This is a genomic window from Cellulophaga sp. L1A9, assembly GCF_009797025.1.
Lineage (GTDB): Bacteria > Bacteroidota > Bacteroidia > Flavobacteriales > Flavobacteriaceae > Cellulophaga.
In genome coordinates this window covers 1,730,145-1,787,815 of record NZ_CP047027.1, presented here as the reverse complement: position 1 = coordinate 1,787,815, position 57,671 = coordinate 1,730,145, and the positions used below count along the sequence as shown (strand labels likewise).

Annotated in this window: 46 protein-coding genes (2 of these 46 cut by a window edge); 37 read left to right on the top strand and 9 right to left on the bottom strand. The window is 34.7% G+C overall.

All coding sequences use genetic code 11. The annotated features are described in order from the left end of the window. The 16 genes from GQR94_RS07645 to GQR94_RS07570 form a co-directional block, all read left to right on the top strand. A protein-coding gene (locus tag GQR94_RS07645; protein ID WP_158974933.1) for an RNA polymerase sigma factor crosses the window boundary here: on the top strand, window positions 1-90 show its end. It extends 579 nt beyond the left edge of the window; the window shows 90 of its 669 coding nt (coding positions 580-669); its start codon lies off the left edge, out of view; it ends in the stop codon at window positions 88-90. A gap of 127 nt (window positions 91-217) precedes the next feature. Further along, window positions 218-1,273: a FecR family protein gene (locus tag GQR94_RS07640; RefSeq protein ID WP_158974932.1), complete on the top strand. Its 1,056-nt coding sequence runs from the start codon at window positions 218-220 to the stop codon at window positions 1,271-1,273. A 140-nt stretch (window positions 1,274-1,413) separates the two neighbouring features. Next, window positions 1,414-4,755 carry a TonB-dependent receptor gene (locus GQR94_RS07635; protein WP_158974931.1) on the top strand — a complete coding sequence of 1,114 codons (3,342 nt, stop codon included), beginning with the start codon at window positions 1,414-1,416 and terminating at the stop codon, window positions 4,753-4,755. A 12-nt stretch (window positions 4,756-4,767) separates the two neighbouring features. Beyond that, entirely contained in the window at window positions 4,768-6,171 is a 1,404-nt protein-coding gene (locus tag GQR94_RS07630; protein ID WP_158974930.1) for a RagB/SusD family nutrient uptake outer membrane protein, read from the top strand. A gap of 284 nt (window positions 6,172-6,455) precedes the next feature. Then, on the top strand, window positions 6,456-7,490 hold the full coding sequence (locus GQR94_RS07625) for a dipeptidase (protein ID WP_158974929.1): 1,035 nt from the start codon (window positions 6,456-6,458) through the stop codon (window positions 7,488-7,490). A 52-nt stretch (window positions 7,491-7,542) separates the two neighbouring features. Beyond that, the gene (locus tag GQR94_RS07620; RefSeq protein WP_158974928.1) at window positions 7,543-9,540 is read left to right on the top strand and encodes an amidohydrolase family protein; all 1,998 of its coding nucleotides are present in this window, start codon (window positions 7,543-7,545) and stop codon (window positions 9,538-9,540) included. A gap of 87 nt (window positions 9,541-9,627) precedes the next feature. Continuing rightward, window positions 9,628-10,749: a VCBS repeat-containing protein gene (locus tag GQR94_RS07615; RefSeq protein WP_158974927.1), complete on the top strand. Its 1,122-nt coding sequence runs from the start codon at window positions 9,628-9,630 to the stop codon at window positions 10,747-10,749. 42 nt (window positions 10,750-10,791) lie between these two features. Then, window positions 10,792-12,861: an amidohydrolase family protein gene (locus GQR94_RS07610; protein WP_158974926.1), complete on the top strand. Its 2,070-nt coding sequence runs from the start codon at window positions 10,792-10,794 to the stop codon at window positions 12,859-12,861. An 8-nt stretch (window positions 12,862-12,869) separates the two neighbouring features. Then, window positions 12,870-13,355: a RidA family protein gene (locus tag GQR94_RS07605; protein ID WP_158974925.1), complete on the top strand. Its 486-nt coding sequence runs from the start codon at window positions 12,870-12,872 to the stop codon at window positions 13,353-13,355. A 77-nt stretch (window positions 13,356-13,432) separates the two neighbouring features. Beyond that, window positions 13,433-14,344, top strand: a complete 912-nt coding sequence (locus GQR94_RS07600; RefSeq protein ID WP_158974924.1) for an MBL fold metallo-hydrolase — start codon at window positions 13,433-13,435, stop codon at window positions 14,342-14,344. A 61-nt stretch (window positions 14,345-14,405) separates the two neighbouring features. Then, window positions 14,406-15,269 carry a creatininase family protein gene (locus tag GQR94_RS07595; RefSeq protein ID WP_158974923.1) on the top strand — a complete coding sequence of 288 codons (864 nt, stop codon included), beginning with the start codon at window positions 14,406-14,408 and terminating at the stop codon, window positions 15,267-15,269. Window positions 15,270-15,310: 41 nt separating this feature from the next. Further along, window positions 15,311-16,237 (top strand): hypothetical protein, encoded by a 927-nt coding sequence (locus tag GQR94_RS07590; RefSeq protein WP_158974922.1) that lies wholly within the window; start codon window positions 15,311-15,313, stop codon window positions 16,235-16,237. A 42-nt stretch (window positions 16,238-16,279) separates the two neighbouring features. Continuing rightward, entirely contained in the window at window positions 16,280-17,083 is an 804-nt protein-coding gene (locus tag GQR94_RS07585) for an aspartate/glutamate racemase family protein (RefSeq protein ID WP_158974921.1), read from the top strand. Between the two features lie 2 nt (window positions 17,084-17,085). After that, window positions 17,086-18,528, top strand: a complete 1,443-nt coding sequence (locus tag GQR94_RS07580; protein ID WP_158974920.1) for a DASS family sodium-coupled anion symporter — start codon at window positions 17,086-17,088, stop codon at window positions 18,526-18,528. 255 nt (window positions 18,529-18,783) lie between these two features. Beyond that, window positions 18,784-21,420, top strand: a complete 2,637-nt coding sequence (locus tag GQR94_RS07575) for a glucosidase (RefSeq protein ID WP_158974919.1) — start codon at window positions 18,784-18,786, stop codon at window positions 21,418-21,420. Window positions 21,421-21,425: 5 nt separating this feature from the next. Further along, window positions 21,426-22,202 (top strand): zinc-dependent peptidase, encoded by a 777-nt coding sequence (locus GQR94_RS07570; RefSeq protein ID WP_158974918.1) that lies wholly within the window; start codon window positions 21,426-21,428, stop codon window positions 22,200-22,202. A 2-nt stretch (window positions 22,203-22,204) separates the two neighbouring features. Here the strand turns inward: GQR94_RS07570 and GQR94_RS07565 are convergent, their stop codons facing one another. Beyond that, window positions 22,205-23,116: an alpha/beta hydrolase gene (locus GQR94_RS07565; protein ID WP_158974917.1), complete on the bottom strand. Its 912-nt coding sequence runs from the start codon at window positions 23,114-23,116 to the stop codon at window positions 22,205-22,207. Window positions 23,117-23,212: 96 nt separating this feature from the next. On the opposite strand from GQR94_RS07565, the gene GQR94_RS07560 reads away from it, so the two are divergent. After that, window positions 23,213-23,917, top strand: coding sequence for a DUF1003 domain-containing protein (locus GQR94_RS07560; protein ID WP_158974916.1), 705 nt, complete (start codon window positions 23,213-23,215; stop codon window positions 23,915-23,917). Then, complete coding sequence (locus GQR94_RS07555) at window positions 23,914-24,702, top strand: patatin-like phospholipase family protein (protein ID WP_158974915.1); 789 nt, start codon at window positions 23,914-23,916, stop codon at window positions 24,700-24,702. Before GQR94_RS07560 ends, GQR94_RS07555 begins: the two co-directional genes overlap by 4 nt. A gap of 15 nt (window positions 24,703-24,717) precedes the next feature. Here the strand turns inward: GQR94_RS07555 and GQR94_RS07550 are convergent, their stop codons facing one another. The 7 genes from GQR94_RS07550 to nirB all read right to left on the bottom strand — a co-directional run bounded on the left by GQR94_RS07550 (window position 24,718) and on the right by nirB (window position 34,079). After that, entirely contained in the window at window positions 24,718-25,587 is an 870-nt protein-coding gene (locus tag GQR94_RS07550; protein ID WP_158974914.1) for a DUF4249 family protein, read from the bottom strand. Between the two features lie 4 nt (window positions 25,588-25,591). After that, the gene (locus GQR94_RS07545; RefSeq protein ID WP_158974913.1) at window positions 25,592-28,012 is read right to left on the bottom strand and encodes a TonB-dependent receptor; all 2,421 of its coding nucleotides are present in this window, start codon (window positions 28,010-28,012) and stop codon (window positions 25,592-25,594) included. A gap of 257 nt (window positions 28,013-28,269) precedes the next feature. Further along, complete coding sequence (locus GQR94_RS07540) at window positions 28,270-28,632, bottom strand: hypothetical protein (RefSeq protein ID WP_158974912.1); 363 nt, start codon at window positions 28,630-28,632, stop codon at window positions 28,270-28,272. A 10-nt stretch (window positions 28,633-28,642) separates the two neighbouring features. Further along, complete coding sequence (locus GQR94_RS07535) at window positions 28,643-30,493, bottom strand: ATP-binding protein (RefSeq protein ID WP_158974911.1); 1,851 nt, start codon at window positions 30,491-30,493, stop codon at window positions 28,643-28,645. 35 nt (window positions 30,494-30,528) lie between these two features. Then, window positions 30,529-31,119, bottom strand: a complete 591-nt coding sequence (locus GQR94_RS07530) for a DUF4202 domain-containing protein (RefSeq protein ID WP_158974910.1) — start codon at window positions 31,117-31,119, stop codon at window positions 30,529-30,531. A gap of 24 nt (window positions 31,120-31,143) precedes the next feature. After that, entirely contained in the window at window positions 31,144-31,524 is a 381-nt protein-coding gene (gene nirD, locus GQR94_RS07525; protein WP_370458278.1) for a nitrite reductase small subunit NirD, read from the bottom strand. A gap of 41 nt (window positions 31,525-31,565) precedes the next feature. After that, entirely contained in the window at window positions 31,566-34,079 is a 2,514-nt protein-coding gene (gene nirB, locus GQR94_RS07520) for a nitrite reductase large subunit NirB (protein ID WP_158974909.1), read from the bottom strand. A gap of 130 nt (window positions 34,080-34,209) precedes the next feature. On the opposite strand from nirB, the gene cobA reads away from it, so the two are divergent. From cobA to GQR94_RS07470, 10 genes are all read left to right on the top strand, one after another. Beyond that, window positions 34,210-34,980, top strand: a complete 771-nt coding sequence (gene cobA, locus GQR94_RS07515; RefSeq protein WP_370458294.1) for a uroporphyrinogen-III C-methyltransferase — start codon at window positions 34,210-34,212, stop codon at window positions 34,978-34,980. A 309-nt stretch (window positions 34,981-35,289) separates the two neighbouring features. After that, window positions 35,290-36,696 (top strand): MFS transporter, encoded by a 1,407-nt coding sequence (locus tag GQR94_RS07510; RefSeq protein WP_158974907.1) that lies wholly within the window; start codon window positions 35,290-35,292, stop codon window positions 36,694-36,696. Window positions 36,697-36,764: 68 nt separating this feature from the next. Then, the gene (locus GQR94_RS07505) at window positions 36,765-37,469 is read left to right on the top strand and encodes a Crp/Fnr family transcriptional regulator (RefSeq protein WP_158974906.1); all 705 of its coding nucleotides are present in this window, start codon (window positions 36,765-36,767) and stop codon (window positions 37,467-37,469) included. A 261-nt stretch (window positions 37,470-37,730) separates the two neighbouring features. After that, window positions 37,731-39,104, top strand: a complete 1,374-nt coding sequence (locus GQR94_RS07500) for a CmpA/NrtA family ABC transporter substrate-binding protein (protein WP_158974905.1) — start codon at window positions 37,731-37,733, stop codon at window positions 39,102-39,104. 31 nt (window positions 39,105-39,135) lie between these two features. Further along, a complete protein-coding gene (locus GQR94_RS07495; RefSeq protein ID WP_158974904.1) occupies window positions 39,136-40,236 on the top strand; it encodes an ABC transporter permease in 1,101 nt (366 codons plus the stop codon). A 19-nt stretch (window positions 40,237-40,255) separates the two neighbouring features. Further along, window positions 40,256-41,095, top strand: a complete 840-nt coding sequence (locus tag GQR94_RS07490) for an ABC transporter ATP-binding protein (protein ID WP_158974903.1) — start codon at window positions 40,256-40,258, stop codon at window positions 41,093-41,095. A 16-nt stretch (window positions 41,096-41,111) separates the two neighbouring features. After that, window positions 41,112-41,939, top strand: coding sequence for an ABC transporter ATP-binding protein (locus GQR94_RS07485; RefSeq protein ID WP_158974902.1), 828 nt, complete (start codon window positions 41,112-41,114; stop codon window positions 41,937-41,939). Between the two features lie 42 nt (window positions 41,940-41,981). Further along, complete coding sequence (locus GQR94_RS07480) at window positions 41,982-43,268, top strand: alginate export family protein (protein WP_158974901.1); 1,287 nt, start codon at window positions 41,982-41,984, stop codon at window positions 43,266-43,268. A gap of 134 nt (window positions 43,269-43,402) precedes the next feature. Beyond that, entirely contained in the window at window positions 43,403-44,824 is a 1,422-nt protein-coding gene (locus GQR94_RS07475; protein WP_158974900.1) for a DNA/RNA non-specific endonuclease, read from the top strand. A gap of 139 nt (window positions 44,825-44,963) precedes the next feature. Further along, window positions 44,964-45,635, top strand: coding sequence for a response regulator transcription factor (locus tag GQR94_RS07470; RefSeq protein ID WP_158974899.1), 672 nt, complete (start codon window positions 44,964-44,966; stop codon window positions 45,633-45,635). 3 nt (window positions 45,636-45,638) lie between these two features. On the opposite strand, the gene GQR94_RS07465 is transcribed toward GQR94_RS07470, so the two are convergent. Continuing rightward, window positions 45,639-46,394: a DUF5995 family protein gene (locus tag GQR94_RS07465; protein ID WP_158974898.1), complete on the bottom strand. Its 756-nt coding sequence runs from the start codon at window positions 46,392-46,394 to the stop codon at window positions 45,639-45,641. 116 nt (window positions 46,395-46,510) lie between these two features. Between GQR94_RS07465 and GQR94_RS07460 the strand changes: the two genes are divergently transcribed. The 9 genes from GQR94_RS07460 to GQR94_RS07420 form a co-directional block, all read left to right on the top strand. Further along, window positions 46,511-47,260: an SDR family NAD(P)-dependent oxidoreductase gene (locus tag GQR94_RS07460; RefSeq protein WP_158974897.1), complete on the top strand. Its 750-nt coding sequence runs from the start codon at window positions 46,511-46,513 to the stop codon at window positions 47,258-47,260. 74 nt (window positions 47,261-47,334) lie between these two features. After that, on the top strand, window positions 47,335-47,640 hold the full coding sequence (locus GQR94_RS07455; RefSeq protein WP_158974896.1) for a carboxymuconolactone decarboxylase family protein: 306 nt from the start codon (window positions 47,335-47,337) through the stop codon (window positions 47,638-47,640). Beyond that, window positions 47,640-48,683 carry an FAD-dependent oxidoreductase gene (locus tag GQR94_RS07450; RefSeq protein WP_158974895.1) on the top strand — a complete coding sequence of 348 codons (1,044 nt, stop codon included), beginning with the start codon at window positions 47,640-47,642 and terminating at the stop codon, window positions 48,681-48,683. Before GQR94_RS07455 ends, GQR94_RS07450 begins: the two co-directional genes overlap by 1 nt. Further along, complete coding sequence (locus GQR94_RS07445; protein WP_158974894.1) at window positions 48,683-49,558, top strand: AraC family transcriptional regulator; 876 nt, start codon at window positions 48,683-48,685, stop codon at window positions 49,556-49,558. The genes GQR94_RS07450 and GQR94_RS07445 overlap by 1 nt, the downstream gene beginning before the upstream one ends. 169 nt (window positions 49,559-49,727) lie before the next feature. Beyond that, window positions 49,728-53,258, top strand: coding sequence for a nitrate reductase (locus GQR94_RS07440; RefSeq protein WP_158974893.1), 3,531 nt, complete (start codon window positions 49,728-49,730; stop codon window positions 53,256-53,258). A gap of 11 nt (window positions 53,259-53,269) precedes the next feature. Beyond that, entirely contained in the window at window positions 53,270-54,706 is a 1,437-nt protein-coding gene (locus GQR94_RS07435; protein WP_158974892.1) for a rubredoxin, read from the top strand. 73 nt (window positions 54,707-54,779) lie between these two features. Further along, window positions 54,780-55,850, top strand: a complete 1,071-nt coding sequence (locus tag GQR94_RS07430; RefSeq protein WP_158974891.1) for a sensor histidine kinase — start codon at window positions 54,780-54,782, stop codon at window positions 55,848-55,850. Then, window positions 55,847-56,533, top strand: coding sequence for a LytTR family DNA-binding domain-containing protein (locus tag GQR94_RS07425; RefSeq protein ID WP_158974890.1), 687 nt, complete (start codon window positions 55,847-55,849; stop codon window positions 56,531-56,533). Before GQR94_RS07430 ends, GQR94_RS07425 begins: the two co-directional genes overlap by 4 nt. Before the next feature lie 95 nt (window positions 56,534-56,628). Further along, window positions 56,629-57,671, top strand: partial view of a DUF3500 domain-containing protein gene (locus GQR94_RS07420; protein WP_158974889.1) — the 5' portion only. 238 nt of this gene lie beyond the right edge of the window; the window shows 1,043 of its 1,281 coding nt (coding positions 1-1,043); its start codon is at window positions 56,629-56,631; its stop codon lies off the right edge, out of view.

Below are 57,671 nucleotides of genomic sequence, written 5' to 3'. Positions count from 1 at the left end.
ATTTCAACGATTATGGATATATCTGTACAAACGGCGAGAACATCAATATATCGTGCTATTAAAACACTACGGAAATTAAAATTTTATTAATTCAAATAAAACTGAGTTAATACTGTCTATAAAAAATAAAGAAACTACTTATTAGTAATAGCATTCAATTCAATTAGTCAATTTAATAAAAACTTGAAATTTAAGATTATTGAATCTAAGTAAAGACATGAAAGAAATTAAATCAAAATATAATAATCAATTATCTGAAGTAGAGAAAGAGTTGTTGAAAAAAAACATATTTACTTCAATAAATAAAATCTCAAAAACAAGAAAGGTTTTTGGAAAAAGTTTGGCCATTGCCTTTTCTGCAGGACTTCTTATTTCAGGATTTTTTTGGTACAATAATAGAACTCCAGAAGTTTCAATTTCAGATTTTGTAGCGTCTTCTAAAAATGTAAATGTCAATGGATCTGATAAAGTGGTCTTGATATTGGGTGGAGGTGAAAATTTGAATATTGATAAAGACACGGAAACAATTAATTATTCAAAAACAGGCGAGAAAATAAGCTTAGGAAACGCAAAAGAAGTTAATCAGGAGACTTCTAAAAACAATAAAACTGTTTATAATACACTATTAGTTCCTTACGGAGAGCGGTCAAAAATAAATTTATCGGACGGCAGTATAGTTTGGTTAAACTCAGGTTCTAAAATGATATATCCTGCTGTTTTCAATGGCGATAGAAGAGAGGTTTATTTAGAAGGCGAAGCAATTTTTGATGTCGCACATAACAAGAATCAACCATTCATAGTGATGTCTCAAGATCAGGAAATAGAGGTTTTAGGGACTGTGTTTGGTGTAACATGTTATGAAGATGAAAACACAATAAATACAGTTTTAAAAAGTGGTAGTGTCCAAATTAGTTACAAAAACGATTCTTCTTCTTCTTCTAGCCACATGGATAAAATGAAAATAACTCCAGGGACAAAGGCTAGTTACGATAAAATCAATAAAAGTATATTTTCAGAGAAGGTAAATGTTGATAATTATTTCTCTTGGAAAGATGGTGTATTTGTATTTAAGAAAAACGATTTAAAGCATATTATAAAGAGAGTATCTAGGTATTATAATAAGAACATTATTATAGAAGATGAACGTTTAAGTACTGAAAGTTTTTCTGGGTATCTAGATTTAAACGAAGATATAGAGAGTGTATTAATAAATATTAAAGCTAGCACAGATATGAATTACACTTTTAAAGAAGATAAAATAATTATTAACTAAACATACAGTCAGTATATGAATGAAAACTAGTAGTTATTTGAATTAGTAAAAAAGACCAGAAGATGCGTCCAACATCTTCTGGGTATTTTAAATCAAAATCACTTAAAAAAAAGTGACATTAATTAACCAATACCAAAAATATGAAAAAAAATTTAAGTTTAGGAATCCTTACGCTTATGAGAATATTTTTATTGTTTATTACTATCGGTCTTTCAAGTGCTTATGCCAATTTGGCTATGGGGCAAAGTAAGATGGATGTAGAACTTAATAATCTTTCTGTTGAGCAATTTTTTAGTGAAATTCAGAGTACTAGTAATTACATCTTTTTTTATAAAGATGATGTGATCAGTACAAATAAGAAGATCTCTTTAAAGCTTAAAAATGTAAAAATTTCTACCATACTGGATAAAGCCTTTTCAAATACAAATCTTACCTATAAGATAGAAGGGAAGCAAATTGTCGTTAAAAAAGTTGAATCGAGAACAACGAACCAAAATATTTCAAACGATGATGCTTCGGTACAAGAAAAGACAATAACAGGAACCGTTTATGGTACTGATGGAATACCATTAGTAGGTGTAAATATTCTTGTGAAAGGTACCACTCAAGGTACGCAATCAGATTTTGATGGTCACTATGCTATTAACGCTAATAGTACAGACATATTAGCATTTTCTTATATAGGAATGTTATCTCAAACTGCTACTGTTGGTGAAAAAAATGTTATCGATATCACCTTAAAAGAAAATGCAGCAGCTTTAGGTGAAGTTGTAGTTGTGGCATATGGTACGCAAACAAAAGAATCTTTAACAGGATCTGTAGGTGTTGTAAAAAGTGAAACTTTTGAACAAGCACCGGTTTCTAGTTTCGAGCAAGCATTAAGAGGTAGTACTGCAGGTTTACAGGCAAGTGCGGTAGATGGTGCCCCGGGTGGAAATACACAAGTTAGAATAAGAGGTATTGGTTCTATATCAGCGTCTAGTGAACCATTGTACGTTATAGATGGTATTCCTATACAAAATGGTAGTATCGGTACTATAGATAATGGAGGTACTAGTACTAATGTTATGGCATCGATTAACCCTAATGATATTGAATCAATTTCAGTATTAAAAGATGCATCTTCAACTGCAATTTATGGGTCTAGAGGAGCAAATGGTGTTATTTTAATTACCACAAAATCAGGAAAGTCTGGTAAGGCTAAAATTACCTTAAAAACCCTAACAGGGTTCAATTCACAAGCATACAATAAGATCTTGAAACCATTGAATGCCGCAGAGTATACAGAACTTTATCTTGAAGGTTATGTTAATGGTGGAGATACAGCAGCGGAAGCGCAAGCAAGATTTGATGCTACTTTTCAACAACTGATTGATCCTTCAACGGGAGAACCTACAGATACCAATTGGTTAGATGCAATTACCAGAACGGGAATAACTCAAAGTTATGATTTAAGTGCTAGTGGAGGTACTGATAATTTAAAGTATTTTTTCTCTGGAGCTTATTATGATCAAGAAAACTATATTATAGGATCTGGTTTTAATAGGTTAAGTGCCCGAAGTAATATTGAATTTAAAGCGACAGATTATTTAACCATTTCCAATAATATATCGGTTTCGAACAGTACAACAAATACATTTTTTGATGGTGGTTCTTTTAATAATCCGTTTAAAAACTCTTTAGAGTTATCACCGTTAATTCCTATTTATGATGAAGAAGGAAGATTTAATGGGGAACATGCCGACTATTTTCCTTTAGGAGGAGCCAACCCAGTTGGTGCTTTAAGTGGTGATGATTTATGGGAAAATAAACAGTTTAGGGTTATTGATAATTTTGCGGTGTCTATTAAACCAATTAAGAATCTGACCTTACGTTCACAATTGAATTTTGACCTTCTTACGTTAACCGAATCGCAATATCAAAATCCAAGATATGGTGGAGGAAGAAATTCTGGAGGTATTGGTTACGAAGCCAATACGTCACTTAGAACCTTTGTAGGTACGCAAACAGCAGATTATAATTTTATTTTAGGTGATAACCATAACTTTAATGTCTTAGGGGGTTTTGAAGCTCAAGAAACTAATAATGAATCCTTTAGTGCTTCTGGAACGCAATTTCCTAACCAAAGTTTAAGAACGTTAAATAGTGCATCGGCAGAGTTTGCCATTAGTGGATCAAAATCTGAGTATACCTTTGTTTCTGCCTTTTCTAGGTTAAATTACAACTACGATGGAAAATATTTTCTTTCAGGTAGTTTAAGACGAGACGGGTCTTCTAGATTTGGTGCTGATAACAGATGGGGTACTTTTTATTCCTTCGGTGGAAGTTGGGTTGCTAGTAGGGAATCTTTTTTAGAAGATGTTTCCTTTTTAGATTTACTAAAAGTTAGAAGTTCTTGGGGTGTAACAGGTAATGCTGCCATTGGTAATTTTCCTTCACAAGGACTTTACGTTTTTGGTCAAGATTATGATGGTAATCCAGGTGGTAGTCCAAACCAAATTGCCAATCCTGATCTTACTTGGGAGAGTCAACAGAATTTTAACGTAGGTATAGATTTTGGTCTGTTTTCTAAAATAAGTGGTACTGTTGAGTATTTTGAACGTACTTCTTCAGACCTTATTTTAAATGTGCCAATTACCTTGACCTCCGGCTTCTCTTCGTTGACCCAAAACTTTGGTGAAATGAAAAACTCAGGTTTGGAAATCTCAATGAATGCAGATATCATCAGCAAGAAAGACTTTACTTGGAATGTTGGGTTTAATACCACCTTTCTAAAGAATGAAATCACAGAACTTACTGACGATTTTACAGATGGTGCTTATAGAAGACAAGAAGGTGAAGATTTTCAATCTTTCTATTTATATAGTTGGGCTGGTGTGAATCAAGAAAATGGTGATCCACAATGGTATACAGATGCTTCAAAAACAACGATAACGAATGATATCAGTGATGCAGAGCGCTTTTTAGATGACAAGTCTGCTACACCAGAATTTTTTGGAGGTTTCAATACCATGTTCACTTATAAAGATGTAAGCCTTAGTGCCAACTTTATCTACTCTTACGGTAATTATATTTTTGATTCTAGAGCAAGAGGTACATTAGGAGACGGAAGACTAACGCCAAGAAGTACAGCTGACTTTATTTATGACAACAGATGGCAACCTGGTTCAACAGACGCATTAGCGCCTCAGTTTATTTGGGGTGGTCGTAATGGTAGTAATGAAGGAAACCAAACTAGATGGTTGTATGATGGTAGTTATATTCGATTAAGAGATTTAACAGTTGCCTATAATTTTACCGAAAAGATTACTTCGCTATTAGGTTTGAATTCTATGCGATTGTATGCTAGAGGAACTAATATCCTAACCTTTGTGAAAGAGGATATCCTGTACATTGATCCAGAACAAGGTATTAATGGTAGCTACACAGGACAGACGCCAGCAGTGAAGACTGTATCCATAGGTTTAGATATTCAACTTTAAATGATGAAAAATATGAAAACATATAAAATATTTATATTATCGATATTGACTGGACTCGTATTCTCTTGTTCAGACTCTTTTTTAGAACTTACTCCGCAACAATCTGTTTCGGATACCGATGCCTTATTGGATCTTGACGGTTATGAATCTTCTATTACTGGCATATATAATAAATTATCTGGTTCAGAATATTATGGACGTTATATGATTATGATACCTGATGTATTAGCAGATGACGTAAAACAAAATGGGCAGGCCAACAGAGTTGTAGATTATGCCGAACATATTCAAAGAGTATCCGATGGACAGGCGCAAGCGCTTTGGGCTAGTGCTTATGAAGGAATTAATGCAGCTAACGCTATCATCAACTCCGAAACAATTTTATCTGATGCAGTTATAGCGGAGCAAAATCATATCATTGGTGAGGCTTATGCGCTAAGAGGTTTGATGTATTTTGATTTAGTACGCATGTTTGCTCAACAATATAATTATACGGCAGATGCTAGTCATTTAGGGGTGCCAATTGTTTTGAATTTTGATTTAGATAATGAACCTTCTAGAAGTACCGTAGCAGAAGTATATGAACAAATTATTTCTGATATGACTACGGGTATTTCTTTTATGAATGGGAACTCTAGAAGCGGTAATTCAAATACCTTATCTCCAATATCGGTAAGGGCATTAATGGCTAAAGTATATCTGTTTCAAGAAGATTGGACAAATGCAGAAGCTATGGCTTCAAATGTTATAGAATCAGGTGATTATAGTTTAGTTTCCAACGCTAACTATTATGACTTGTGGACAACCGACAATAGTTCGGAGTCTATTTTTGAAATATCAATGACTGAAACTGATAATGTTGGTGGTAATGGTATCGCTGGACTTTATCTACAAGCAGGTTTTGGAGATTACCTTCCTTCAAATGATGTAGCTAATCTTTATCCTGAGAATGATGCTCGCTTAAGCACCTTTGAAGTAGACCCTTTATTAACTGGAGAATTTGCACCAAATAGGATGATCAAATATCCGGACATCAATGGTTTTGACAATGTAAAAGTTGTTAGACTAGCAGAAATGTATTTGATACGCGCAGAAGCTAGAGCAGAAATTGGTACTGATATAGCGGGTGCACAAGATGATTTAGATATGGTACGTCAACGTGCAATTGCAGATGAACCAGATAATACAGATACTGGTGTTGCTCTTGATGATGCTATATTCTTGGAACGAAGATTAGAGTTGGCCTTTGAAGGACAACGACTTTGGGATTTGATGCGTAATCAAATGGATATTGTTAGAACCAACTGTACGGCACAGATTTGTTTAATTCCTTATGGAGCAGATACTGTTATAATGCCAATACCTCAAGACGAGACAGATGTTAATCCTAATATTGAGCAAAATCCAGGGTATTAATTAATACCCTATTGGAACCATTTACTTGTTACACACATTGATACGTTACTGTTATTTTCAATGTGTGTACAAGATTTAATTCATGATAAAAAGCAATGCTAAAAATAGCCTTGCTTTTTAACTATCTCTTTATATCATTTTTTAAATAGTAATACTAGAATATTTTGAAACAAAATCGTAGAAATTTAGTCAAACTATTATCACTAGGAACACTTTTTCCCGCACAGACGGCAATGGCCTTTAATTCAATAATGGAATCCATTACTATAGCCCCAAACCAAAACATGTCAAACAGTGTATTTACAAACCTTCTAGATAAAAAAATAGAAAAACTTTATAAAGAAGCCATCGTTATAGATGGGTTAATAATACCTAGGGGTTGGAACGAGGAATCTTTTAAAGCATTAGATCAATCTGGTTATACGGGGTTTGGAGCTTCATTAGCATCGGGTAATTTAAATGTGGCCTTAGCTTCGTTAGCAGAGTGGCAAAAACGAATAAAAGATAATCCTGATAAACTATTACTTGCTACAAGCGCTGATGATTTTATTCGCGCAAAAAAAGAAAATAAGACGGCCGCATTTTTAGGGTTTCAGAATGCAACAATGATAGAAAAATCAATAGATAATATTGATACACTTTATGATGCAGGAACACGTTGGATTCAATTAACCTATAATCAGAGAAATTTATTGGGAGACGGGAGTACAGAACGCACCAACTCTGGCTTATCAGACTTTGGTATTGAGGCTTTAGCACGTATGAATGAGCTAGGGATCATGATAGATCTATCGCATTGTGGGCGAGAAACAACTAACGACGGAATTAAATTTAGTACCTCTGGTGCTTGTTTTAATCACTCTATGTGTGAGGCTTTATATAAAGACCATCCACGAGCTAAAACAGACGGCCAAATTAAAGCAATGGCAGATAAAGGCGGAGTTATAGGAATTATATGTTTAGGGTATATGATTGGTCCAGAATTAGGGACAAAAACCACACTGGAAACCTATGTAGATCATATAGACCATGCCGTTAAAATTGCAGGAATAGACCATGTAGGTGTTGCAGCAGATTTTGCTATTCAAGGTTTAGAGGCAACAGGTGCTACTAGAGAGAATTGGTACGTACCAAGATTAACGAGATTTAAACCATCCTATAAAGTACAATGGCCACCTTGGATTCCCGAATTAGATAAACCAGATCGTTATTTGCAAGTGGCAAAAGTTTTAGACAAAAGAGGGTATAGTACCGGGGATATAGAAAAGATACTGGGTCTCAATTGGTTGGGGTATTTTAAAGATACGCTAAAGTCTTAACGCTTAAATAGCAAAAAAACGAAGTATACACCTTAAAATACTCTTGTAGCTTATGAAATATATATGCACACTTTTCTTTTTTTTTATAATTACAAGTAGTTTTAATAACCCATTCTCTGCAAATGAGAACACTTCAGATAAAGTGGTTTACGATGTGGTTTTTAGAGAAGGTTTAGCAGGTAAATATGAGAAGTGGAAGACCAATAAAAACACGGTAAACTATTATTATACCTATACAGATAGAGGTCGTGGTCCTGAATTTTTAGAAGAACTAACTTTTAATAAGAAAGGGTATATTACTTCGCAATCTGTTTCTGGGGTTAATTATTTAAAAGATTCCATACAGGAGTTTTTTAAGAGTGAAAAGCATAAAGCAACTTGGTTAAATCCAAAAGGTGAGCGTAAGGGCGACTTCAACGGAGACGCCCTTTATTTTAGATATGATGGCTCTCCTGCCATTTATGAAGTTCTTGCCAAACTTCTAATGTCCTCTGAAGACGAAAAAGTAAAATTATACCCAAAAGGCGAAGTTGAGCTTGTGGATAAACGTGCTATATCTCTTTCTAACAGTACGCTAATAAACCTTTTAATGGTGAAAGGATTGGACATGAATCCCACATATTTATGGATGATCGGGGATGAAATGGTTGCTAAAATATCAGGAAATCTGCATATTATTAGAACAGATTTAAAAGAATTGCGCCTAGAAATGAAGGGCATACAAGACGCTATTGAAGATGAGTATTTAGCTGATGTGGCTAAAAAGGTAACTCATAAACTAGATCAGGTTATCATTAAAAATGTAAATGTTTTTACTGCTCAAGGAACACTATTAAAAAATCAAGATGTAGTTGTAGATGGTGATAACATCGAATCAATTAAAGCTAGTGATGATCAAGAAATAAGTAAAGAGATTAAAGTTATTAACTGTGGTGGAAAAACACTAATGCCTGGCATGTTTGATATGCATACGCATAATACCAAATTTAGAGGCATGTTACATGTGGCTGGTGGAGTTACTTCTGTTAGAGATTTAGCAAACAACAAACAATTAAAAGTGTTAAGCAAGCAATTTAATACCAATGAAATTATCGGCCCACGTATTGTCACATTTGGGGGTATTATAGATGGAGATGGGCCTTATGCGAATCAACGTAACGTAGTGAGTTCTGTAGAAGAAGGCTTGTCGGAAATACAAGAATATAAAGATCTAGGCTATGAGCAAATTAAATTATATAGTTCTATTAGGCCAGAATGGGTAGCGCCTTTAACTAAAAGAGCGCATGAATTAGAGATGCGTGTTAGCGGTCATATTCCTGCTTTTATGACGGCTACGCAAGCCATTAATCAAGGATATGATGAGATACAGCATATGAACATGGTTTTGCTCAATTTTTTATCAGATACCATAGATACCCGCACGCCATTAAGGCATACGATGTCTGCATACCACGGTGTAGACCTTGATCTTAAATCTAAAGAATACCTCGATTTTGTGCATCTTTTAAAAACAAAAAACATCCGTATAGATCCTACCGTTTCTATTTTTGAAAATATGTTTGTGTCCGTAAAAGGCGAGCCAAGTCCTACTTATGTTAAGATTATAGACAGACTTCCATTACTTAACCAACGTGATTATTATAGCGGTGGACTCCCAAAATCTGGTGAGAAAATAACACGCTATAAAGGGAGTTTTAATAAAATGTTAGCCGTTGTTTATGATTTGTATGAGAAAGGGATAGAAATTGTTCCAGGTACAGATGGGCTTCCAGGTTTTTTATATCATAGAGAACTAGAGCTTTATGCGCAAGCAGGTATCCCCAATGCGGAGGTTTTAAAAATTGCAACAATAAAATCTGCAGAAATGACAGGGGTGTCAGAATCATACGGTTCTATAGAAGTTGGTAAAAAAGCAGATCTTATTCTTATCGATGGAAATCCCTTAGAAGCGATTAGTGCAATTCGTAATGTTGAGTGGACCATGAAGGGGGGAAATCTTTTTTATGCCGAAGAGGTGTATCAAGCCATGGGGATCCAACATTTTAAATAAATAAAATTCAGTACCAAAATTGTGTCTATAAAAAGAGACACAACTGCTTATTAATACTAGCGACTCAAACCAACTAATAGTTAACGTATGAAATATATTCTATTTGCACTTTTTTCAAGTTGCATCCTTTCTGTACACTCCCAAAAATCAAATTTTTTTAATAATAGTAGAACAATTTTAGGTATCCATAAGGAGAGAACCGCTTCTATGGGTATTGGTGATATTGATAATGATGGCGATTTAGATATTGTTGCGGCAAATGGTAGGCATTGGCCAGGTCAGAACCGAATTTTTATAAACAATGGACGTGGTATTTTTACCGTTTCAAAAAATTTAGGGACAGAGCAAGAAACAAGTTATTCTACAGAACTCGCAGATTTTGATGGTGATGGCGATTTAGATATTGCCGTTGGAAATGATATGGCTCCCAATTACATTTTTATAAATGACGGAGCAGGAAACTTTACTAAAGGTGCAAGCTTTGGTGAAAAATATGGGCACACAAGAAATATTGTTGTTGCAGATTTAGATGATGATGGCGATAAAGATATTCTGATTACCAATAGAGGAAGTGAAAATGAAATTTGCTTAAATAATGGAAAAGGGATTTTTACGGAAGTTATAGGGTTTGGTGATAAAAAAGATTCTACCATAGATGTTGAGGTTGCAGATATGAATGACGATGGATATTTAGATTTGATATTAGCCAATAGAGATGACCAACCCAACTATGTGTATTTAAATGATGGCAATCTAAAATTCTCAAAAAAAACACCCTATGGAACAGGTAATGATGTTACAAGATCTGTAGCCGTAATAGACCTAGATAAAGATGGATTTAAGGATATTATTACTGCAAATATAGGAGAGCCTAATGTCATCTATTTTGGAAGTAAAAAAGGAACATACACGCGTAAAGTAGTATTTGATGATAGTTCAGATGAATCTTACTCGCTGTCTATTGGCGATTTAAATGGTGATGGTAATATAGACATCATTGTTGGGAATGTAGCCGCTCCAAATAACGTTTTTATTAACTCGGGAGATGCCACTTCCTGGGAGAAAGTTCAATTAAATAATCAGAATTTTAGTACCTATGATATCCTGACATTTGATTTAAATGGCGATAATAAACTAGATATTATTGAAAGTAATTCTGATGAATTGAATCAGTTTTACTTCAATAAATTCACCCCTAAATTTCCTTGATTTTAAGTATAGGCTCTAATTACAATTCTAAAAAAAACTAAAATGATAGTTAAAAATAATTCAAAATTTATGATGAATAAAGCAAGCTACATGCTACAAATGGTTGTGTTGCTTTTCGTTACTGGTTGTACAACTACACCCTCAAAATGGCAAGATATTAGTGATGAGGGTACTTTTTTTGTTTATAGAAGGCAGTCACAAATAGGGGAAGAAACTTATAATATTACTTCAAATAAAGACAGGATAACAGTTACGTCTATCCAAGGTGAAAATGAAAGAGGTCGTATTACGGGTATAGAATCAAAATTATACTTAACAACTGATCTGGAACCAATATCTTATGAAAGTAGACGTATTACGAGTAAGGATACCACTAATATATTTAAAATGGAGGTTCATGGAGATCAGGTTTCCATATGGGAAAAGCATTTTGATGTAGTTACTTCAAATAAAAAAGATGCTTTTTTTGCAGTAAATAGTAATATTCCTGCTGGGATTGAAATGATGTTATATCAATATTATTTTAATCATGAAGGTATTACATCATTATCAACGTTACCAAGAGGAGAAGTTTCTTTAACACACAAAGGAGAAGACATTGTTCAAATAAAAGGAGAAGATGTTGCATTAGATCGTTATGTTGTTGAAGGTATTAATTGGGGCGGGCGTACCATTTGGTTAGATAAGTCTAAAAATTTAGTTGCCTTAGTAAAAGCAAATACTCAAATTAGAGAGTTAATAAAGAAAGGTTATGAAGAAGCTAAACCATTTTTTATCAAAGGTAATGTCGAAGAACAAATGGCAGCGCTTAAAAAATATACTACAGATTTAAAAGGAGAACAAGCTAAAGTTAAAGCTTTAGTTGGTGGTGATATTGTAGATGGTCTAAGTGATCAAACATTAAAGGATATGACCATGATTATTGAAGATGGTCGTATTAAAACAATTGGAAAAAGAACTGATGTAGAAATTCCTGAAAACGCAACAGTTATTGATGTAAAAGGAAAAACATTAATACCTGGTTTATGGGACATGCATGCACATTCAAATCAGGTACAATGGGCACCAACATACTTAGCGGGTGGTGTTACTACAATTAGAGATAATGGTAATGAATTAGAATTTGCAACCGCTTTTAGAGATGCTATAGCAAAAGATGGAGCCTTGGGGCCAGATATTCTATTGTCTGGTATGACGGACGGGCCTGGTGTTAAAGGTAACGGAATTATAAGAGCTAGATCTGCAGAAGAAGCTAAGGAAGTTGTAGACTTATACCATAAAAATGGGTATGAGCAAATTAAGATTTATACTTCAATAGAGCCAGAAATTTTAAAAGTATTAGCTATTGAAGCTCATAAAGTTGGTATGACCGTTACCGGCCATGTTCCTGCATTGGTCGATAATGCAAATAAGGCGGTGGAAGATGGTATGGATATGTTAAGTCATTACAATAGGATTTTAGCGGTATTATTTCCAGATAAAAAAATATCAGAATTAGGGTCATATTTTATGGCTAAAAATGAAATTACTGAGGAGCAGATTAATACTGCAATCGCGTTTTATTTAAAACACGGTACTGTATTAGATCCTACACTTGGTTTGGGAGTTGTACGTACTATGCAAGAAGGCGAATTAATGGAAACAATAGAACCAGATGCAGGTAAAATGGCTTATGAACTTTTTGAAGGTAAAAGGTTTAGAAGTGGTTTAAATGCAACACGTGCAGAACAAGCGAAGAAAGATATAATGAAATCTGCAGCGGTAATAGGAAAGTTTTACAAAGCAGGGATACCTGTTGTTGCTGGTACGGATAATTTTGCACCAGGATTTGGACTCTTTTTAGAATTAGAAACCTATACTAAATATGGAGGATTAACGCCTTTGCAAGCTCTTAAAACAGCTACAATCGTTCCTGCAACTGCTATGGGAAGAGGCGATGAAACAGGGACCTTAGAGATTGGTAAAGAAGCAGATATTGCTATTTTAGAGAAAAATCCATTAGAAAATATTGAAAACTTGAGAACTGTTGAAGCAGTTGTTACCAATGGAAATTATTATGAAAGTGAGCCTTTGTGGCACGCGGCGGATTTTAAAGCTAAAAACGATAACTGAAAAAAGTAATGCCAGATAGTATTGAAAAAGAATACAATCCAGAACAGCGATTAAAAGAATTAAATATAACGTTACCTAGTCCCCCCAACCCAGTAGCTAATTACGTTAATGGTGTACAAACTGGTAACCTTATATTTTTAGCAGGCAAAGGCCCTAGATATGCAGATGGAACTGAAATGACAGGGAAACTAGGGCTAGATGTCTCTATTGATCAAGGCTATGAAGGTGCTAGATTAACGGCAATAAATCAAATAGCAGTATTAGAATACATGTTGGGTGATTTAAAAAAAGTGAAGCGTATCGTGAAAGCCTTGGCTTTTGTAAACGCTGAGCCTACTTTTATAGAACAACCAAAAGTAATTAATGGCTTTTCAGATGTAATGGTGGCTGTTTTTGGAGAAAGAGGTATTCATGCGCGCGCTGCCATTGGTGTAGCTACATTACCTAGAGCGCAAGCTGTAGAAATAGAAGTAATCGTTGAGGTCATCGATTAGTATCACTCTTTTAATGCAATCTTAAATTTATGCACTTCATGTTAAATACACGAATTAAAAAATCACCTTCAAAAATTATGAGTTCTAAAACATGGTTTTTAGGACTTCTGTTTTTAGGTCTTCAATATGCAAGCAGTCAAGAACTGAAATTAAAATATTTTGGTGGTGCTGGTTGGGAAATGACAGATGGGAAAACAACCATTTTAGTAGACCCTTATTTGTCTAGAGTAAAATTAGGAGATAGCCCTGCAAATAGTAAAGAAGATCCTCGTAAAAATTATTATGAAAGTGATTATTTTGTATCAGACACCGTGGTCATCAATAAACATATTACAACGGCTGATTATATTTTAGTACACCATTCGCATTTAGATCATTTAGGAGATGTACCTTATATCGCAAAGAAAACAGGTGCTAAAGTAATTGCTACAGAAACGAGCTGCAATATACTAAGAGCCTACGGGGTTCCGGAAGAACAACTACTTACCGTTAGAGGCGGGGAAGATTATCAGTTTGATGAGTTTTCGGTAAAGGTGGTTCCTTCGATACATTCTGCTTTAAATGACAAACATTATTTTGATGCTAGAACGCATGAAAAAGAATTAAAAGCACCCTTAAAGCTAGAAGACTTTATAGAAGGTGGTTCCTTAATGTTTTATGTAAGATTCAATAATCACAAAATATTAACAGCAGGTTCTATGAACTTTTTAGAAAAAGAAGTTCAAGGCCTAACGCCAGATATTCTTTTGCCAGGCGTAAATTTTTCAAGATTGGAAATTTACAAGTATACAGAACGCTTATTGAAAGCTACAAATTTTCCTAAAACTATAATACCTACCCATTGGGATAACTTTAGAGTGCCTTATGGGTATTCTCAAGAAAAAGCTATAGACAATAAGATTACACCTTTTATTGAAGAGGTTAAAGCCGTTTCCCCCGAAGCTACTATTATCGTTCCTGTACATCTAGAAACAATTATCATAAAATAGCCTATCGCTTAATCTTTAAAGCAGAACTAATTAACTATTATTTATTCTAAAACGTATTTCTATGCATACAGGCTCCTCAATAAACCCACTTTGGAACGAGAAAAAAGTTAAGAATTATTTGCCTCACATGACGGTTCCTGAGGTGGATGCATTTTTATCGAAATCTGATATGGTTATTATTCCTATTGGAGCATTAGAACAGCATTCAAGTCATTTGCCTATTGGGACCGATTTTATAAACGGAGTAGAGCAGTGTAAGCTTATCGCACAAGAGCGTGATATTCTAGTAGCTCCTGTTTTAATGGCAGGACAATCTCCTTATCACATGGCATTTTCTGGCTCTATTACATTAAGCGCAGACACGATAATTCAAGTGCATATGGAAACGGTTCAATCGTTGATCAAACACGGTTTTAAACGTTTTGTGTTTATGAATTCTCATGGCGGGAATAGGGCTATTACTACTTTTTTAGTAGATCAAATTAACCAAAAAACCAAGGGTATTGCCGTAGATTTTGGCGAAGCAATACGTCCCTATTTGAAACCTGATCATAGCCCAAAGCCCAAAGTGTTAGACCGTCATGCGGGTACAGGAGAAACATCAGACTCTTTGTATTTAATGCCAGATTTGGTTCAATTAGATAAAGCTACTGCGACAAAATTAACGCTTCCTAAGCATTTAGAAAATATGGTTTCAGAGGTGGTTAATGAGGAACCTACGGCTAAACTATTATTTCTTTCAGAAGCGCTAAAAGGAGAAGAAACAGGAAAGAAAACAGCAACGATAGACATGACTAAAACAGGTGTTTGGGGAGAATTAAACCCTAAAGAAGCAACCGTGGAAAGAGGAGCAGCGAATATAAATAACGTTGTTCAGGCAATGGTAGGGTTTATAGATAAGTGGAATGAACTTATTAAAATTTAATACAATTTTCAGGAGCCTTTTTTATTTTAATTGCAATATTTATGAATACATTTAAATTAATTTTTGAGACAGAACGAATGAAGCACTATATATTTTCAATAATTTTTATTTTTTTGTTTCACACTTATTCTAGTGCTCAAGATGTTGATTTATTAGCTAATTCAAATGTGGTATTAAACATTGTACCTTCAAAAACAGATGCCAGAATTAATAAGGCCAATACCCCGCATTTTGTAACTTATAATCCGGCAATAAAGCAAGGTAAATTGCTGCTTTTTTTACCAGGTACAAATGGGATAGCTTCAAGAGGGCCAAAGGATTTGTTTTCTACAGCCATTGATCAAGGATATTATGTAATCAACCTATCGTATATAAATACTCCTGCAATAGCACGAATCTGTAAAGGCAATACGATCATTGAAAATTCTAATTGTGCTGAAGAATTTAGAAATAGAAGGGTGTATGGTACCACAACTTTTTCGTTGATTAGCGATGCGTCTTATGACGCTATTCTAAACCGTTTTACCAAACTTCTAATGTATCTTTCGGAGAATGATGAAAAGGGAAAATGGGATCATTACTTAGAAAATGGCCAACCAAAATGGGAGGAGATCGCTTTAGCGGGTCAATCTCAAGGAGGAGGAATGTCCGCATTTATTGCGAAGACACATCGTGTAGCAAGGGTTATTGATTTTTCAGGAGGATGGGATTATTCTGCGAAAAATAAAATAGCAGATTGGTATTCAAAAAAGAGTATCACACCTATGGATCGTTGGTATGGAACCTATCATGTTAAGGAACCTGTTGCTGCTACTATCCTCAAAACGTATAAAGCCATGAATATTCCTGAAGAAAATATTTATGCTTTTGATTTAGAGGTTCCTGAAGGGAAAAAAGCACACTCAAATGGGATTAGGAATTTGGCTTATAAAGACCAGTGGATAGCGCTACTTGGAAAAGGAAATTAACACCCCGTTTAATGAAGTCTAATTATTAAAGTACATATTGTTATGAAAAAATACATTTTTGGGTTTTTGTTTTTAGTCCTTACCTCCTATATTGTTCCTCCAAAAGATAAATTAGAACAACTGCTACTTCCAAAAATAAATCATACCGAAATGAATACATTAGGATTAATAGGAGGAACTTCATGGCATTCAACAGTTGATTATTACAAAACCATAAATCAGTCTGTAAATGATTATTACGGAAATAATACAAACCCCCCGTTGTTGGTCTATACACTTAATCAGGCAGAAGTTCATAGATTCCAAATAGAAGATAAATGGGATTCTATTGCTAATATGTTGGTAGTTGCTGCTATAAACTTAAATAAAGCAGGAGCAACTTCCGTACTTTTTTGTGCTAATACGCCACATAAAGTGTTTGATGTTGTTCAAAAACAGCTAGATTTCCCTGTAATACATATTGCTGATGCTACAGCCAAAGCAATTCATGAAAAAGGCTTAAAAAAAGTACTTTTTATTGGCACTAGGTATAGTATGGAAGAAACCTTTGTCACCAAAAGAATTGAAGACAATGGTATTGAGGTTCTAGTGCCTAAAGAAAAAAAAGAGATTAATGAATTGCACAGAATTATTCAAGAAGAACTAACGTATGGTACGGTCACTAAGGAGTCTAAAGAATACGTGTTGGGCATTATAAAAAAATCAATAGCGCAAGGAGCAGAAGGTGTTATTCTTGGATGTACGGAGTTTCCTTTAATGATTTTTCAGGAAGACCTAGCGGTCCCTATTTTTAATACGACGGAGATTCATTCAAAAGCAGGAGTAGACTATATTTTAAAAAATTAACTATGCAAATTTCAAAAGAACGTATTGGGTTAATTTTAGGGCCACTTGCTTTTTTCTATATTCTTTTCTTTTTTAACGCAGAAGGTTTAGATCAAACAGCAAAAGCAATACTGGCTTCAGTTGCTTGGATTGCAATTTGGTGGATTACAGAAGCAATTTCTATTGCGGTGACTGCATTATTGCCTATTGTACTTTTTCCATTATCTGGTGGCTTAGACTTAATGCAAACTACTGCATCTTACGGCCATAAATATATTTTCCTATATGTAGGAGGTTTTATTTTAGCTATTGCTATCGAAAAATGTAACCTCCATAAGAGAATTGCACTTTCAATCATAAAAATTGTTGGCACTAATATCATCAATATTATTCTTGGTTTTATGATAGCGACTGCGCTTTTATCGATGTGGATCTCAAATACAGCAGCAACCGTTATGATCCTACCCATGGGGATGGCCATTGTATCGCAATTGCGTGATAATCCAAACACTATAAAAAATGAAAACGTACTCTTTGGTAAGGCTTTAATGTTAGCAATTGCGTATAGTGCATCTATTGGAGGCATTGCTACCTTAATAGGAACCCCAACAAACTTGGTGCTTGCGGGTGTTGTGCAAACCACTTTTGGAGTAGAAATAACATTTTATCAATGGTTTGTATTTGGCTTTCCTATAGCTCTTATTTTATTGTTTTTATGTTGGAAATATTTGACAAAATTTGCGTTTAAATTTGAACAAAAAGAATTCCCTGGGGGTAGAGAAGAAATAAATGCACAATTAAAAGCATTGGGTAAAATGTCTTATGATGAAAAGATGGTTTTAGCGGTATTTGTTTGTACTGCTTTTGCATGGATTACAAGATCTTTTTTACTTCAGAAACTTATCCCACAAATAGATGATACCATTATTAGCGTATTTTTCGCAATAGCGTTATTTGTTCTACCCTCTAGTAAGAAAAAAGAAGGCTTAATTTCTTGGGAAGATGCTGTAAAACTTCCTTGGGGTGTGGTGTTATTATTTGGTGGAGGTATGGCTTTGGCATTAGGTTTTGAAACAAGTGGCTTAGCCTTGTGGATCGGGAATAAACTAATTGCATTAGAGTCCGTTCCGTTTATATTTTTAATACTAATATTAATTTTTGCGGTAAATTTTCTAACAGAAATAACCTCCAATATAGCAACAACGGCTATGTTATTGCCCGTACTCATCTCTTTAGCTCCAACGCTAGGGGTACATCCTTATTATTTGATGATAAGTGCAACTGTAGCAGCCTCATGCGCTTTTATGCTTCCTGTGGCTACGCCACCTAATGCAGTAGTCTTTGGTTCTGGATACCTGAAAATAGAAGATATGGTGAAAAAGGGTATTTGGATGAATATTATATCCATTCTTATCTTAACCTTATTTGTATATTTTGTCCTTCCGTTGGTTTGGGATTTAACCTAATAGTTGCTTTTAATTGCGGGTTTTTGATACTTGTGAAGCTTTTAAGGCTGCGCTAAAAGAAAATTCCGTCAGGCAAAAAAAATAATTTATCAAAAAACTCAAAAAAAAATAGTTTTTCGATAATAATACCAATTTCCAATTTTAGAATATTATAACAAGCCTTAAACATTAGTATATTTATGTGATGCCTACATATGATAAAGCGCAATTTAACGTTCTTTATCGTGCAGTAGCATATAATTTGATACATCATACATGAATAATACTACAGAAGAACACAAACGTCTCGAAGAAAACTATTCTGAACAAAAAGATTGGATGCAATGGGGTTCTTATGTGAGTGAACGCCAATGGGGTACCGTTAGAGAAGACTATAGCCCTAATGGAGATGCTTGGAACTATTTTCCTCATGAACATGCTAGAAGTAGAGTGTACAGGTGGGGCGAAGACGGTATTGCAGCCATCTCTGATCGTTACTGTAATATCTGTTTTGGGGTAAGTATGTGGAACGGAAAAGATTCTATTATAAAAGAACGTCTTTTTGGGTTAACGGGACCACAAGGGAACCATGGTGAAGATGTAAAGGAGTTGTACTATTACCTTGAAAATACACCTACGCATTCGTACATGAAACAGCTGTACAAATATCCTCAGAATGAATTTCCATATGCGAAATTGGTGGATGAGAATGCAAAAAGAAATAGAACACAATTAGAATACCAATTACTAGATACTGGAATTTTAGATAACGATGAATACTTTGATGTTTTTACAGAGTATGCCAAGGCAGACAATGAAGATATATTAATAAAAATCACTGTAAATAATAAGAGTAAAAAAGCGGCTCCTTTGCATTTACTACCAACCTTATGGATTCGTAATTATTGGGATTTTAAGGAAATGCCTAAAAAGCCAAAAATTGAAAAACAAACACAGAATGGTACTCCTTTTGTAAAGGTAGAACACTGTTTTGTAGGCAATTATAATTTGTATTTTGAAGAAGCCACAGAATTACTTTTTACGGAGAATGAAACCAATATGGAAAGCGTTTATTTAGCGAAAAACGATCATCCTTATAAAAAAGATTTATTCCATAAAGCAGTGACTTCAAACGATTATAAAATAGCTACAAAGCGTACGGAAGGAACTAAATTCTCACCCTTATATAAGCTTAATTTAAAAGGAGGAGAGACTAAAGTTATCAAACTTCGTTTTACGAAAGAAGCTGTTGAAAAACCATTTAGTGCTGAATTTGATACCGTTTTTGATGCAAGAGTGGCAGAGTGTGACGATTTTTACAAGGCTACAATTGGCGATGTTGATCATAAAGAAATACAAAGGCAAGCATTGGCAGGAATGTTATGGTCTAAAAATTACTATAATTATGATGTAGAACAATGGTTGTTAGGAGATTCTAAAACCTCTATTCCAGCTGTAGAAAGATTATCTGGCAGAAACAATTCTTGGAAAACATTGCGGAATCATGATATTATGTTGATGCCAGACGCTTGGGAATACCCTTGGTATGCCGCTTGGGATTCTGCTTTTCATTGTGTGACCATGGCATTAGTAGATGCTAATTTTGCAAAACATCAACTGTTATTATTTACCAAAGAGTGGTATATGGCTCCAAACGGTCAGATTCCTGCATATGAATGGAATTTTAGCGATGTAAACCCACCGGTACAAGCATGGGCAACCTTAAATGTTTATAAGACCGATAAAGAGAAAACAGGTAAAGGCGATTTACGATTTTTAAAGAAAATGTTTAATAAACTTGCCATAAACTTCACGTGGTGGGTAAACCAAATAGATGGAAGTCAGAATAACGTCTTTGAAGGCGGATTCTTAGGTCTTGATAATATTGGTGTTTTTGATCGTAGTCATGGCGTGCCTGGAGGCGGTACACTAGAACAGGTAGATGGCACCTCTTGGATGGCACTCTATTGTCTAAATATGTTAGAAATAAGTTTAGAATTGGCTTTAGAAGATGATTCTTATGATGATATGGCTATTAAATATTTTGGTCATTTTGTTTTTATAGCAGAAGCATTAAACAAATTAAGCCTTCAAAACGAAGGTATATGGGATGAAGAAGAAGGTTTTTTCTATGATAAGTTACTTTTCCCTGATGGAGGTTCTGCCTCTATAAAAGTGCGTTCTATTGCAGGAATGCTTTCTATCGCAGCGGTACTTTGTATTCGAAAAGAAACTTTAGAAAAACTACCAAAATTTAATACGGCCGTTCAGTGGTTTAAAAACCATAGAATGAAAACACTGAAATATCCTGTGGTTCAGGAATATGCAGATGGTGATGATTTGTTGCTTTCATTAGTACCCAAAGATCGACTTACAAGGTTAGTGAATGTGCTTTTAGATGAGAAAGAATTTTTGAGTTCTTACGGGATTCGTTCTCTCTCTAAAATTCACGAAACACCATATAATGTGGATATCAATGGGGTAAATTATAATATTAGTTACGAACCAAACGAATCTACAACCTCATTATTTGGAGGTAATTCTAACTGGAGAGGTCCTGTTTGGTTTCCAATGAATTATTTATTTATTCAAGCATTAAAAGAACACCATAACTATGGTGGAGCTAATTTAAAATTTGAATACCCTGCAGGGAGTAAGAATAAGCTAAACTTAAATGAGATTAGTATTGAAATAAGCAAAAGGCTAATTTCAATTTTTGAAAAAGACAAAGACGACAATCGTATTGTTCATGCCTTGCATAAAGAGATATACTCAAGAGAAGGTTTTAAAGATTTAATTCTTTTTTATGAATATTTCGATGGTGATAATGGTAGGGGCGTAGGTGCATCGCATCAAACGGGTTGGACTTCCTTAGTCGCTAATCTAATCAATGAAATAAATCAGAAAGAATAAAATCAATGCCATATTCAATTGCTTGGTTGCTCCCAATTCTTTTTTTGGGGTATATGATTTGGAGAATTTGGGTAAAGAAAAAGACCTATAAACTAAATATTTTTCCTGATGCATGGAAAAAAATACTAGATAAGAAAGTTCAGTTTTATAATGAATTGGATGCAGGTGATAAATTGAAATTTGAAGCAGATGTACTTTATTTCTTGAATACGGTAACCATAACAGGGGTAAAGATACAGATTGATGACAGTGATCGTCTTTTGGTTGCTTCTAGTGCTGTGATTCCTCTTTTTGGGTTTCCCGAATTGCGTTATCGGAATATTAATGAAGTGTTATTGTATAAAGATTCATTTAATGAAGACCACCAAACCGAAGGAGAAAAACGTAATATTTTAGGTAAAGTGGGTTCTGGTGATATGAATCGATTAATGATTCTATCGCTACCAGCTTTACGAGCAGGATTTGCCATTGAAAATAGCAAAAGCAATGTGGGTATTCATGAGTTTGTACATTTGATAGATAAGGCAGATGGCGCGGTAGATGGTCTTCCTGAGAGCATCATGCGGCAACAATTTGTTCTCCCATGGCTGAATTTAATGCATCAAGAAATTGAAAAAATTAAAGAAAACGACTCAGATATAAACCCTTATGGTGCTACAAGTCAGGTAGAGTTTTTAAGTGTAGTCAGCGAGTATTTCTTTAATCAGCCTGAAAAATTAAAAGAAAAGCATCCTGAATTATATGGTTTGTTGACTAAAATATATGCGCAAGATGGCGCCTAGGTTTATTTTTTTATAGGCGGAGTTATGGTCTCTATGGTCTGAATTTTTACTCCGTGTAATACATTTTCATATAAGAATTTGGTAATGATATCTTTATAAGAGTATCCCCATTCTGCCCAATTATGTCCGCCTTCTATATCTACATATAGGGAATAGGATTGGTTGAGCTCTTTAAGTTTTTGGGTAATAATTTTAGGCCCATCAAGAAGCACATATCCATCAGAACGTTCGTCACAATTATGGTGTGCTGCAAGTGCATAAGGTACTTTAGTATCTAATTTACCATGAAAGAATAGCATAGGAACTGCGTTTTCTTTTGTTAAGTAGTCGTTATTTAAAGTTGCTCCAGCAAAACTCACAATCCCTTTAATTTTTGCATTGCTATAGTAAATAGTTCTAAATAAATAGTGATTCTTCATGATTACAGTATTGAGAACCATTTCTGCACCAGCACTACTCCCTACAAGAATTACATTATTAGGGTCTACATTAAAACTTTTAGAATAATTAGTGAGATACCAAATAGATTTATTTAAATCTGCAGCAGTTTCTAAATATGTTCTCATTTTTTGAGAGGTTCGATAATCACACCCAAAAGATTGTTTTCTTTGGGATAAACGGTAGTCAATGGAGGCTACTGCGTATCCTTTTTTTGCCAATGCCCTACCCAACCCTTTTTCATCACCACCATTTCTTTGACCTGCAACAAAACCACCACCGTGAACAATGATTACAAGTGGTTTTAATTGTTCACGATCTTTTTTTACATCATAGAAATCTAACTTTAACGTATCTGCATACACTAGTGTTCTTGTCCTAACATCAGAAAAAATATCGTCTTTATATCTTGTTTGACTAAAACAAAGATTGAAGCCAAAAAAGAAAATAAGTATGGTTGAAAAGTATGTATTCATTTTTTTAAAAGAGGCAAAGATATGTAAACATTCATACCAAGCTTGATAATAGACTTAAAAGAAAAGATTATTTTTAATAACCGTAATTGTATGATAATGAAAACCTTTGTGAGTACTATTTCAAAAAAAGAGTTTCCGATTAATGAAAAATTTATAGGGGCAGCAATTAGAAAATCAATCTTTGATATTATCCTTAAAGATTACCCTAGCTTCACTAAAAAAAGTACTATAGCAGTATCTGAATTAAATTTTTACCGACAAAAGTATTTGTCCAATTACCTAATTAAAGAAGTAGGAGAGCTCTCTAATTTGGAAAATGATGTCCTAGAAACCATTGCCAATAATGAGATTATTACGATTAAAAGTAATGTTGATGATGGTGCAGATTATTCGGTAGGTCAACGGCTAGCAGATGTTGTTGCTGCCTTTGGCGGAAGTTGGAAATTTATAATTATTTTTGGTTTATTCATTGCAGTATGGATTACCTCCAATATTGTATTTCTTCTTAATAAGGGCTTTGATCCCTATCCTTTTATTTTACTAAATTTAATACTCTCTTGTTTAGCGGCATTGCAGGCACCAGTAATTATGATGAGCCAAAATAGGCAAGAAGAAAAAGATCGTGAAAGAAACCAGCAAGATTACATGATTAATTTAAAAGCAGAGCTAGAAATTAGAACGCTACATGAGAAAATAGATCATTTAATAATACACCAACAGCAAGAACTGTTAACCATTCAGCAAGTACAAGTAGAGATGCTAGAAGATATCATGAAACAGTTAAATTTAAAATCAAAATGATAAAAACAACTATAGGTATTGCACTATCTGGAGGCGGAGCTAGAGCCGCTGCTCATATAGGAGTATTGCAGGCTTTAAATGACCATGGAATTTTTCCCACCCATGTTTCTGGTACAAGCGGTGGTGCTGTTATTGGAGCCTTATACTGTACAGGGTATGCGCCAATAGAAATTTTAGAATTAACAAAAACGGCTTCTTTTCTGCACATTTTTAAATTAGGATTAGGATTTAAGTCCATTCGAGATATGTCTCGCTTAAAAGAGTTTCTGTATTATCATATAAAGTATGATTTTGAAGAATTGCAAACGCCTCTTTTTTTATCGGCTACAAATTTAGATTCTGGATTAAATGAAATTATGAGTGAAGGAAAGTTATTACCAGCAGTCATGGCTTCTTGTGCTATTCCATTAATTTTTAAACCATTTAACTTTAATGGCAATACGTATGTAGATGGCGGAATTTTAAATAATTTACCGGTAGATGTCCTCAAAGAAAAATGCCAGTTTGTATTTGGTTCTAATGTGAGTGGTCTAGAAAAAGGAAAGAAAGTAAATAGCCGATTAGAAATTGCACACCGTTGCCTTCAATTAGCTATTCGTACCAATGTTGAGCCTAGACTAAAAATGTGTGACCATGCCATAGAAATTCAAGATGCTTTTCATTTTGGTATTTTTGATATTCAGAAAACTCAAGAACTTTTTGATATTGGGTATACGGCCACTGTAAATGAAATGGAAGCTATAAAGTTAAAAATAGCAGCAAAGGGATTATTTTTAAATTATTAGGCGCTTACTTTTTTGTCAATATTGAACTTCTATGATTTTTTCAGTCAGTTGATATCCGCCAAAAACACCAACTCCATTTTCTCCATCTATATTGTCTGGTGCAATACTATATTCAATAAAAGGATTCCCGTCGGAGTCGTCATTTAGGTAGGTGGCTCTTAAGTTTTGATAAATTACTTCTTCAACGTTCGCTACTTGTAACGTTAGTTTTACAGAAGTTCCTTCTTCTAAAGACCCTGTATACGCAGACGTCTTATCATTTAAAATAACACCATCTCCGATAGCATCTGTTAGAAAGCCACCCGTTTCAAATTGTAGTGAGCCTTGATATATATCTTCTTCAAATGTCTCTTCGTATTTGGCACCAACAATATAAAAATTTGCAGTACCCACTATATCCTTAAAACTTATATCTACATCCGTATAGACACCGTATTCATCACGATCTGTAGCGAGGTTTTCTAGAATAGTAGCTACTTTTTTAGGAATTTTACAACTTGAGGTATAGGTTTCTCCTTGTGTAATTACTTCTAAAAAATATTGACTTCCCTCTGTTATTTTAAGATTTTCTGCATTGGTAGAATACATAGAATTTTCATTAGAATATAGAAGCTGTACAGAATTCCCTTCAACATCAGCTATGCTTACTATAGCGTCTTCAATAATAAAAGACGTGTAATTTTCCATGTCATCAAAGCTTAGTGGTGTGCCAATAGCAGGTAGTGCTTTAGAAACGCTTGCGGTTAAAAGAGTATCTGTAGGAGATATATAACTTATTATATACACTTTTTCTTCTGCATCTAATAACTTGTCAGCATCTACAACTTTTTGACATCCCGAGAATACGATTAAAATAAAAAACAGTATGGTGATTAATGTTTTCATAAACTTAGAATTTTAGGTTGTAATTTATAGAAGGTATGAGCATAAGTACAGAGGTTCTGGTTAACTCTTTTTCTGAAGTGGCATCCGGGTCATTGTAATCGTAATATTTATCATCGAGGGTGTAAATGAACGGATTTTGTCTAGAGTATGCGTTGTATAATGACACTCCCCAAGTACGCACTTTGTTGTTCTTTTTCTTTTTATGAAATTGAATTCCTAAATCTAGTCTGTGGGTAGTTTCTCCTCTAAAATTATTTCTACCTGAACTAAATTCTTCATTTCCATTAAAATAATCGTAATTCGTATTGATTGGAAAATTTCCTAAATTATTCAAACGTTGTAAGTTAGGAAGCGTATAATTATTACCTGTAGATAACACCCAGGTTCCAGATAAGGTTATTTTTTCACTAGGCTTATAAATACCTACTAATGATATATCATGTCTGCGATCATAGCGGTCAAAGAATTTCTTTCCTAAATTTAGTTCATCAAATTGTCTTTCAGACCAGGAAAGTGTATAGCCCAACCAACCAGTTAAAGGCCCTGATTGTTTTCTAAAAAGAAGCTCTGTACCATAGGCCCACCCTTGCCCTGTGGTAATATTCTCTTCCCAATTTATGTTTTTCCCACTTTCTAAATTGTCAAGTGCTAAGAATGATGCCCCTTCTTTATAAGAAATTACATTGTCTAGTTTTTTATAGTAAGCTTCAGCAGATAATGAATAGTCTTTTTCTTGGAAATCTTTTGCAATTCCAATAGCATATTGTTCTGAGCTTTGAGGCTTTACATTATCTGTAGAAGAAACCCATAAATCTGTTGGTAAACCAATGCCTGAACTTGATAACAAATGAATGTATTGATTCATTTTAGAATAAGATGCTTTGAATGCTAAATCAGGTCTTAAATTATACGACAAGGCAATGCGAGGTTCAAAATTTAAATAATTTTCTGCTTTATAGTTAAAGTAACTGGCCCTGAAACCAGGAGAAAAATTAAGCTTATCGGTAACCTTCCAATCATCTTCTAGGTATACTGCACCTTCAAAAGAATTGAGTTCTTGTATTTTGTTAATAGTACCACTATAGGGATCTTTGATTACAACTCTTTGAGGGGTAAAATTATGTCTTGTTGCAATAGCTCCAAATTTTACACTGTGGTTGTTATTTGGGTAGTAATCAAAATCTGTTTTTATAGAATAATCATCAATACCAGAGCTTGTATTAAATAAGTAGTTTTCATCATACTCATCAATTTGTAAATCTTCATTGTCAATATTAATTTTGAATTCGTAGTTACTAAAAATAAGAGAAGTATTAGCAAATAGTTTATTACTAAATTGATGATTCCAGCGTAGGGTTGAGGTAATATTTCCCCAAGCTAATTTTGTTTTTTCTTTAGCTGTTTCATCAAGATATCTGCTGTAAAATTTATCTTTTCCATAGTAATTACTCCAATATAATTTATCTTTTGAACTAAAGACGTGATGTATTTTAAAGTTTAAATCTGTAAAAAAATAACCGCCATTCTCATCTTTATTAAGAAAAGGTTGCACTATTAAATCGGCATAAGTACGTCTTCCGCTCATGATAAAGGATGTCTTCCCTTTATTAATTGGCCCCTCAAGTACAACGGATGATGAAATTAATCCAATATTTATATTTCCAGAGAGTTTTTCTTTATTGCCATCTTTCATGCCTATATTTATGACAGAAGATAATCTGCCGCCATAGCGGGCAGGAAAACCACCCTTAAAAGCTTCTACGGACTTGATAGCATCACCATTAAAAACGGAAAAGAAACCAAACAAGTGATTAGAATTATACACCACAGCATCATCAAGAATTATTAAGTTTTGATCTGGTGTTCCTCCGCGTACATGAAATCCGGAGCTGCCTTCTGACCCTCCTTGAATGCCAGGTAAGAGTTGTAAGGTCTTTAAAACGTCTTTTTCACCGAGTAATGCAGGAAGATCTTGAACATCCATAGGGTTAAGACGAACAGCACTCATTTGCGTTACTTTACTTTCTTTAACATTCTGGTCAGCTATAACGACAACTTCAGATAAGGCTTCAGACGATGCTATTAAATTTACGAATACTTCCAAGTCAGCATTCAAATCAATTTCTTTGGTCTGGGAGGTAAAACCTATATAGGAGAAGATTACAGTGTGCTTTCCTTTTGGTACGGTAAAAGAAAAAAAGCCATATTCGTTTGTGATGGTACCCACTTTTAATTCTGGAATATAAACAGAGACTCCAAATAAATTTTCACCACTACCCTGTTCTTTTATATAACCACTTACAGTATATTTTTCTGCCTGATGAGGCGTGGATTTTTTGTGGATAAAATTTCGTTTTTCTTTTGCTGATAGGCTGTTCGAAATAAAAAGAATAATGAATACGGAGTAGAGTAGTTTTGTTTTCAAGGAGCGCTAGTTGTGTCCAATTACTTGGATGTGGTTAGTTTTTGCAAAACTTATAGTTTCTAATAAACGTTAGGAGCTATGCCTCAGCAATTAAGGTTTATTTTCTAAGTTTTCTTGTTAAACAAAACATAAATAGTCTTTTGTAGACTATAATTTAACTTTTATTTAATGTTTAGCCTGTTTGTTGTAGAAATAAATTTATCTATTCTATGTGCTATCCTTTGTGTTTAGGGTCTAAAAATAACAAATGTTGACTTTTAAAGCTTAGGGTTTGGGTAATGGTTAGCTTGATCTTCTAATGGTTGATCCATGCAAATAAAATCTTTCTCTATTAAAATACTTATTGCATCACCAGCTGAGGTGGTATGGATGTTTTCAAAGCCTACAGTATTATTGGTAGCCCAATCTTTAGTGTCTTCTTTAGGGAAATATAAGGTGATGGTGTTGTTGGTGTAATCTGCCTCTAGTTGTGAGATACCTTCTTTTGCTACTAATTCATAAGAAAATTGAGTTGTTGCAAATGACGTTTTCTCACTTAAAAAACCTGTTTTACAAAAGGTTTCTACATCACTTTTTGTGAGTCTATATCTTAAAGTATTTCCTTTAATTCTAATTTTCATTGGTGATAATTTAGGAAACTAAATGTACCTCTTTTTCTGGTGCAGTAGTTTTATAATTAATAGTAACTCGGGTGCCTTGACCTAGAATAGAATTTATAAATAACCTGCCGTTAATATAACTGATACGTTCTTTCATATAAAAAAGCCCCATACCTCCCTCACTAGTGTTTTTTGGCATTTTTTCAAGAAGACTTTGGTCAAACCCTTTGCCGTCATCATCTATAACAATACTCAGGACACTGTCTGTGTATTTAATGCTTAATAAGATGTAATTGGCTTCTGCATATTTTATAGCGTTATTTACAGCCTCTTGTGCCACCCTGTAGATGTTGGTTTCGGCGAGCGAATCAAAACGAATGAATTTTTCGGTTTTATTATCAAAGAGAATATTTTTGCCTGTTAATTTAGCTAGTTCAGAAGTCATTTTCTGCAAAGCAGGAATAATACCATGATCTTTTAATTCTGGTGGCGTTAAATTAAAAGTAGCTGTTCTAACCCCTTTGATCAAATCGGAACAAAGTGTTTTCAAATACGCTATTTTTTCTGCCGTTTTGTCTTTATTATCTAGGTTAATAGATTCTATATTAAATTTTAACGCAGTTAACATCTGGCCAATTCCATCATGAATATCTTTGGCAATACGTTTCCGTTCTTCTTCCTGACCCTCAACAATCTGACTCGCTTGCACCTTTTTTTGAAGTATTTTATCTTCAAAATTTTGTTTAATAAGCTGCTCAACTTTTTCTTGGTTTTGTTTCCGCTCTGTGATATCAGAACAAAGAATAAGGACGCTTTGTTTTTTACTAGATTCATGCAACGGAATAATAGACATGTCTAACCAAATAGTCTCAGCTCCCTGTGTTTCTACATTAATTTCTTCGGTTCGGATCGTCTTCCTATTGCTTTTTAAAACTTCTTTTAAATATTGTTGTTGACCTTCGTTAGTGGTGAGTAGTTCGGATAGGGGTTTTGATAAATCTTCATCAGTACACTCTAAAAGTTCCTGAAATTTTTTGCTGATAAAGACCACACTCCCGTCATTTTTGGCACTGGCAAACAGCGCTGCATTATCAATAACAAAATTAAGCTCTTGCAGTTCTTTTAACGACTTTTCTTTTTCTTGATACAGTTGTTGAATTTTATCGGTATTGGTATCAGATTCTAGCTGATTTTTCATCAGTCTAGAAATAGTATTTTTAATTTGAAGAGAGAGCGGTTTAAAAATAAAGACGATTTCTAAAACTAGAATTAACAAGGAAAAAATAAGTAATAGGTATTCTTTAAACTTTAAATTTTCAAGTTGTGTTTTACTCCGGTTATCATATTCGTTAACAATAACATCCATCAACCTTAAAAAAGTGCGTTCGTTATTAAGTAGTGTTTGAATATTTTTTTGGTTAATTTCTGGGCTACGTTCAATTTGTTTTTCTTCCTCCGTAATGACATGTTCTGCGGCCGTAATCATAGCAGTATGGTAAGGAGTAATTTTCTTGAATAGCGCTAGAATATCTTGATGGGTCTCCTTTTGAATCCCCATAGAATCATTCCCAAATTGCAGTGCTTCGTGAGATATTTTCCACGTTGTGATGGTCTTTTTTAATTCCGTTAGTATTTGTTTCCTATCGGAGCCAGGTTGTTTTAATAGAAGCGCTTCTTTTACTAATTTCTGACTATAGGCACGCTGTCTACCCGCAACGTTAATAACTCTAGAATCGTCTAGTTGAGAATTTAAATGTACTTGTATTAAAATTTGAGCTACAATAATAGTAAGTGCAATTCCGGCTAGAGCAAGCAAATACCATTTTCGAATTCTCAAAAAGGTAGAAGAGTCTAGCGGTCGCTCAAATTTTGTTTTGCTCATGATATGGATACTGATAAACGTATAAAATCTAAGATTTAGCCTTGTAATGCTTTCCCCACTAGGGCTAAAGAGTTTGCAGATAAAGGAAGTTTTAATGCCGCTTCTTGACCTACTTCAGACATTTTACGCCATGTTTTTTGTAAAATATCAATCAGTTTTTCTTCTGAATATTTTTGGGCAAAAGGCTCAAAGTAATATTCAAGAAACACCAAACAGATTACGTCTTCTAGCGTTTGGGTTTCTTCGTTTTTTTTAAGTTGTTTTTTCTCTAATAAAAATGCGACACGATCAATTGTTGTTTGGTCGTAGCCAACATTCTCAAGTATTTCTCCTGCTTTTTTAGCATGGAATTTTTTTAGGTCTTGGCGCCATGTTAAGTAGCCAGCTCTATTCATTTCATAGGAATCTCGAGGAATTTCCCATCGGCAAATGTGTTGGCACCTAGCGGTAAGTTGTAATACTTCTGATGCATCAGGAGCAAAAGCGTTTAACTTTTTAGTCATTCGGATGGCATAGAGTACTTCTTTAGCATATTCTTTACCTTCATAAATTTCTTTATTTGGGTCTTGCTCGTTTGCGTTATCAAAAAGTATAAAAGCTTTTTCTAGTTTATCCGATGATGCCATAATATTTCAGGGTTTGCTCCAAAGCTATTCAGAAAAACCAATATACACAAAACCATCTTCTATTTTTACAGGATAAGTTGAAATAGCAGATAAGGTACCATTTAAATTTTCTCCTGTTTCTAGAGAGAAGGTATTTTTATGCAGAGGACAAGCTACTTTTGGAGTACCCATATCTTCGCCAATCATTCCGCGAGAAAGCACCATTTCCATTTTATGTGGACATAAGTTTTGGCACGCGTACCATTTATCTTCTCGTGTAAAGTTGAAAACTGCTATTTGTTTTTCATTGTACTTTACGCAAGCACCACCATTTTTTGGAAATTTTGTTACGGCAGCAGCCTTAAACCACACTGTTACATTTTCAATAGAAGTTGTATTGTATTCTTTTAAAATTGAATCTATCATTTTATTAGCTTTTCGTTCAACATTATGTGATGTATTTTATTTTAAGCCCAAGGAGCAGGCATTTTCTGTTCTCTTAAAGACACAAATTCTATATTTTCATCTGCTTCTGTAGAGTTTACGAAATGTGTATATTTTGCTCTAATTTCTGGATTCTCAACGGCTTCTTTCCACTCACATTTGTAAGTATCTACTAAATGTTGCATTTCTTTATCTAATTGGTCTACAATACCCAGACAATCATTAATTACCACGTCTTTTACATAGTCTATACCACCTTCTAGTTTATCTAACCAGGCAGCAGTACGCATTAAGGGTTGTGCCGTTTGTATGTAATACATTAAGAAACGGTCTACGTATGTAATAGCAGTCTCTTTGTCTACCTTTTCTGCTAACAGCAAGGCATGTTTAGGAGTAGCTCCGCCGTTTCCGCCAATATATATGTTCCAACCACCTTCTACGGCGATAAATCCAAAATCTTTACCACGTGCTTCTGCACATTCACGGATGCAACCAGAAACGCCACCTTTAAATTTGTGAGGAGAACGGATGCCTTTGTACCTGTTTTCTATTTCTATAGCAAAACTTACGCTTTCATCCATACCGTACCTACACCAAGTAGAACCTACGCAACTTTTTACGGTTCGTAACGATTTACCATACGCTTGTCCGGTTTCAAAACCTTCCGCGATGAGCTCTTCCCAAATTAATGGTAATTCGTGCAGTTTGGCGCCGAACATATCAATACGTTGTCCGCCGGTAATTTTGGTATACAAATCATATTTTTGAGCAATTCTACCCATAGCAATCATTTGCTTTGGAGAAATTTCGCCACCAGCAACACGGGGTACAACAGAGTAGGTGCCATTGCGTTGTATGTTTGCTAAGTATCTATCGTTGGTATCTTGAATAGTGTCTTGTTTGTTAGCTGTTTCGTTAAAAATACTAGCAAATAGAGAAGCAGCTAAAGGCTTACAGACTTCACATCCGTTTCCTTTTCCGTGGGTGTCTAATAATTCATCGTAGTCATGAATCTTCTTCATTTTTACGATGTCATATAATTCTTGACGCGAATAATCAAAATGCTCACAGATGCGTTCTTTGACCACCTTACCTAAAGATTTTAGCGTTTCGTTCACTAAATCGGTCACCATAGGTTTACAGCCACCACAACCGGTAGTTGCTTTAGTAGCTTTAGCAACATCTTTAACGGTTTCATTGCCATCGTCTTTTACAGAGCAACAAACTTGTCCTTTAGTAACCGCTTCACAAGAACAAACCACAGCAGTATCTGGTAAATCCATAGCACTACCAAAAGATGCGCCGCCATCTCCAGCAGGGAGTATCAGTTTTGAAGGATCTGAAGGAATAGGCATACTATTCAAATATATTTGATGTAACATGCTATAATCAGAAGCATCACCAACTAAGATGCCCCCTAATAATTTTTTACCATCAAGACTTACATTTATTCTTTTATATAAGTGTTGTGTTTTATTTTCAAATATAACAGAGTGTCCTTTTGCAGCTGGCATAAATGGTTCTCCAAAGCTAGCTACATCAACACCTATAAGTTTTAGTTTGGTAGACATGTCTATCTCAGCTGCCATTACATTATCCGTCTTTCCTGTGATTTGATCTACAGCAACTGTCGCCATTTCATAACCAGGAGCCACTAAACCATAAATCATTTGGTTGTATAAGGCAATCTCTCCAATGGCATAGATGTTTTCGTCAGAAGTTTGCATTTTATTATTAACGGTTATACCACCGCGGACTCCCATTTTTAATCCGCTAGACTTGCCTAATTCATCACGAGGACGAATCCCAGCAGAAATCACTAGCATCTCTACATCTAACACATCATCTTCGCCAAATTCCATTCCTGTAATAGCTTCCTCTCCCAATATTTGATTGGTTGCTTTACTTAAATGAATATGTAAACCAATAGATTCTAGCTTTAATTGCAGTACTTGACTACTTCTAGAATCCAACTGCCTAGGCATTAACTTAGGTGCAAATTCTACAATATGTGGTTCTAAGCCCATATCCATGACCGCTTTCCCTGCTTCTAAACCTAAAAGTCCGCCTCCAAGAACAGCGGCTTTGGCATTGGGGTTTTTTACTTTTAATTCCGCTGCATAGGATAGCATACCTTCTAAGTCTTCAATGGTACGATATACAAAGACTCCCTTTTTTTCTACGCCTTTAATAGGAGGTACAAAAGCAGAGGAACCTGTTGCCAAAACAAGATAATCGTAAGAGAAATCACGATTTTTTGCGGTAGTAATAGTTTTCTCTTCTCTATTAATATCTGAAACGCGCTCGTTTACCATGAGTTCTATACCATTTTCGGCGTACCATTCTGCGGGAGCCATTTCTAAGGCTTTAGCATCTTGGTTTTCAAAAAACTCACTTAAATGAACCCGGTCATAGGCAGGTCTTGGTTCATCACCAAAAACAATAAGCTTATAATCTTCACTTGTTTCTTTTGCTACAAATTTTTCGCAAAATTTATAACCTACCATTCCATTTCCTACTACGATTACGGTTTTCATACGTACGGGTTTATCATGTTATGAAGCAAAAATACGTATAATTACGTATATTTTAGGTAATTTTATAAAAATAAATACGTAGGTTTGTTATCATATTAATAATTCTACACCTTAAAAAATAGAAATTATGATGTCAAACAATAATCCAAAAGTTAGTTTAGTGGGTGCAGGCCCTGGTAGCAGCGACCTTATCACGAGAAGAGGTTTCAAGGTATTGCAAGAGGCATCAGTAATTTTATACGATGCTTTGATAAGTCAAGAATTGCTTGATGAAATTGATGAGCATATTCCAAAAATATACGTAGGTAAGCGCTGTGGAGAACATTCTTTTTCACAAGATGATATTAATAGATTGATTGTAGAAAATGCTTACCAATACGGACATGTGGTTCGTTTAAAAGGGGGAGATCCTTTTGTATTTGGTAGAGCAAGTGAAGAAATAGAATATGTAGCATCTTTTGGAATACCGGTAACCGTAGTTCCAGGGTTGACTAGTGCTATTTCGGTTCCTGCTAGTCAAGGAATTCCTGTAACTCGCAGAGGAATTAGCAGTAGTTTTTGGGTGATGACGGCCACAAAAAAAGATGGCTCTTTTTCTCAAGATCTTAAATTGGCAGCACAATCATCTGCAACTTTAGTGATATTGATGGGAGTACGTAAGTTTAATGAAATCGCTGAAGAAATAGCAAAATATAGAAAAGGCATCACTCCTTTTGCAATCATTCAAAACGGTACATTCGATAAAGAGGTTTGTATTACAGGTACCTTATATAATAGGGAGGCGCGCTTGCATCAGATAAATACTTCATTACCAGGGATTATTGTTATTGGAGATGTTGTGGCAGAGCATCCTTCTTTTTTTGAAGAAGAACTCCAGCGTGTACTTCATTCTAATTTTTAATTCATTCAGTTTATAGCCGATATAATCAGCATTTTGGTTCTGCCTTGATCCATATGCTGATTAATATATCGGTGAATTATCTCATTTTTAAGTACTTATAGGTATTTGAAATACTTCTCTAAATATGAAATTTTTAATATACGCTTCTCTTTTTTTTCTATTTGATAGAATTTCTATGAAAATCTTGACACTTTAATAAAAATACGTATACCGAACCTTTTTTAATTAAGTATATACGTATTAATACGTAATTATACTTATTTTTGAGAAGTAGTTGGAATCTAGTATAACTTTCAAAATAATAAAGACATGAATAATACGACATCAAATAAAGCAACGAAACTAAACTTCCGTGATTTTAAGAGTATTCAAATGAAGACATTTTGGATTACGTCATTAGCATTCTTTCTTTGCTTTTTTGCTTGGTTTGGGATCGTTCCTTTTATGCCAGATGTAGTTAAAGATTTAGGCTTGAGTCCGTCTCAAAAATGGAACTCAATTATATTAGCCGTTTCAGGAACGGTGTTTGCACGTTTGGCTGTTGGTAAATTATGTGATAAATACGGACCAAGGTTGTGTTATACCTATTTATTGGTGTTTGGTGCAATTCCGGTAATATTACTGGGTTTTGTGCAAACCCCTATGCAGTTTTTGGTATGTAGGTTTTTTATAGGTTTTATAGGAGCATCTTTTGTAATTACACAATTTCATACATCTATTATGTTTGCTCCTAATATTGTAGGTACTGCAAATGCAACTTCTGCGGGTTGGGGAAATTTAGGAGGTGGAGCTAACCGTTTAGGGATGCCCTTAATTGCTGCGGCAGTTGTTGGTTTTGGTGTGGCAGATGAAATTGCTTGGCGTTACTCTATGGTTATAGCAGGTCTTTTGTGCCTTGCAATGGGTTTTGTTTATTACTCCTTTACAAAGGATACGCCCGACGGAAATTTTGCGGAATTGAAAGAAAAAGGTGAAATGCCTATTTTGAAAAAAGATGAGGCATCTTTTGCTAGTGTATTAAAAGATTATAGAGTTTGGATATTATTTTTAGTCTATGCTGCTTGTTTCGGAATTGAATTAACCGTGTATGGGACTATGGATGACTATCTTCAAAATAGATTTGGTTTAGAAAGATCGTTCGCAGGAAATTTAGTATTGTCTTTTGCTTTAATGAATATTTTTGCCCGTACTCTTGGAGGTTATTTTGGAGATAAATTTGGAAATAGTAAAGGCTTGCGAGGTCGTGTAATTTTCTTAGCAGTTATTTTAGCTGCCGAAGGAATAATGCTGTCTTTCTTTTCTATGACAATAAGTCTCGCTGTAGGGATGATTTTTTTGATAGCTTTTAGCTTAACGGTGCAAATGGCAGAAGGAGCAACATTTTCTGTGGTTCCATTTATTAATAAAAAAGCAATAGGTTCTATTTCGGGGATTGTTGGTGCAGGGGGGAATGTAGGAGCATTTTTTGCAGCCTTATTATTAAAGTCAAAATCTGCTATTGCAGAAAGTAGCGCTATTTCAGCAAACAGTAATCTGGGCGAAGAAGCTGTAAAAGCAGCGCAAACATTAGCTTCCGCTTCTGCAGTTTCGGCAGGATACTTTGTGATTGGGGGTTGCATTTTAGTTGCGTCTTTATTGTCATTAGCGATAAAATTTGCCACTTCAGAGGAGACTGTTCCTTCAGAAAAATTAAATATTCAATTAGCAGATAAATAATAGGGTAAAAAATATTGAATACGCTAACAGCACATACACGGAATGTAAATTCAAAAAGATACAATTCTTTGAATACTGCTTGCGAAAGTTGTTTCAACACTAATTGTCTGATCAATAGAAATACTTCTTCAGAGCAAGTAGCGCTATTTTCTACTATAAAAACAGAAATTACTTGTAAAAAAGGGCAACAGTTCATTATTGAGGGAGCACCCGTCAATGGGCTCTTCTTTATATTAAAAGGTAAGGTTAAGGTATATAGGACAGGAATACACGGTAAGGAACAAATTGTTCGTTTTGCAAAAGAAGGAGAAATTATTGGGCACCGGGGTTTTGGTACTGAAGAATATTATTCCATAGGGGCTATAGCGCTAGAACATACGGAGCTTTGTTATTTCTCTAAAGAAACATTACAAAAAGCCCTAAAGAGTAATGCTAGTTTTGCCTATGATTTAATGCTTTTTTATGCCGATGAATTGAATAGAAGTGAAGCAAAAGTCAAATCTATTTCACAAATGACGGTAAGGGAACGCGTGGTAGATACCTTATTATATATCCACAGAAAATTTAAAGATTACAACGGATTTTTAAATCTTGCCTTAAGTAGAAGAGAGTATGCAGATTATGCAGGCACAACAGAAGAACAAGTCATTCGTATATTTTCAAGCTTAAAAAAAGAAAATCTCATCCATACAAAAGGTAAAAAAGTAGGCATTACTAATGTAGACCTACTCAAAAAAGAAATCTCGGAGCATAACTTCTATCTGGATTTATAGTCGCAAATTATTTCTGGTTTATTTTTAATCAGTTCATAGTGGTAAGAGCACAAAACACCAATTACGTACAGCTACGTAATTGGTGTTTTGTTTTAATGCTCTTTATGCTAGTCTGTTACGCTGAAAATATGTTTTATAGCAGGTTTTGTTATGGGATAAAAAGAGGTTTGGTGCTGCGCTAATTCATGAAATTTCCGTTTAAGTACTTATATATTTGTCATTATTAAGTATTAGTACGTAGAAAACTATAAATAATCAACTATGAAACATGTAATCAAAAAAGTGGCTTTTTCTTTTATGGCAGCTATGCTTCTTTCGGCTTGCGGAGGAAAAGAAAAGAAAGCAAAAGAAACGTCTTCAGAAGAAGTAAAAGCGAATTCTTTAGAAATAGAAAAACCCCAACTAACCTTTGGCTTTATCAAATTAACAGATATGGCACCTTTGGCAATTGCTAAAGAAAAAGGGTTCTTTGAGGAAGAAGGACTATACGTTTCTGTGGAAGCACAATCTAACTGGAAAAATGTTTTAGACCGTGTTATTGACGGACAATTAGATGGTTCACATATGCTAGCAGGTCAGCCTATTGCTGCGGGAGCTGGTTTTGGTAGGCAAGCTAAATTGGTAACTCCTTTTTCTATGGATTTAAATGGAAATGCAATTACCGTTTCAAATGATGTTTGGTCTAAAATGAAACCAAATGTACCTGTTGGAGAAGATGGAAATCCTGTACACCCAATAAAAGCCGATGCATTAAAACCAGTAGTTACGGAATACAAAAACAGCGGTAAACCTTTTAAAATGGGAATGGTTTTTCCTGTATCTACACATAATTATGAAATACGCTATTGGTTAGCAGCAGCGGGTATTCACCCAGGAATGTATACCGCAGAAAATGTGCAAGGACAAATAGATGCCGAAGTTTTACTTTCTGTTACGCCTCCGCCACAAATGCCAGCAACACTAGAATCAGGTACTATTTATGGGTACTGTGTGGGAGAGCCATGGAACCAGCAAGCAGTTTTCAAAGGAATTGGAGTGCCAGTGGTAACCAATTATGATATCTGGAAAAACAATCCAGAAAAGGTATTCGTGATGACAGAAAAGTTTATTGAGGATAACCCAAACACAGCAGTAGCCGTTACAAAAGCACTTATTAGAGCAGGAAAATGGTTGGATGATCCTGCAAATAGACCAGAAGCTGTAAAAATATTATCTATGTCACAATACGTAGGTGCGCCAGAAGAAGTCTTGGCAAATTCTATGACAGGTACTTTTGAGTTTGAAAAAGGTGATAAGCGTTCTATGCCAGACTTTAATGTGTTTTACAAGTATAACGCAACATATCCTTTTTATTCTGACGGAATTTGGTTTTTAACTCAAATGCGCAGATGGGGGCAAATTCCTGATGCAAAACCAGCAGCTTGGTATGAAGAGACCATTAAAGATATTTATAGACCAGATGTATGGAAAAAAGCAGCCGACTTATTAGTAGCTGAAGGTAAAATTCCTGCAACAGATGTGCCTACAACAGATGGGTATAAGCCAGCAACTGCAGATTTTATTGATGGCACTACCTATGATGCAAAAGATCCTATAGGATACATCAACAGTTTTGCAATCGGTAACAAAGATTAAGTAGTACAATAACCAAGGAAAAGAACAAAAGATGAAACAAGAAATCACATTGGAAAAAGAAAGCCAAGGCATTACATTTTTAAAGCCAATAGCTACACTGTTCAAAGCGAAATTTGAAAAAGATGCTGTAGTAAAGTCTTTGAAAAAAACAGGAATTACACTGGTATCTATTCTTTTGTTCCTGGCCTTATGGCACCTTGGATCAAAGGCATTATACAACAAAGAAGCTACCTATAAAATTGAAAAAGCTTTATCAGAACAAGGTCAGGAAGCGGCAGATGCAGAAAAGGCGTGTATAGCATCTGGGGATAGTAGTTGCCAGCCCAATACTCTGCCTTCTCCTACACAAGTTTGGGCTTCTTTTCAGTCTTTAATAGCAGATCATAAACTTATAAAAGCGAAGAAAGAAGCTTTTGCTACTAAAATGGCAGCTACCAATGAAAAATTGGTAGCACAAGGTAAAGATGCTATCATTTATACGGGGCGTGCATCCTTTGTAGATACTGTTTTAACGAGTATTAAAACTGTTTTTGCAGGGTTTCTCTTAGCACTAATCATTGCAGTACCTATTGGAGTTGTGATTGGTTTGAGTCCGTCTTTACGAAGTGCATTCAATTGGTTTATACAAATATTTAAACCAGTATCACCAGTAGTATGGTATTTGTTGGTTTTTATGATTGTAAAAACCTTGTACATCGGTGCAAACTCCGATAATGCTTTTGTCATCTCGTTTATTAGTGTTGGCTTGTGTTCTATGTGGGCTACATTGGTGAATACCGCAATGGGAGTTTCCTCAGTAGATAAAGATTATATCAATGTGGCTAAAGTGCTAAAATTAGGCACCTTTCAGAAAATATTTAAAGTAATTCTACCCTCATCATTGCCTTTGATTTTTACAGGGTTGAGAATTACATTGTCTGTGGCGTGGATGGTTCTAATTGCAATAGAGTTGTTGGCACAAAGTCCAGGTTTAGGATTATTTGTTTGGGAAGAGTTTCAAAATGGCGCCAATGATTCTAACGCTAAAATTATCGTTGCCATGTTTGTTATCGGGATTATAGGATTCCTTTTAGATAGGCTAATGCTTATGGTACAGCAAATGGTATCATTCAATAAAAACGAAGGAATATAATTTTTCTAATACGAGTCTTATGGCATATTTAGAACTAAAAAATGTTTGCAAAACATACGGTCATGGAAAAGATAGTACTGCCGTGCTTTCTAATATCAATTTAAAAATTGAAGAAGGAGAATTTGTAGCTATTGTAGGGTTTACTGGGAGCGGAAAAACAACCTTGGTGAATCTTATAAACGGACTCATAAAACCTACAAGTGGAGAGATTTTGTTTAAGGGAGAACCTGTGGTAGGTACAAGCCATGAACGCGGAGTTATTTTTCAAAATTATTCCCTACTTCCATGGTTAACGGTTGCTCAGAATGTATCCATGGCGGTCAAAGAAGCTTTTCCAAAAGAAAGTAAAAAAGAAATAAAAGATAGAGTAGCTAACTATGTAGAAATGGTTGGCTTATCACACGCGATTAATAAAAGGCCAAAAGAGCTATCTGGCGGTATGCGTCAACGGGTAGCAGTGGCAAGAGCTTTAGCAATGAAGCCGGAGATGATTATTATGGACGAACCTTTAGGGGCACTTGATGCTTTGACAAGAGGGAATTTACAAGATGAGATTTTGAATATTTGGAATCAAGATAAGCGCACAGCATTATTAATTACAAATGATGTTGATGAAGGGATCTATATGGCAGACCGAATTATTCCATTAAAACCAGGGCCTAGGGCAACCTTAGGCCCAGAGTTTAAAATAGAAATCGCCCGCCCTAGGGATAAAACAGAATTAAATGATAATGTCAATTTTATGAAAACAAGAAATGAGATTATCGCTTATTTAATGGCAATTGGTGAAGACCGAAAATCTGTTTCAGAAGTAGAATACGTGCTGCCAGATGTAGCTCCAAAAAGTTTTGTAAACTAATTTTATCATAAAAATCATGAATTCAGCACCCATAGATACCAAAGACTCTTATTTAGAAAATGGGATTTACTACCCTTCAAAGGTAATGTTAGATCTTAAAGACCTAAAAAAGGTGTATCCTACGCCTAAGGGAGATTATGTAGTTCTTGAAGATTTGAATTTACAAATCATGAAAGAAGAGTTTGTTACCATTATTGGGCATTCTGGTTGTGGTAAAACAACCATGCTTTCTATGATTGCCGGTCTCAACCCTATATCTGGAGGAAATATTTCCGTATTAGGAAATCCTGTAAAAGGTCCGGGTCCAGATCGAGGTGTTATTTTTCAATCACCAAGTTTAATGCCTTGGATGACAGCATTACAGAATGTGCTTTTAGGAGTTAATCAAGTATTTCCACACGCCACAAAAAAACAACGTACAGATATTGCTAAATATTATTTGCACAAAGTAGGATTAGATGGGGCTTTCCATAAAAAGGCAACAGAACTTTCTCAAGGAATGCAACAGCGGGTGGGTATTGCAAGAGCCTTTGCTATTAAGCCTAAGGTATTGTTATTAGATGAGCCTTTTGGAATGTTAGACTCTTTAACAAGGGGTGAGCTTCAAGATATTCTGATAGAAATATGGAATAAAGAAAAAATTACCGCAGTAATGATTACCCATGATGTAGATGAGGCCATTTTTCTTGCGGATCGTGTGGTGATGATGACCAGTGGACCCAAAGCCAAGATTGGCGATGTGCTCAACATCGATTTTGAAAGACCAAGAACAAGAAAATCTGTCTTAGAACATCAAGATTACTACAAATACAGAAAACACTTAATAGATTTTTTAGAACATTAAAACAAGTTGAAAATTTTAAATAACACAATCAAATTTCAAATTATGAAAAAGGAACAATACGTACTATTAGGACTCTTTTTATTGGCAACACAATTTATAACAGCACAATTTACTATAGATGGTGAATTTAGACCACGAACAGAATACCGTCATGGTTTTGGAAGTATAATAGCAGATGATGCAGATGCCGGGTTTGGAATATCTACGAGAGCACGTGTAAATTTTGGGTATGCAGATGAATCCTACAAGGTGTATTTAAGTTTACAGGATGTAATGACGTGGGGGGAAAATAGACAATTATTACCCGCTGATGCTAACAATTCTTTTGCCATTTTTGAAGCTTGGGGAGAATTAACATTGGGAGAAGGTTTTTCAACCAAAATAGGAAGACAAACATTAGATTATGATGATCAAAGAATTTTAGGTTCTGTAGGGTGGACGCAACAAGCACGTAACCATGATGCTGCACTTTTAAAATATAAGAAAGATAAATTTTTATTGGATGTAGGTTTAGCATTTAATCAAGATAAAGCAGATTTATCAGGTTTTTCCTCTGTAGGTACGGAGTATAGTACAACAGGGTTCTTTTCTTATAAAACGATGCAATATGTTTACTTAAAACAAAGCTGGGATGCATTCTCAGGAAGTTTATTGGTATTAAACAATGGTTTTCAAGAATATGAAGATGATGCTACAACACCAGATGGCACCAGTAGTTTGCTAACGCTTGGAACTCATTTGGCGTATAAAAAAGGAAAATTAGGCTTGGACAGTAATATCTTTTTACAAACAGGAAAAAGACAAGGAGAAGTAGATGTAAAGGGTGCTTATTTAGCGAGTCTAGATGCAAGCTTTAAAACGTCTGATAAAGTTACATTGGGAGCTGGGGTAGAAATCATTAGTGGTAATGATGGCGATGCAGGAGAAACAGGAGCTTTCTTTCCGCTGTACGGAACCAATCATAAGTTTAATGGGTTTATGGATTATTTCTATGTTGGGAACCACGCAAACTCAATAGGCTTATTAGATGTACATGTTAGTGCAAAATTTCAATTGAATGAAACCTCTAGTTTAATGGTTAAAGCTTTAAATTTTAGTGGCGAACAAGAGTTAGCCAGTGGAGAAAAGTCGCTAGGAACAGAGATAGATCTTGTTTTTGCAAAGAAATTTAAAGGGTACGGACTTGCCATTGGATACTCTCAAATGTTTGCTAGCGATGGCATGTATGAATTAAAAGGAATTACAGAAGATGCAGCTGCAGGTGGTCAAAATTGGGCTTGGGTAATGTTAACCATCAAACCAAAGTTCTTAAATACAGCGTCAAAATAAGGTTAAATACAACAGTTCTATACACTACTATGATGAAGAATATTTCATTATAGTAGTTTTTTTGTTTTAAATATAAGTAAGAATAATCTTACAAACTGTATATTTGATTTTTTAATTATTAAATAGTCAAGTAAATGAAAACTTATGTAATTCATCGTGTATCACTTTTAATATTTTCAGTATTCATTTTTAGTAGTTGTACTAATGATGATGTGAGTTATTATGAAGAAATTGAGTTATCATCAGAACTTTTGATTTCGGGCTCAAAAAATGTTCCCACTTATTTTTTTGATAATGAAGGTTATTTTAAACACCGTCACACCGCAAAAGGGATAGATGGTTTTATAGAAGGTTTTGAGGTGGCCTCAAAATCTAGTTACGCAGCTAATGATGTTATCATTGAAAATTCAGGAAGTTGGAATCTTTCTGATGCATTGATTGGTGCATTGACCAATGATAGAAAATATGGTTCTAAATCGGTTAGAATAAGAAATTCAGGACACTTGATTATGAATTTTGATATGACTAACGGGGTAGAATCTTTAAGTATTCGGCATGCCGCATATGGTGCTGATGGCACTTCTACCTGGCAACTAGTGCTATCTTATGATAGTGGTGTATCATGGTTAACGGTAGGCGATGTGGTGACCACCAATTCTACAATTTTAAACACAGTTGTTTATGAATTAAATGAACCAGGGAGTGCACGCTATGGTATTTTAAAATTATCAGGAGGAGCTAATCGCGTAAATATCGATAATATTGAAATGAGCATACCAGACGTTTCTGTAGACGCTGGCATTGCTTCAAAAGATAGTAACATTACTTTCGGAAATCCTTCTGATGCAGGTGTGTTATCAGATAATTACTATTTAGATAATACAGATTATGTCCTGTCTTATAATAACTCTAAAGGAACAGCAAATTGGGTGAGCTGGCATTTAAGTGCCGCTTGGACAGGTGATACAGAAAGGTGTAATTGTTTTAAACAAGATGTTTCGCTTCCTACTAGTTTTTTTAGAGCTACCACATCAAACTATACCAATACAGGATTTAATAGAGGGCATTTGTGCCCTTCGGCAGATAGAAATGGTGATGAAGATTCGAATGAGAACACCTATTATATGACCAATATAGCCCCTCAATCTCCTAATAATAACCAAGGAATTTGGGCAAATTTTGAAGATTATTTAAGAGATTTGGCTAGTGAGGGAAATGAAATCCATGTTATTGCTGGCGTTGCCGGTGTTGGTGGAACAGGATCTAATGGGGCTGCAGATTTAATATATAATACGAACATTACGGTACCCGATACCTTTTGGAAAGTAGTGTTAATTTTGCCTAATGGTTCGGATGATATCAACAGAGTAGCATCTTCTACTAGAATGATTGCTATTAATGTGCCTAATGATCAAGGTATTAGCAGTGATTGGACGCAATTTACTACCTCAGTAGATTCCGTAGAAATACTTACGGGTTATGACTTTTTTGAAAATATACCAAACACTATTGAAGCGGTAATAGAAGCTGTAGTAGATAGTGGTCCTGCTATTTAATTTTTAAAATAAGCAATTAAAAACCCTAGGTCATATTTTAGGATTGTAGGCTTTTTTATGCGTTGACGCTATTCAAATTTTTCTAAGTATTCAACTACGTATTTTTAATTTATATTTGTAATAAATATCATTTTTAATTATGGCCCAGACGATACGAATAGTTTTAGCAGATGATCATTCTTTAGTTAGAGATGGTATTCGTGCTTTACTTGAAGAGGAAGAAGATTTAGTAGTAGTTGCTGAGGTTTCTAATGGAAAAGAAGCTATTGATATGGTGAATGAAAAAAAACCAGATCTGCTGATTATTGATATTCGAATGCCTGTGATGAATGGTATTGATGCTGTTGAAATCCTAAATAAACAAGGGACTGCTACAAAAACCATTATTCTATCCATGCATGATTCGGAGGAATATATACTAAAATCTGTGAATGCTGGAGCCAATGGCTATTTACTTAAAGATACTGGTAAGACCGAATTTATAAAAGCAATACGTACAGTACAGCAAGGAGGTAAGTATTTTAGTGGTGATATTTCTAATGTCTTGGTCAATAATCTTTTAAGTGGAAATAAGCCTATTTCCGAAAAACTAAAACCAGCAAAATCAAATGAGAATCCGTTTGATTTGACCAGTAAAGAGCTTCAGATTTTAGAGCTTATTTTATCGGGATTGACCAATAAACAAATTTCAGAAAAATTGGAGAATAGTAAGCGTACGGTAGAAACGCACCGGTTTAATTTAATGCGCAAGATGGATGTTAAGAACCTTATCGACCTGTCTAAAAAAGCACAAGAATTTAATTTGGTCTAATTGCTAGTCTTTCTGCAGTTTGGTAATAATTAGGCCAACATCTTTTTCTTCAAAAGATCTTATGCCTTTTAATACATAGCCAATTAATTTAGATTTTGGGTCTTTTATGAATTTCCCCAATTCTAGTACTAATCGATCTATTTTAGCGATAGCCTCAGGTTTTTGGCTTTCATCAAGAGCCCATAAAAGATTAGTGCTGTTCCAAGATTGTTGTCTTGCCTTACGCATACTAAAATCAATCACCTTCTCATCCGTATTTTTTCCCAAGAGATCTAATAGGAAAAGTAATGGTGAAACGCGACTTAACCGGTCTTGCATTTCATTGGTAATATTAAAAAGAATATCATTTACAGTATTAAAATCTTTCTCAATAAGGGTAAGCTCTTTTCCTTTCATAGTCGCAGCCGTTGCAATGCCCAAATCTAGATTTATATGAGCATTAATCCCTAACATAATATGTTGCAGAATAGTTAGTTCTTCTGTTGCATTCTCAAAAGAAAACAGCCAAGAGGCACTCACTTTATTCCCTTTAGCATGCTCTTGGTAGGCGTCTATGTACAAATTGGCAAAAGCAACATCCATCTGTTCTAATTGTACATTGTTTTCAAAACCACCACGTTCTACTTCTTTTAAAATTTCGGCAGTGGTTCTTCGGTATAAATAAGCAAATAAGCCCAATCGGCTATTTTTAGCAATGCATTCTTCAATGATGGTGTCAAGTACAACCAGTACTTCTTTGATGGTTTTAGGCTCGTTCATTTAATAAGGAAAAAGTTTTACTTCCTAAAAATACCATTTTCTCTCTAGTACCTACCATGCTAGGCGTTATATGCTGCATAATTTTGTCTCTAAGTTTTAATATAAAAAATAAACAAATGAAAAAGACAGCATTAATTGTAGGCGGAAGTAGTGGAATAGGAAAAGCTACAGCCCAAAGATTATTAAAGGAAGGTGTAGAAGTGCATATTGTTGGAACCAATGATACTAAGCTAAACGCTTTTAAAAATGAGGTTTCGGAGAATTTACATTGTCATAAGGTTGATATTACAAACCTTAGTGCGGTAAGTGAGCTAAATAGTATGGTTGATGGATGGGAAAATTTAGACTATCTCGTAAATGCTTCTGGGATTTTTGGACCTAAACCATTCTTAGATCATACTGTAGAAGATTATGATTCTTACCAAGATTTAAATCGTGGTTTCTTTTTTATTACACAAAATGCAGCCAAGAAAATGGCAGCTACAGGTGGTGGTGCCATTGTAAATGTAGGTTCAATGTGGGCAAAACAAGCAGTAAAAGCAACGCCTTCTTCTGCGTATTCTATGCAAAAGGCAGGATTACATTCTCTTACACAACATTTGGCTATGGAGCTTGCAGATCATAAAATTCGTGTCAATGCAGTTTCTCCTGCTCTTGTAGAAACACCGGTGTATGATAGTGTTTTTGGCGATGCAGAAAAAGCGCACGAAGCTTTAAAAGGCTTTAATGCGTTTCATCCAATTGGGAGAATAGGGCAGCCAGAAGATGTAGCCGAAACCATACATTTCTTATTATCAGATAAAGCATCATGGGTAACTGGTGCCATTTGGGATACTGATGGCGGTGTAATGTCTGGGAGAAACTAAAACTCAAGTTTTTATTAAAGGATAAGAGGTGTGTCTTATCTTATTTTTTTTAATCTTTATAAAATATAAGTAATATGTATACAATGGATAATTTAAAGCACTTGGGGGCTTTAGAAAAAAATGCGAGTCCGGCAATGAAAGCATTTCAAGCTTTTGATAAAGAAGCTTTGAGTGATGGTGTAATTCCTAAAAAATACAAAGAATTAATTGCGATTGCTGTGGCGTTAACAACGCAGTGCCCTTATTGTTTAGAAATACATAAAGAGCAAGCCGTTAAAGCGGGTGTTACACAAGAAGAATTAGCAGAAGTAACCTTCGTCGCGGCGGCATTAAGAGCAGGAGCGGCAGTGGTTCATGGAACTCATTTAATGAATAAATAATGATACAAACTACCTCTAAATATTTAATATTAGGCGCAGGCCTTTCTGGACTAACTACGGCTTATGAATTGTACAAAGCAGGCGAATCAGATGTTGTTATTTTAGATGCTAGAGCAACAATTGGAGGTAGAATTTTGACAGCTAATCAGATTGATTTTGGAGCTACTTGGTTTCAAAATCATCATACACATGTGGCTGGTATGTTGAGGGAATTGAAGATTGAAAAATTCTCTCAATATGCTAAAGGGCAGAGTGTTTTGGTGTATAGTACTATGGCTCCTGAGCATTATTTTCAAAATGATCCTAGTGCACCATCTGCACATAGAATTGCAGGCGGGTCCATTGCTGTAATTAAAAAATTAGCAGCATCTTTCTCTAATCAAATACATACAGATACCACAGTTCTAGCGATGGAAGATCTTGGTGGTAGCATAAAGGTAGTAACCAATAAAGGGGTGTATAGTGCAGAAAAAGTAGTGAGTACCATTCCGCCACGGATCACAACGCGGATAGATTTTTCACCAGAATTACCAAGTAATGTTACTGAAGTGATGGAAAAAACGCATACCTGGATGAGTAATGCTATAAAGGTTGGTATAAAGTTCAAACAACCTTTTTGGAAGGCTAGAAATTTATCAGGAACTGTTATAGGGCAAGTGGGTGCTGTAACAGAACTGTATGATCATACCAATCATGATGAAACTGAATTTGGCTTAATGGGCTTTGTAAATGAAGCACTAAGAGATTTGACTCCTGAGGAACGCCAAGCAAAAATTCTTGCGTATCTTACTAAATATTTAGGCGAAGAAATTATGGAGTACACCTCCTATAATGAAAAGGATTGGTCGCAGGATAAAAACACTTCTTGTGAAACCATTAAGTCTATTTATATGAGTCCGGCGTATGGGAATCCTGTTTTTGCCGACTTTTATATGAATGGAAAACTGTTGTTTTCTGGAGCAGAAACATCACCCTTGCATGGAGGTTATATGGACGGTGCTATTTATAGTGGAAAATTAGCTGCCGAAAAATTGAAACATTAGTGAAAGATTCTCATAAAATAGAGCAATATCACCTACATAAAGCGCATCCTGATAAGTTGCAGTTTCAGCTGCACGATTTAAAAAGTTACCGTAAAAAAAATCCAGAAAAAGCAGCGATACCTCATTCGCACAGCTACTACCAATTGCTTTGGTTTTTTAATAAAGGAGGTACGCATACAGTAGATTTCAACAACTATGCTATCGAAAAAAACATGGTGCTTTTTACGAATAAAGACCAAATTCATTCTTTTGATGCTAATTTAGAGGTAGAAGGTTGGCTGATTCATTTTAATGAAAGCTTTTTTAGGCATTCTGATGTTGATATTTTTTTAAAATATAACATTTTCAATATCGAGCAAAACCCCTGTTACCTTTTAGACGATGCTACTGCAAAAATAGCAGCACATCATATTGAATTAATCGAAAAAGAATTGCCTAATAAACTAAGTTTTGGTCATGAAGATATGATACGCTTCTTACTAAAATCACTCCTGATTTCTGTAGAGCGGATACATTATGCAGATACGAGTAGAAAATTACAGATTAATACCCATTACGAGCGGCAGTTTTTTAAATTTAAAGATCTTATTGAACTCCACTATACAAGCGGATTGGCAATAATTGACTATGCAAATTTACTGAATACTTCTTCTAAAACCCTTACCACAATTACTAAAAACGTTGTCGATAAAGCACCTTCACAGCTTGTAAAAGAACGCGTATTATTAGAAGCGAAACGTTTGTTGAAATTCACGAATTTACCTATAAATGAAGTGGCATTCCGTTTAGGCTTTGAGGATGATTCCTATTTTATAAAGTATTTTAAACGATCTATAGGAACGTCTCCTAAGGCGTATAGAAATACTATTTCTTAGCGTAATTACGTAGGTATTTTGCATAGATGCGACTATTTTATTCCCAGTTAATTATTGATATATCAAAACCTTAGGCTGATTATTATCAAATCAACACTACGTATATATACGTATTTTTTCGTACCTTGTCATGGCTAATTACGATGCGTTCGCATCTAGATTTAAAATCATGCAAAAGAATACAACACATAAAACTATTTGTTCCTATTGCGGAGTAGGCTGCGGTATAGTGGTAGAGAAAGATGCAAAAGGGATCTTGAGTGTAGAAGGTGATGAAGACTATCCTGTAAATACGGGTATGTTATGTTCTAAGGGTAAAAACTTGAACTACGTAGCACAAGATACCACAGATCGAATTTTGTATCCAGAAATGAGATGGAGTAGAAACCACCCGTTACAGCGTGTCTCCTGGGATGCAGCTTTTGAGCGTGCAACTGCAGTTTTTAAAAGCATTATTGCTAAGCATGGTCCTGATAGTGTTGGTTTTTATGTGTCAGGACAATGTTTAACCGAAGAGTATTATTTAGCTAACAAAATTATTAAAGGGTTTATAGGAAGTAATAATATTGATACTAATTCTCGCTTATGCATGAGTTCGGCAGTGGTAGGCTACAAAAAAACGGTAGGAGATGATTCTGTGCCTATCGCTTATGAGGATATAGAATTAGCAGATTGTTTTTTAATTGCAGGAGCAAACCCTGCGTGGTGTCATCCTATATTATTTAGACGTTTAGAAAAACATAAAGAGGAAAACCCGAATGTAAAAATTATAGTGGTAGACCCTCGTAAAACGCAGACCTGTGCTTCGGCAGATTTACATTTGCAAATTCTTCCAGGTACAGACGTAATTTTGTTCAATGCTATTGCGCGATTATTAATTGAGAAAAAGAAAATAGATAAGAATTTTATAAAAAAACATACTGAAAATTTTGAAGCTTGTAAAGCGAGTGCTTTTACATTAACCATCCGTCAAGCAGCAGATAAATGTGGAATCCCTGCAGACGAAATTAAAAAAGCAGCCCAATACATTGGCAATGCTAAAGGTTTTATCAGCATGTGGACCATGGGACTTAATCAGAGTGCTATTGGGGTTTCAAAAAACGTATCGTTACTTAATTTATCCTTGTTAACAGGTCAAATAGGAAAGCCAGGATCGGGTCCTTTCTCATTAACAGGGCAACCTAATGCTATGGGAGGGCGTGAGGTTGGTGGAATGGCAAATCTATTAGCAGCTCATAAAGATTTAAGCAATCCGGAACATAGAAATGAAGTGGCCAATTTTTGGGGAGGAAAACCTATTCAGGAAAAGCCAGGCTATACTGCAACAGAAATGTTTGATGCACTTGATGAAGGAAAGCTAAAAGCTATTTGGATTATTTGTACCAATCCTGTGGTGAGTATGCCTAATTCTAATAAGATAGAGCGTGCTTTAAAGAAAGCGAGCTTTGTTGTGGTTCAAGAAATCTCTCATAATTCTGAAACTACGAAATTTGCAGATTTACTATTGCCCGCTGCAGGTTGGTTAGAAAAAGAAGGTACTATGACCAATTCTGAACGTAGAATTAGTTATTTGCCAAAAGTGATTGATGCTCCGGGAGAGGCCTTGCCAGATGCAGAAATCTTATGGCGCTTTGCGCAAGCAATGGATTTTGAGGGGTTTAATTATACCAATGCAAGTGAAGTATATGATGAGCATTGCTTGTTAACAAAAGGAACACCTATAGATATTTCTGGATTATCGTATTCAAGACTTAAAAATGAAGGTAGTTTTCAGTGGCCAGTACCTCACGATACCCATCCAGGAACACCAAGGTTGTTTACTGACCTAGTTTTTAGCACACCAGATAAAAAGGCACATTTTAATGCACCGACAGAAGTTTATAATACCTCGGAAGAGACAAATATAGAGTATCCGCTAATCTTAAATACAGGTAGAGTTCGTGATCAATGGCATACCCGTACAAAAACAGGAAAAGTAAATAGATTGCTCACCCATATTCCGCATCCCTATTTAGAAATGAATAAGGTTGATGCTTTTTTAAGGCGATTAAAAGAAGGCGATATAGCAGTTATTAAAAGTAGACGTGGTGAAGTTCAAGTAAAAGTTACCATTAATTATGATATTCGTGAGCAAGTGGTTTTTATGCCGATGCATTGGGGAAAAATATTAAATAACGATTTTGGGCGTGCCAATAATTTAACCAATGATCTTGTAGATCCAGTTTCAAAAGAACCAGATTTTAAATACTGTGCGGTACAGGTAGCTAAATATGTAAAACCGAAACAAAAGGTCGTTATAATTGGCGCAGGTGCTGCAGCATATCGTTTTATACAATCGTATAGAGAAAAGAATGATGTTGATGAGTTGCATGTTTTCTCAAAAGAACAGGATCCATTCTACAATCGGGTATTATTGCCAGAGTATGTAAGTGATGAGCTTTCTTGGGCAGCTTTAGAGAAACTCAAAAAAGGAGAACTTAAAAAATTAGATGTAGTACTGCATTCAGGTGTTGGAATTTCACAAATTGATGATGAAGAAAAATGTGTAGTAGATGATAATGGTCTTGAACATACGTTTGATTTATTGGTTATGGCAACAGGGAGTAGGGCTTTTATTCCAAGTGATGTTCAAATAAAATTACCAGGCAGGTTTACTATGCGGGAACGTGGCGATGCAGATAGGTTAAAAACCTATTTGCGCGAAACAGGATTGCAAAATGAAGAGCAGCACGTGGTTATTGTTGGTGGTGGTTTGTTAGGGTTAGAGCTTGCAGCAGCATTAAAGAAAATAAAGGTAAATATTAGTATCATTCAGAGAGCACCTCGCTTAATGGAGCGCCAATTGGATGATGTGGCTAGTAAGTTATTAGCACAAGATGTCGTAGAGCGCGGTATTAATCTTTATTTTGATAATGAAGTGAGTACCGTTTTTAAAGAGAAATCTAGCGACTATACTTTATTGGTGAATTTAAAAACTGGAAAAACCATAAAATGTAACGCTATTGTGTATGCTATTGGTACCCGTCCGAATATAGAATTAGCTAAGCAAACAAAATTAAAAACCCGTAGAGGCGTTGTAGTCAATTCGTATTTACAAACAAGCAATCCATCTATCTATGCCCTCGGAGAAATAGCAGAATTTAACAATCAGTTATTCGGGATTACGTCTGCCGCGGAGCAACAAGCAGATATTGCGGCAAATTATATCTTAGGAGATTTTAGTAGTATCTATAACGGTTCTGTTTTAATGAACATTCTAAAGTTTGAAAATTTAGATTTATGCAGTATCGGAATGGTGAATTCTCCTGCCGGAGATAGTAATTATGAAGAGATTATTCTAATGGATGTAAGCAAGCGTTTTTATAAAAAATGCATCGTAAAAGATGATACCCTAAAAGGCGCTATTCTAATGGGCGATAAGAATGAGTTTGCAGAATTTAAACGATTGATAGAAGAAGAGATAGAACTATCGGAAAAACGAAATGAATTACTTCGCGGAGCTTCAAATACAGCTCCTATGAAAGGTAAGTTAGTTTGTTCTTGTAGTCAAGTAGGAGAAGGTAATATTATAGAAGCCGTTCAAGCTGGGTGTTCTGACTTTACTAAATTATGCTCAGAAACAGGAGCAGGTCTTGGTTGCGGAAGTTGTAAGCCAGAAATAAAAGAACTATTAAAAAATCAGCTTCAATTAAGCCATTAATACGTACAGTTATGAATGATGATTTACATAGGATATTGCTAAAAGGGGGAGTTACTTCTCCAGGAGAATTAAAAGATGTGATTACCATGTTGGAAGCAGCTGGACTCAAAGAAGTGCATTTTGGCTCTAGGCAAGATTTGCTTTTCCCACTGAATGATGCCGATGAAGAGCAGCTAGAAAGTATCTCTAAATACAATACTACAATCATAGGGGAGCGGTCCTATCAAAATATTGTTTCCTCTTATGTATGTGCAGATATTTTTGACATGACCTATTGGTTAAAAGGATCAACCTATTTGTATATTCTGGAAGGCTTTGATTATGCGCCAAAACTCAAAATAAATATTACAGATGCGAAACAACGCCTTGTTCCAATTTTCAGTGGAAATCTAAATTTTATTGCCTCTGAAAATGAAGATTATTGGTATTTAAACATAAAATTACCGCACTGGGAAACAAATGCTTATTATCCTGTACTCGTCTATAGTTGGGATATTAATACCATATCTAAGGCCATAGAAGCTATTTATGAAGATATTCAAGATGTAGATGAGTTGTTTTTTGTGCTTAACAAAAACCTAGACACAAATAATAAAACTATAGAAAAAGAGCTTGAAGTACCGTACTTAACTTTTCCGTATTACGAAGGAATGAATAGGATGGGCTTAGATCAATATTGGTTGGGTTTGTACTGGAGAAACAATCGGTATGATCTAAATTTCTTAAAGGAATTCTGTGGATTTTGCTTAGACAATGGTGTAGGTAAAATATGTATTACCCCTTGGAAATCATTTATTGTAAAAGGAATTAAAAGACAAAGTAGGCCAGAATTAGAACGTTTTTTAGGACAGTGGGGTATTAATATTCGCCACTCACAATTAGAGATGAATTGGCATTTGCCTGTTGATGATGCAGAGGCATTAGAATTAAAAAAGTTTTTGGTTTTAAGTTTTGATCAAAATGATATTAGTACGTATGGGTTAACATTTGGTTTAAGTAATGAATCTGGAAAACGCACCCATTTTTCATCAGTAGTCATTGAAAAAAATACAGCACCTACCATTGTAAAAGACTTTGCAATACGGCCAACATATAATGTGCTTTATTTTAAAAATTTTGACCCAAATACACAAGTTTACAAAGTGTACGCCCAAGATGTAGATAAGATAGAATTACCAGGTTTATTAATGGAGCTGAGTAAGAAGTATTTTAAGCAATTAGGGCAAGAGATAATTAAAAAAGAAGAATCAAAAAATACTACAGAGCAATTGGTAAGAGAAGTATACCACTGTACATCTTGTTTTACAGTGTATGATAAGGAGTATGGCGATGTAAAAGCAGGCATTCTTGCAGGGACTTCTTTTGCAGATCTGCCGGAAGATTATTGTTGTCAAGTATGTGATGCAAAAAAATCAAATTTTGATAAAATTGAACTTCAGCTATCTTAAAATAAATAATTGGTTATATTGTTTCCGAAATGCGTTCCATAAAAAAATAATTTTTTAGAACCTGTAGTAAGATATGATAGGCGATTTTAAAATTTTAGAAAAGCAAAAACTTCGAATTAATGTATTAATAGGCTTAGGTCTTACGACGATTCCTATCCTAACTTCTCCTGATGTAAATCTGGGCTTAGAATTATTCAAAGTGGCGCCTTTTCAAAGAAATTTTTTGAGCTATCAATTATTAACGATTTTCTTTTTCACTAGTTATTATTACATCATACCTAATTTTTATTTCAACAAAAAATGGGTGTATTTAGTGCTAATTTTAATCGTTGGGTATTTGTTAGTTATAAAATTCCCACAATTTTTGATTAGTGATTTTTCTGTGCGCAAATCAAATAATCTGCATTTAGGACCATTTAGAGATGGTATTTCTAAGTCAAGCGGATTCGGTTCATTAAATTTTATTCTATCGAGAGATAGTCATTTGCTTCAATTCATTGGTATTTTTTTCCTTTCGCTCTACTTAAGAGTAAATGAACGATTAACAGAGATAAACAATGAGAAGCTCTTAACAGAAATAGCCTATTTGAAATCTCAAATAAACCCTCATTTTTTATTTAACACGTTAAATAGCTTGTTTGCGCTAGCCTTGACAAAATCAGACAAAACACCGCAAGCTATTTTGCAGTTATCAGATTTAATGCGTTATGTAATTACCCAAAATAATCAGCAGTTCATAGCTTTAGATAAAGAAGTTGGGTATTTAAAAAGTTTCATTGATTTACAAAAACTTAGATTGACGGAAAAAACAACTTTAAGAACTGAATTTCGTGGAGATTTTGCAAATCAAGAAATAAATCCATTAATGTTAATCTGTATTATTGAAAATGCTTTTAAATATGGCTCTGATGCTGAGAATAACTCTGAAATTGAAATAAGTTTAGTTCTCGAAGACAATATTTTAAAACTAAACGTAACTAATACAATAGTAAAATCAACAGAGAGAATAAAAAATCAGTCCACTTCATTGGGGCTAAAAAATACCAAAAAACAACTAGAGCTATTTTATGCAAATAGGTATAAGCTGAATGTTGTTAGTAATATGGAATACTTCAAAGTTAATCTTGAGATAGAATTAAAATGATAAAAGCAATAGCTATAGATGACGAGCCATTGGCCTTACAGGTTATTCAAGTTTATTGTGATTCATTGAGCAATATTTCTTTAGAAAAAACTTTTTCTGATTTAAACAAAGCTAAAACCTTTTTAAACAAATTTCCTGTAGACGTAATTTTTTTAGATATAGAAATGCCAAATAAGAGTGGAATAGATTTCTATAAATCCTTAAATATAGATGTGAAAGTAATTTTTACAACGGCCTATGAAAAATATGCAATAGAAGGGTTTAATGTTGATGCAATTGATTATTTACTAAAACCAATTTCATTTGAGCGCTTTAAAAAAGCAGTTCTGAGAGTTCAAAATTTTAAGGCTATTACCGTTGATAATTTTGATGCGAATACGCATTTATCTATTCGTGCTAATTACAAATTAAACCGTATACCTATTGATCTAATCATTTATGTAGAAGCTATGAATGATTATGTTAAGATTTATATAGATGGCGAAAAGGCTATTGTAGCGCGTGCTACAATGAAAAATATTTTACAAGAATTACCGTGCTTAAAATTTATCAGAATACATAAGTCTTTTATAGTTTCCATTAAGTATATAAAAAATATTAGTGCAATAGATATAGTTATTATAGATAGGAGTCTTCCCATAGGTAACAGTTATAAAAAGGAATTAGACCAGCTCTTTCCTTAATATTAACCGCAAACATTGCTGTGTTTATCGCATTTTTTTTTATACCGTTACAGTATCAAATACCTTTATTTTTTAATAGTTTAAAATCTTAGAAAATGAAAGTTCAAAAATTAAAACCAATATTTTTATCTTTTCTTTTCATTGTATTTGTGGCATGTGGTTCAGACGACACAACTAATGATGAGATAGAAGATACAACTGATGATGATACAACAAGCACAACAGAATGTACCACAACTGGTACTGTTGATCAATCTACAAATACCGAGATAGAAACTATGCGAGCTGCAGTAGTGAGCTTTAGGAGTTCTTTGTCTGATGATTTATTGGAGGAAATTTCAGTTTGTTTAGATGATGAGCGTTTCTATTTATGGCATAATACACCAGCAAACGATGACAATAGAGATGGTATCACGTATGGCGATTTAACAGCGGATCAATTAATAGCTTTCAAAGATATTTTACAACTATTCTTAAGTTCTCAAGGATATCAGAAAGTATATGAAATTACAGAATTATCTGAAGGTTGGTTAAATAACGTGATGAGTGATGTTTGGAATCCTGATTTTTACTCAATTGATATGTTTGGTGACCCAGAAACGAGTGGCTCTTGGGGTTTTCAATTAGACGGCCACCATTGTGTACTTAACTTTTTGGTGCATGGCGATAATGTTTCTATTGTACCTGCTTTCTTAGGAGGGGAACCCGCAGCTGATACTTGGAACGGCGAAGATTTTGATATATTTTCTGATGAAAGAGATTTAGCGCTTACACTTTACAATAGCTTTGATTCGACAGAACTTGAAGCGGCTTCAACAACCTCTACAACACACTCTTTAGAAGTGGGGCCTGCTGATATGAATGGGGATCCCGATCCTTATAGAGGAACTTATGATTATTCAGGATTCGCCATAGGTTTAAAATATTCCGAAATGTCTACAGCTGCACAGGCAAATCTATTACTGGTAATGAAAGAGTATGTTTATAATTTAACAGACAATTTCGCAGATGTTTGGTGGGCAGATATTAGCGCAAATATAGATGACACCTATTTTGTTTGGATAAATGACTCTGGGACGACGCCTACTGCAACATCCGAATTTTATTATAGAATTTACAATCCATATTTATGGGCTGA

What these genes read in the sequence shown, in the direction of transcription:
- GQR94_RS07640 (WP_158974932.1), top strand. Translation starts at nt 218, where the DNA reads ATGAAAGAAATTAAATCAAAATATAATAATCAATTATCTGAAGTAGAG.
- GQR94_RS07570 (WP_158974918.1), top strand. Translation starts at nt 21,426, where the DNA reads ATGCCATATTCAATTGCTTGGTTGCTCCCAATTCTTTTTTTGGGGTAT.
- GQR94_RS07625 (WP_158974929.1), top strand. Translation starts at nt 6,456, where the DNA reads ATGTCAAACAGTGTATTTACAAACCTTCTAGATAAAAAAATAGAAAAA.
- GQR94_RS07475 (WP_158974900.1), top strand. Translation starts at nt 43,403, where the DNA reads ATGAAAACTTATGTAATTCATCGTGTATCACTTTTAATATTTTCAGTA.
- GQR94_RS07575 (WP_158974919.1), top strand. Translation starts at nt 18,784, where the DNA reads ATGAATAATACTACAGAAGAACACAAACGTCTCGAAGAAAACTATTCT.
- GQR94_RS07460 (WP_158974897.1), top strand. Translation starts at nt 46,511, where the DNA reads ATGAAAAAGACAGCATTAATTGTAGGCGGAAGTAGTGGAATAGGAAAA.
- GQR94_RS07590 (WP_158974922.1), top strand. Translation starts at nt 15,311, where the DNA reads ATGAATACATTTAAATTAATTTTTGAGACAGAACGAATGAAGCACTAT.
- GQR94_RS07595 (WP_158974923.1), top strand. Translation starts at nt 14,406, where the DNA reads ATGCATACAGGCTCCTCAATAAACCCACTTTGGAACGAGAAAAAAGTT.
- nirB (WP_158974909.1), bottom strand. Translation starts at nt 34,079, where the DNA reads ATGAAAACCGTAATCGTAGTAGGAAATGGAATGGTAGGTTATAAATTT.
- GQR94_RS07425 (WP_158974890.1), top strand. Translation starts at nt 55,847, where the DNA reads ATGATAAAAGCAATAGCTATAGATGACGAGCCATTGGCCTTACAGGTT.
- GQR94_RS07565 (WP_158974917.1), bottom strand. Translation starts at nt 23,116, where the DNA reads ATGAATACATACTTTTCAACCATACTTATTTTCTTTTTTGGCTTCAAT.
- GQR94_RS07550 (WP_158974914.1), bottom strand. Translation starts at nt 25,587, where the DNA reads ATGAAAACATTAATCACCATACTGTTTTTTATTTTAATCGTATTCTCG.
- GQR94_RS07435 (WP_158974892.1), top strand. Translation starts at nt 53,270, where the DNA reads ATGAATGATGATTTACATAGGATATTGCTAAAAGGGGGAGTTACTTCT.
- GQR94_RS07535 (WP_158974911.1), bottom strand. Translation starts at nt 30,493, where the DNA reads ATGAGCAAAACAAAATTTGAGCGACCGCTAGACTCTTCTACCTTTTTG.
- GQR94_RS07530 (WP_158974910.1), bottom strand. Translation starts at nt 31,119, where the DNA reads ATGGCATCATCGGATAAACTAGAAAAAGCTTTTATACTTTTTGATAAC.
- GQR94_RS07585 (WP_158974921.1), top strand. Translation starts at nt 16,280, where the DNA reads ATGAAAAAATACATTTTTGGGTTTTTGTTTTTAGTCCTTACCTCCTAT.
- GQR94_RS07605 (WP_158974925.1), top strand. Translation starts at nt 12,870, where the DNA reads ATGCCAGATAGTATTGAAAAAGAATACAATCCAGAACAGCGATTAAAA.
- cobA (WP_370458294.1), top strand. Translation starts at nt 34,210, where the DNA reads ATGTCAAACAATAATCCAAAAGTTAGTTTAGTGGGTGCAGGCCCTGGT.
- GQR94_RS07600 (WP_158974924.1), top strand. Translation starts at nt 13,433, where the DNA reads ATGAGTTCTAAAACATGGTTTTTAGGACTTCTGTTTTTAGGTCTTCAA.
- GQR94_RS07495 (WP_158974904.1), top strand. Translation starts at nt 39,136, where the DNA reads ATGAAACAAGAAATCACATTGGAAAAAGAAAGCCAAGGCATTACATTT.
- GQR94_RS07440 (WP_158974893.1), top strand. Translation starts at nt 49,728, where the DNA reads ATGCAAAAGAATACAACACATAAAACTATTTGTTCCTATTGCGGAGTA.
- GQR94_RS07635 (WP_158974931.1), top strand. Translation starts at nt 1,414, where the DNA reads ATGAAAAAAAATTTAAGTTTAGGAATCCTTACGCTTATGAGAATATTT.
- GQR94_RS07465 (WP_158974898.1), bottom strand. Translation starts at nt 46,394, where the DNA reads ATGAACGAGCCTAAAACCATCAAAGAAGTACTGGTTGTACTTGACACC.
- GQR94_RS07560 (WP_158974916.1), top strand. Translation starts at nt 23,213, where the DNA reads ATGAAAACCTTTGTGAGTACTATTTCAAAAAAAGAGTTTCCGATTAAT.
- GQR94_RS07540 (WP_158974912.1), bottom strand. Translation starts at nt 28,632, where the DNA reads ATGAAAATTAGAATTAAAGGAAATACTTTAAGATATAGACTCACAAAA.
- GQR94_RS07500 (WP_158974905.1), top strand. Translation starts at nt 37,731, where the DNA reads ATGAAACATGTAATCAAAAAAGTGGCTTTTTCTTTTATGGCAGCTATG.
- GQR94_RS07455 (WP_158974896.1), top strand. Translation starts at nt 47,335, where the DNA reads ATGTATACAATGGATAATTTAAAGCACTTGGGGGCTTTAGAAAAAAAT.
- GQR94_RS07450 (WP_158974895.1), top strand. Translation starts at nt 47,640, where the DNA reads ATGATACAAACTACCTCTAAATATTTAATATTAGGCGCAGGCCTTTCT.
- GQR94_RS07485 (WP_158974902.1), top strand. Translation starts at nt 41,112, where the DNA reads ATGAATTCAGCACCCATAGATACCAAAGACTCTTATTTAGAAAATGGG.
- GQR94_RS07490 (WP_158974903.1), top strand. Translation starts at nt 40,256, where the DNA reads ATGGCATATTTAGAACTAAAAAATGTTTGCAAAACATACGGTCATGGA.
- GQR94_RS07615 (WP_158974927.1), top strand. Translation starts at nt 9,628, where the DNA reads ATGAAATATATTCTATTTGCACTTTTTTCAAGTTGCATCCTTTCTGTA.
- GQR94_RS07580 (WP_158974920.1), top strand. Translation starts at nt 17,086, where the DNA reads ATGCAAATTTCAAAAGAACGTATTGGGTTAATTTTAGGGCCACTTGCT.
- GQR94_RS07470 (WP_158974899.1), top strand. Translation starts at nt 44,964, where the DNA reads ATGGCCCAGACGATACGAATAGTTTTAGCAGATGATCATTCTTTAGTT.
- GQR94_RS07555 (WP_158974915.1), top strand. Translation starts at nt 23,914, where the DNA reads ATGATAAAAACAACTATAGGTATTGCACTATCTGGAGGCGGAGCTAGA.
- GQR94_RS07480 (WP_158974901.1), top strand. Translation starts at nt 41,982, where the DNA reads ATGAAAAAGGAACAATACGTACTATTAGGACTCTTTTTATTGGCAACA.
- GQR94_RS07510 (WP_158974907.1), top strand. Translation starts at nt 35,290, where the DNA reads ATGAATAATACGACATCAAATAAAGCAACGAAACTAAACTTCCGTGAT.
- GQR94_RS07430 (WP_158974891.1), top strand. Translation starts at nt 54,780, where the DNA reads ATGATAGGCGATTTTAAAATTTTAGAAAAGCAAAAACTTCGAATTAAT.
- nirD (WP_370458278.1), bottom strand. Translation starts at nt 31,524, where the DNA reads ATGATAGATTCAATTTTAAAAGAATACAATACAACTTCTATTGAAAAT.
- GQR94_RS07620 (WP_158974928.1), top strand. Translation starts at nt 7,543, where the DNA reads ATGAAATATATATGCACACTTTTCTTTTTTTTTATAATTACAAGTAGT.
- GQR94_RS07630 (WP_158974930.1), top strand. Translation starts at nt 4,768, where the DNA reads ATGAAAACATATAAAATATTTATATTATCGATATTGACTGGACTCGTA.
- GQR94_RS07610 (WP_158974926.1), top strand. Translation starts at nt 10,792, where the DNA reads ATGATAGTTAAAAATAATTCAAAATTTATGATGAATAAAGCAAGCTAC.